General features: G+C 72.7%; 53 protein-coding genes, 1 other RNA gene and 2 pseudogenes. 31 read left to right on the top strand and 25 right to left on the bottom strand.

All coding sequences use genetic code 11. The annotated features are described in order from the left end of the window. Positions 1-39 precede the first annotated feature (39 nt). Genes AC07CM_RS03080 through AC07CM_RS03070 form a run of 3 tightly spaced genes read left to right on the top strand, consistent with a single transcriptional unit; the run spans position 40 to position 2,888 of the window. The gene (locus AC07CM_RS03080; RefSeq protein ID WP_478874574.1) at positions 40-1,476 is read left to right on the top strand and encodes an MFS transporter; all 1,437 of its coding nucleotides are present in this window, start codon (positions 40-42) and stop codon (positions 1,474-1,476) included. Positions 1,477-1,527: 51 nt separating this feature from the next. After that, entirely contained in the window at positions 1,528-2,067 is a 540-nt protein-coding gene (locus AC07CM_RS03075) for a SigE family RNA polymerase sigma factor (protein WP_478874573.1), read from the top strand. Further along, positions 2,067-2,888, top strand: a complete 822-nt coding sequence (locus AC07CM_RS03070) for a hypothetical protein (RefSeq protein WP_478874572.1) — start codon at positions 2,067-2,069, stop codon at positions 2,886-2,888. The genes AC07CM_RS03075 and AC07CM_RS03070 overlap by 1 nt, the downstream gene beginning before the upstream one ends. 16 nt (positions 2,889-2,904) lie before the next feature. Here AC07CM_RS03070 and AC07CM_RS03065 read toward each other — a convergent pair whose 3' ends face one another. Further along, positions 2,905-3,516 carry a response regulator gene (locus tag AC07CM_RS03065; RefSeq protein WP_478874571.1) on the bottom strand — a complete coding sequence of 204 codons (612 nt, stop codon included), beginning with the start codon at positions 3,514-3,516 and terminating at the stop codon, positions 2,905-2,907. Between the two features lie 213 nt (positions 3,517-3,729). On the opposite strand from AC07CM_RS03065, the gene AC07CM_RS03060 reads away from it, so the two are divergent. Next, positions 3,730-5,298 (top strand): alpha-L-arabinofuranosidase B, encoded by a 1,569-nt coding sequence (locus tag AC07CM_RS03060; protein WP_478874570.1) that lies wholly within the window; start codon positions 3,730-3,732, stop codon positions 5,296-5,298. Here the strand turns inward: AC07CM_RS03060 and AC07CM_RS03055 are convergent. From AC07CM_RS03055 to AC07CM_RS03045, 3 genes are read right to left on the bottom strand one after another with little or no spacing between them, the layout of a single operon-like run. Further along, positions 5,276-6,553, bottom strand: a complete 1,278-nt coding sequence (locus tag AC07CM_RS03055; protein WP_478874569.1) for a sensor histidine kinase — start codon at positions 6,551-6,553, stop codon at positions 5,276-5,278. The two genes, AC07CM_RS03060 and AC07CM_RS03055, sit on opposite strands and share 23 nt — an antisense overlap. A gap of 16 nt (positions 6,554-6,569) precedes the next feature. Further along, complete coding sequence (locus AC07CM_RS03050) at positions 6,570-7,286, bottom strand: ABC transporter permease (RefSeq protein WP_478874568.1); 717 nt, start codon at positions 7,284-7,286, stop codon at positions 6,570-6,572. Beyond that, positions 7,286-8,206 (bottom strand): ABC transporter ATP-binding protein, encoded by a 921-nt coding sequence (locus AC07CM_RS03045; RefSeq protein WP_478874567.1) that lies wholly within the window; start codon positions 8,204-8,206, stop codon positions 7,286-7,288. The genes AC07CM_RS03050 and AC07CM_RS03045 overlap by 1 nt, the downstream gene beginning before the upstream one ends. Before the next feature lie 239 nt (positions 8,207-8,445). On the opposite strand from AC07CM_RS03045, the gene AC07CM_RS03040 reads away from it, so the two are divergent. Genes AC07CM_RS03040 through AC07CM_RS03030 form a run of 3 tightly spaced genes read left to right on the top strand, consistent with a single transcriptional unit; the run spans position 8,446 to position 11,402 of the window. Beyond that, entirely contained in the window at positions 8,446-9,321 is an 876-nt protein-coding gene (locus tag AC07CM_RS03040) for a MaoC/PaaZ C-terminal domain-containing protein (protein ID WP_478874566.1), read from the top strand. Positions 9,322-9,350: 29 nt separating this feature from the next. Next, positions 9,351-10,427, top strand: a complete 1,077-nt coding sequence (locus AC07CM_RS03035; protein WP_478874565.1) for a Zn-dependent alcohol dehydrogenase — start codon at positions 9,351-9,353, stop codon at positions 10,425-10,427. 12 nt (positions 10,428-10,439) lie between these two features. Beyond that, positions 10,440-11,402, top strand: coding sequence for a 3-oxoacyl-ACP reductase (locus AC07CM_RS03030; RefSeq protein ID WP_478874564.1), 963 nt, complete (start codon positions 10,440-10,442; stop codon positions 11,400-11,402). 81 nt (positions 11,403-11,483) lie between these two features. Here the strand turns inward: AC07CM_RS03030 and AC07CM_RS03025 are convergent, their stop codons facing one another. Together AC07CM_RS03025 and AC07CM_RS03020 are read right to left on the bottom strand one after the other, a co-directional pair. Further along, positions 11,484-11,642 carry a hypothetical protein gene (locus tag AC07CM_RS03025; protein WP_478874563.1) on the bottom strand — a complete coding sequence of 53 codons (159 nt, stop codon included), beginning with the start codon at positions 11,640-11,642 and terminating at the stop codon, positions 11,484-11,486. Between the two features lie 96 nt (positions 11,643-11,738). Continuing rightward, positions 11,739-12,986, bottom strand: coding sequence for a hypothetical protein (locus AC07CM_RS03020; RefSeq protein WP_478874562.1), 1,248 nt, complete (start codon positions 12,984-12,986; stop codon positions 11,739-11,741). Positions 12,987-13,174: 188 nt separating this feature from the next. On the opposite strand from AC07CM_RS03020, the gene AC07CM_RS03015 reads away from it, so the two are divergent. From AC07CM_RS03015 to AC07CM_RS03005, 3 genes are read left to right on the top strand one after another with little or no spacing between them, the layout of a single operon-like run. Next, positions 13,175-14,023 (top strand): Nif3-like dinuclear metal center hexameric protein, encoded by an 849-nt coding sequence (locus AC07CM_RS03015; protein ID WP_478874561.1) that lies wholly within the window; start codon positions 13,175-13,177, stop codon positions 14,021-14,023. A gap of 13 nt (positions 14,024-14,036) precedes the next feature. Beyond that, on the top strand, positions 14,037-14,780 hold the full coding sequence (locus AC07CM_RS03010; protein ID WP_478874890.1) for a zinc ribbon domain-containing protein: 744 nt from the start codon (positions 14,037-14,039) through the stop codon (positions 14,778-14,780). A 12-nt stretch (positions 14,781-14,792) separates the two neighbouring features. Next, entirely contained in the window at positions 14,793-16,250 is a 1,458-nt protein-coding gene (locus tag AC07CM_RS03005) for a bifunctional RNase H/acid phosphatase (protein WP_478874560.1), read from the top strand. Here AC07CM_RS03005 and eda read toward each other — a convergent pair. Beyond that, positions 16,222-16,896 (bottom strand): bifunctional 4-hydroxy-2-oxoglutarate aldolase/2-dehydro-3-deoxy-phosphogluconate aldolase, encoded by a 675-nt coding sequence (gene eda, locus AC07CM_RS03000; protein ID WP_478874559.1) that lies wholly within the window; start codon positions 16,894-16,896, stop codon positions 16,222-16,224. The two genes, AC07CM_RS03005 and eda, sit on opposite strands and share 29 nt — an antisense overlap. 73 nt (positions 16,897-16,969) lie before the next feature. Continuing rightward, entirely contained in the window at positions 16,970-17,752 is a 783-nt protein-coding gene (yaaA, locus tag AC07CM_RS02995; protein WP_478874558.1) for a peroxide stress protein YaaA, read from the bottom strand. A gap of 110 nt (positions 17,753-17,862) precedes the next feature. Between yaaA and AC07CM_RS02990 the strand changes: the two genes are divergently transcribed. The 6 genes and pseudogenes from AC07CM_RS02990 (at position 17,863) to rnpB (ending at position 22,541) form a co-directional block, all read left to right on the top strand. Further along, complete coding sequence (locus AC07CM_RS02990; RefSeq protein ID WP_478874557.1) at positions 17,863-19,296, top strand: RNB domain-containing ribonuclease; 1,434 nt, start codon at positions 17,863-17,865, stop codon at positions 19,294-19,296. Between the two features lie 139 nt (positions 19,297-19,435). Beyond that, positions 19,436-19,846 carry a DUF4260 family protein gene (locus AC07CM_RS02985; protein WP_478874556.1) on the top strand — a complete coding sequence of 137 codons (411 nt, stop codon included), beginning with the start codon at positions 19,436-19,438 and terminating at the stop codon, positions 19,844-19,846. After that, entirely contained in the window at positions 19,839-20,360 is a 522-nt protein-coding gene (locus AC07CM_RS02980; protein ID WP_478874555.1) for a TetR/AcrR family transcriptional regulator, read from the top strand. The genes AC07CM_RS02985 and AC07CM_RS02980 overlap by 8 nt, the downstream gene beginning before the upstream one ends. Positions 20,361-20,385: 25 nt before the next feature. Continuing rightward, positions 20,386-21,219, top strand: coding sequence for an AraC family transcriptional regulator (locus AC07CM_RS02975; protein ID WP_478874554.1), 834 nt, complete (start codon positions 20,386-20,388; stop codon positions 21,217-21,219). Between the two features lie 10 nt (positions 21,220-21,229). After that, positions 21,230-22,015 (top strand): annotated as a pseudogene (locus tag AC07CM_RS02970) (DMT family transporter); the annotation flags it as partial. Between the two features lie 118 nt (positions 22,016-22,133). Then, an RNA gene (rnpB, locus tag AC07CM_RS02965) (RNase P RNA component class A) lies at positions 22,134-22,541 on the top strand. 41 nt (positions 22,542-22,582) lie between these two features. Here the strand turns inward: rnpB and AC07CM_RS02960 are convergent. Next, complete coding sequence (locus AC07CM_RS02960; protein WP_478874553.1) at positions 22,583-22,921, bottom strand: MazG-like family protein; 339 nt, start codon at positions 22,919-22,921, stop codon at positions 22,583-22,585. A 36-nt stretch (positions 22,922-22,957) separates the two neighbouring features. Next, positions 22,958-23,512: a DoxX family protein gene (locus AC07CM_RS02955; protein ID WP_478874552.1), complete on the bottom strand. Its 555-nt coding sequence runs from the start codon at positions 23,510-23,512 to the stop codon at positions 22,958-22,960. Between the two features lie 127 nt (positions 23,513-23,639). Between AC07CM_RS02955 and AC07CM_RS02950 the strand changes: the two genes are divergently transcribed. Both AC07CM_RS02950 and AC07CM_RS02945 read left to right on the top strand, forming a co-directional pair. Continuing rightward, on the top strand, positions 23,640-23,966 hold the full coding sequence (locus AC07CM_RS02950) for a nuclear transport factor 2-like protein (protein ID WP_478874551.1): 327 nt from the start codon (positions 23,640-23,642) through the stop codon (positions 23,964-23,966). 60 nt (positions 23,967-24,026) lie between these two features. Then, a pseudogene (locus AC07CM_RS02945) lies at positions 24,027-25,051 on the top strand (aldo/keto reductase). 25 nt (positions 25,052-25,076) lie between these two features. Here AC07CM_RS02945 and AC07CM_RS02940 read toward each other — a convergent pair. Both AC07CM_RS02940 and AC07CM_RS02935 read right to left on the bottom strand, forming a co-directional pair. Beyond that, on the bottom strand, positions 25,077-25,844 hold the full coding sequence (locus AC07CM_RS02940; protein WP_478874550.1) for an ABC transporter ATP-binding protein: 768 nt from the start codon (positions 25,842-25,844) through the stop codon (positions 25,077-25,079). Positions 25,845-25,936: 92 nt separating this feature from the next. After that, entirely contained in the window at positions 25,937-27,430 is a 1,494-nt protein-coding gene (locus AC07CM_RS02935; RefSeq protein WP_478874549.1) for an ABC transporter permease, read from the bottom strand. A gap of 199 nt (positions 27,431-27,629) precedes the next feature. On the opposite strand from AC07CM_RS02935, the gene AC07CM_RS02930 reads away from it, so the two are divergent. Beyond that, a complete protein-coding gene (locus AC07CM_RS02930; RefSeq protein WP_478874548.1) occupies positions 27,630-28,826 on the top strand; it encodes a D-alanyl-D-alanine carboxypeptidase family protein in 1,197 nt (398 codons plus the stop codon). 267 nt (positions 28,827-29,093) lie between these two features. Here AC07CM_RS02930 and AC07CM_RS02925 read toward each other — a convergent pair whose 3' ends face one another. After that, on the bottom strand, positions 29,094-29,852 hold the full coding sequence (locus tag AC07CM_RS02925) for an SDR family oxidoreductase (protein ID WP_478874547.1): 759 nt from the start codon (positions 29,850-29,852) through the stop codon (positions 29,094-29,096). A gap of 56 nt (positions 29,853-29,908) precedes the next feature. Further along, the gene (locus tag AC07CM_RS02920; RefSeq protein ID WP_478874546.1) at positions 29,909-30,925 is read right to left on the bottom strand and encodes a Gfo/Idh/MocA family protein; all 1,017 of its coding nucleotides are present in this window, start codon (positions 30,923-30,925) and stop codon (positions 29,909-29,911) included. A gap of 85 nt (positions 30,926-31,010) precedes the next feature. On the opposite strand from AC07CM_RS02920, the gene AC07CM_RS02915 reads away from it, so the two are divergent. From AC07CM_RS02915 to AC07CM_RS02895, 5 genes are all read left to right on the top strand, one after another. Further along, positions 31,011-32,342 carry a multidrug effflux MFS transporter gene (locus AC07CM_RS02915; protein ID WP_478874545.1) on the top strand — a complete coding sequence of 444 codons (1,332 nt, stop codon included), beginning with the start codon at positions 31,011-31,013 and terminating at the stop codon, positions 32,340-32,342. Next, complete coding sequence (locus AC07CM_RS02910) at positions 32,294-33,463, top strand: serine hydrolase domain-containing protein (RefSeq protein WP_478874544.1); 1,170 nt, start codon at positions 32,294-32,296, stop codon at positions 33,461-33,463. Before AC07CM_RS02915 ends, AC07CM_RS02910 begins: the two co-directional genes overlap by 49 nt. A 55-nt stretch (positions 33,464-33,518) precedes the next feature. Next, positions 33,519-34,544 (top strand): small ribosomal subunit Rsm22 family protein, encoded by a 1,026-nt coding sequence (locus AC07CM_RS02905; RefSeq protein WP_478874543.1) that lies wholly within the window; start codon positions 33,519-33,521, stop codon positions 34,542-34,544. Between the two features lie 25 nt (positions 34,545-34,569). After that, positions 34,570-35,184 carry a TetR/AcrR family transcriptional regulator gene (locus AC07CM_RS02900; protein ID WP_478874542.1) on the top strand — a complete coding sequence of 205 codons (615 nt, stop codon included), beginning with the start codon at positions 34,570-34,572 and terminating at the stop codon, positions 35,182-35,184. Between the two features lie 131 nt (positions 35,185-35,315). Beyond that, positions 35,316-36,053, top strand: coding sequence for a bifunctional DNA primase/polymerase (locus AC07CM_RS02895; RefSeq protein ID WP_478874541.1), 738 nt, complete (start codon positions 35,316-35,318; stop codon positions 36,051-36,053). A gap of 24 nt (positions 36,054-36,077) precedes the next feature. Here AC07CM_RS02895 and AC07CM_RS02890 read toward each other — a convergent pair whose 3' ends face one another. The 4 genes from AC07CM_RS02890 to efeO form a co-directional block, all read right to left on the bottom strand. Beyond that, positions 36,078-37,073 (bottom strand): SCO2278 family lipoprotein, encoded by a 996-nt coding sequence (locus tag AC07CM_RS02890; RefSeq protein ID WP_478874540.1) that lies wholly within the window; start codon positions 37,071-37,073, stop codon positions 36,078-36,080. Positions 37,074-37,160: 87 nt separating this feature from the next. After that, a complete protein-coding gene (efeU, locus tag AC07CM_RS02885; protein WP_478874539.1) occupies positions 37,161-38,036 on the bottom strand; it encodes an iron uptake transporter permease EfeU in 876 nt (291 codons plus the stop codon). 3 nt (positions 38,037-38,039) lie between these two features. Beyond that, positions 38,040-39,302 carry an iron uptake transporter deferrochelatase/peroxidase subunit gene (efeB, locus tag AC07CM_RS02880; protein WP_478874538.1) on the bottom strand — a complete coding sequence of 421 codons (1,263 nt, stop codon included), beginning with the start codon at positions 39,300-39,302 and terminating at the stop codon, positions 38,040-38,042. Between the two features lie 11 nt (positions 39,303-39,313). Next, positions 39,314-40,450, bottom strand: a complete 1,137-nt coding sequence (efeO, locus tag AC07CM_RS02875) for an iron uptake system protein EfeO (RefSeq protein ID WP_478874537.1) — start codon at positions 40,448-40,450, stop codon at positions 39,314-39,316. 1,051 nt (positions 40,451-41,501) lie between these two features. On the opposite strand from efeO, the gene AC07CM_RS02870 reads away from it, so the two are divergent. Next, the gene (locus AC07CM_RS02870) at positions 41,502-42,185 is read left to right on the top strand and encodes a PhzF family phenazine biosynthesis protein (RefSeq protein WP_478874889.1); all 684 of its coding nucleotides are present in this window, start codon (positions 41,502-41,504) and stop codon (positions 42,183-42,185) included. A 9-nt stretch (positions 42,186-42,194) separates the two neighbouring features. Here AC07CM_RS02870 and AC07CM_RS02865 read toward each other — a convergent pair whose 3' ends face one another. Together AC07CM_RS02865 and map are read right to left on the bottom strand one after the other, a co-directional pair. Then, positions 42,195-42,842 (bottom strand): biliverdin-producing heme oxygenase, encoded by a 648-nt coding sequence (locus tag AC07CM_RS02865; RefSeq protein ID WP_478874536.1) that lies wholly within the window; start codon positions 42,840-42,842, stop codon positions 42,195-42,197. A 147-nt stretch (positions 42,843-42,989) separates the two neighbouring features. Then, positions 42,990-43,847, bottom strand: coding sequence for a type I methionyl aminopeptidase (map, locus tag AC07CM_RS02860; RefSeq protein WP_478874535.1), 858 nt, complete (start codon positions 43,845-43,847; stop codon positions 42,990-42,992). A gap of 59 nt (positions 43,848-43,906) precedes the next feature. On the opposite strand from map, the gene AC07CM_RS02855 reads away from it, so the two are divergent. Beyond that, on the top strand, positions 43,907-44,143 hold the full coding sequence (locus AC07CM_RS02855; protein ID WP_478874534.1) for a hypothetical protein: 237 nt from the start codon (positions 43,907-43,909) through the stop codon (positions 44,141-44,143). Here the strand turns inward: AC07CM_RS02855 and AC07CM_RS02850 are convergent, their stop codons facing one another. Then, positions 44,144-45,454: an MFS transporter gene (locus AC07CM_RS02850; RefSeq protein ID WP_478874533.1), complete on the bottom strand. Its 1,311-nt coding sequence runs from the start codon at positions 45,452-45,454 to the stop codon at positions 44,144-44,146. It abuts the gene before it with no gap. A 127-nt stretch (positions 45,455-45,581) separates the two neighbouring features. Next, entirely contained in the window at positions 45,582-46,178 is a 597-nt protein-coding gene (locus AC07CM_RS02845) for a hypothetical protein (protein ID WP_478874532.1), read from the bottom strand. A gap of 109 nt (positions 46,179-46,287) precedes the next feature. Between AC07CM_RS02845 and AC07CM_RS02840 the strand changes: the two genes are divergently transcribed. The 3 genes from AC07CM_RS02840 to AC07CM_RS02830 are packed head-to-tail and all read left to right on the top strand — an operon-like array spanning position 46,288 to position 48,356. Further along, a complete protein-coding gene (locus tag AC07CM_RS02840; RefSeq protein WP_478874531.1) occupies positions 46,288-47,361 on the top strand; it encodes a sialidase family protein in 1,074 nt (357 codons plus the stop codon). Between the two features lie 37 nt (positions 47,362-47,398). Further along, positions 47,399-48,112 carry an NADPH-dependent F420 reductase gene (gene npdG / locus AC07CM_RS02835; RefSeq protein ID WP_478874530.1) on the top strand — a complete coding sequence of 238 codons (714 nt, stop codon included), beginning with the start codon at positions 47,399-47,401 and terminating at the stop codon, positions 48,110-48,112. 4 nt (positions 48,113-48,116) lie between these two features. Further along, positions 48,117-48,356: a hypothetical protein gene (locus tag AC07CM_RS02830; RefSeq protein ID WP_478874529.1), complete on the top strand. Its 240-nt coding sequence runs from the start codon at positions 48,117-48,119 to the stop codon at positions 48,354-48,356. On the opposite strand, the gene AC07CM_RS02825 is transcribed toward AC07CM_RS02830, so the two are convergent. Further along, positions 48,346-49,146 (bottom strand): site-2 protease family protein, encoded by an 801-nt coding sequence (locus AC07CM_RS02825; RefSeq protein WP_478874528.1) that lies wholly within the window; start codon positions 49,144-49,146, stop codon positions 48,346-48,348. The genes AC07CM_RS02830 and AC07CM_RS02825 overlap by 11 nt on opposite strands. A gap of 109 nt (positions 49,147-49,255) precedes the next feature. On the opposite strand from AC07CM_RS02825, the gene AC07CM_RS02820 reads away from it, so the two are divergent. Continuing rightward, a complete protein-coding gene (locus AC07CM_RS02820) occupies positions 49,256-49,837 on the top strand; it encodes a DUF6578 domain-containing protein (protein ID WP_478874527.1) in 582 nt (193 codons plus the stop codon). A 14-nt stretch (positions 49,838-49,851) separates the two neighbouring features. Continuing rightward, positions 49,852-53,115 carry an AfsR/SARP family transcriptional regulator gene (locus AC07CM_RS02815; RefSeq protein ID WP_478874526.1) on the top strand — a complete coding sequence of 1,088 codons (3,264 nt, stop codon included), beginning with the start codon at positions 49,852-49,854 and terminating at the stop codon, positions 53,113-53,115. A 13-nt stretch (positions 53,116-53,128) separates the two neighbouring features. On the opposite strand, the gene AC07CM_RS02810 is transcribed toward AC07CM_RS02815, so the two are convergent. Continuing rightward, positions 53,129-53,950, bottom strand: coding sequence for an ABC transporter permease (locus tag AC07CM_RS02810; protein ID WP_478874525.1), 822 nt, complete (start codon positions 53,948-53,950; stop codon positions 53,129-53,131). After that, on the bottom strand, positions 53,947-54,972 hold the full coding sequence (locus AC07CM_RS02805; protein WP_478874524.1) for an ATP-binding cassette domain-containing protein: 1,026 nt from the start codon (positions 54,970-54,972) through the stop codon (positions 53,947-53,949). Before AC07CM_RS02805 ends, AC07CM_RS02810 begins: the two co-directional genes overlap by 4 nt. Positions 54,973-55,139: the final 167 nt, after the last annotated feature.

The following is a 55,139-nucleotide window of genomic DNA, read 5'->3' as shown; positions in this document are numbered from 1 at the left end:
CCGAAAAGCCGATGCAAGGACCGTAACCGGGTTGAGAGCATGACGCCCATGCTCGAAGCCACCGATGTCTCCCGCGTGTCCCGCCGCACGGCACCCCCGACCTGGCTGGTGGTGGCGCTGGCCTGCGCCGGGCAGTTCCTGGTCGTGCTCGACGTGTCCGTGGTCAACGTCGCCCTGCCGTCGATGCGGACGGACCTCGGGCTGAGCGCCTCCGGTCTGCAGTGGGTGGTGAACGCGTACGCCATCGCCTTCGCCGGCTTCATGCTGCTCGGCGGCCGGGCCGGTGACCTCTACGGCCGCAAGCGGATGTTCCTGGTCGGGCTCGGCCTGTTCACCCTGGCCTCGCTCGGCGGCGGACTGGCCCAGGAGGGCCGGCAGTTGCTGCTGGCGCGGGCCGCGCAGGGGCTCGGCGCCGCGGTGCTCGCGCCGTCGACGCTGACCCTGCTGACGGCCGCGGTGCCCGAGGGGGCCGCCCGGGCCCGGGCGATAGCCACCTGGACCGCGGTGGGCGCCGGCGGCGGGGCCGCGGGCGGACTGGTCGGCGGGGTCCTGGTGGACGTGCTCTCCTGGCGCTGGGTGCTGCTGATCAACGTGCCCGTCGGTGCCCTGGTGCTCGCCGGCTCGCTGAAGTGGCTGACGGAGAGCCGGGCGGGCGACGGGCGGCGGCTCGACCTGCCGGGCGCCCTGCTGGTGACGGCGGGCCTCGCGACCCTGGCCTACGGCATCGTGCAGACCGAGGCCGTGGGCTGGACGGCCGCGGCCACGCTGCTGCCGCTGTGCGCCGGACTCGCCCTCATCGGCCTCTTCCTGCTGGTCGAGGCCCGTACGGCGGCTCCGCTGATGCCGCTCGGGCTGCTGCGACTGCGCTCGGTGGCCTCGGCGAACGCGGCGATGTTCGTCTCCGGCTCGGCGATGTTCTGCATGTGGTACTTCATGACGCTGTACGCCCAGAACGTGCTCGGCTACTCGCCGCTGGAGGCGGGTCTCGCCCTCGTGCCCAGCTCGCTGTCGGTGGTGGTGGGTTCGAAGCTGGCCCCGCGCCTGATGCGCTCGGCCGGGGCCCGCACGGTGGCGACACTGGGCACCCTGGTGGCCGCGGCGGGCTTCGGCTGGCAGTCCACGATGAACGCGCACGCGCCGTACGTCACCGGCATCATGATCCCCGGCATGCTGATGATGCTCGGCGCAGGCCTGGCCGGCACCCCGCTGGCCGCGCTGGCCACCTCGGGCGCGGCGCCGGGCGAGGCCGGACTGGTGTCCGGACTGATCAACACCTCGCGCACGATGGGCGGTTCGCTGGGACTCGCCGTGATGTCGACCGTCGCCGCGGCCGGCACGGGCAGCGGGCGCGGCACCGAGGCCCTGACGGGGGGCTATGCGCTCGCCTTCCGCACCAGCGCGGCACTGCTGCTGGGCGGGGCGCTGCTGATGCTGGTGTGGCTGCCGCGAAGGACTTCGGCGAATTCCGTGGGATGAGGCAACGGTCCGGGCGGTCCGTGGACTCCTTCTGATGTCTAGGAGGTGCCCATGGGGGATCGGAAGTCGGCTCGGGACGAGGAGTTCCAGAGCTTCATGGTCGGCCGCTGGCCGCGGCTGATGCGTACGGCGTTCCTGCTCACGGGGGAGCAGCACGCCGCCGAGGACCTGGTCCAGTCGACGCTCGAACAGGTCTACGTGGCCTGGCGCCGGGTCGGCTCGGCCGACGATCCGGAGGCCTACGTACGCCGCGTGATGATCAACGCGCACGCGCGCAGGCACAGAAGACGACTCAAGGAGTTCCTCGCCCCGAAGGACGACTCGGGGCTGGTGCGCGAGGTGGCCGACACGGGCGACCGGATCGCGCAGGCCGACGACCGCGGCGCGCTGCTCAAGGCGCTCGCCCAACTGCCCGCGCGGCAGCGGGAGGCGGTGGTCCTGCGCTACTGGGAGGACCTGACGGAGACCCAGACGGCCGAGGCGATGGGCTGCTCGGTCGGCACGGTGAAGAGCAACGCGGCCAAGGGCATCGCGAAACTCCGCGCACTGCCGGGGCTGGCCGAGACGGTGACGCAAGGAGGGCGGAAGTGATGAACGCGGACCGGGAGAACCACGAGATGACACACTCGGACCTCGCCTTCCTCCTCGCGGACGCCGCTGCCGAGGTGGAGATCGGCACGGCTCCGGTGCAGGCGGTGCTGCGCGGCGGCCGGCGGCGCAGGGCCCGGCGCTGGGCGGTGGCGGCGGCCACGGCGGTGGTGGTGGCCGGGTCCACGGGCGCCCTGGCGGTGACCGGGCTGCCGGGCGGCGGCCATGCCGACCGGCAGGCGAACGTGGCGAAGCCGCCCGCCTCGGCCGAGGCGCGGCACGTGTACGACCCGCAGCGGACCGAGATCGCGCGGGGGACCTACCGGGGCAAGAGGTGGAGCGTCACCGTCCAGGTGTGGGGAGCGCCGCGTGACGAGCACGAGGCGGACCGCCAGTTCGACGCCATGGCCGAGCTGGGCATCGAGCCGGCGGAAGCCCACAGGCCCGCCGACCTGATCGGCAGGACCTCGTTCTTCGCGGTGCGGGGCTGGGGCGAGTCGGGCCGTCCGCAGCAGGTGATGTTCAACTCGGTCGAGAAGTTCGAGCGGTTCTCGGGCACGGACCTGGAGGCCGCCGCCACCCGTCTGGGCACCGGCGGCGAGAGCTCCGGTCGGCTGGTGATCGGCATGGTCGCCAAGACCGCCCGGCAGGTCACCTGCCACTGGAAGGACGGCACGACGGCCGTGGCCGAGCCGGCCGAGGGCTTCTCCGCCCAGGACACGGGCGCGGCGATCCGCACGGTGGACGGCTTCAAGGGAGCGAACTGGTTCACCTGCGTGGCACCGGGAGGTACGTCCTACGCGTCGGCGGAGGTGACGAAGTAGCGGCTCCTCCGGGAGGTCACAGCCACCCCTGCTGCCTGGCCTCCCGCACCGCCTCCAACCTGTTCCGGGTCCCCGTCTTGCCGATCGCCGACGACAGGTAGTTGCGCACGGTGGACTCGGACAGATGGAGCTTGCCGGCGATGTCGGCGACGGTCGCGCCGTCCGCCGACGCCTGCAGCACCTCGCATTCCCGGGCCGTCAGCGGATTCGGCCCGGCGCTGAGCGCGGCCGCGGCCAGCGCCGGATCGACCACGGTCTCGCCGGTGAGCACGCGCCGGACGGCCTGGGCCAGTTCCTCCACCGGTCCGTCCTTGACCAGGAAGCCGACCGCGCCGGCCTCCATGGCCCGGCGCAGATAGCCGGGCCGGCCGAAGGTGGTCAGGATCAGCACCCGGCAGTCCGGCGCCTGCTCGCGCAGCTCGGCCGCCGCGTCCAGGCCGCTCATGCCGGGGAGTTCGATGTCCAGCAGGGCCACGTCCGGCCGGTGCAGCAGCGCGGCGTCCACGATCGCGTCGCCGGTCGCGACCTGTGCGACCACCTCGATGTCGTCCTCCATGCCGAGCAGCAGGGCGAGGGCGCCGCGCATCATGCCCTGGTCCTCGGCGAGCAGGACTCGGATGTTCTTCACGAGCCAAGCGTAGCCGCGGGCGTGCCATTAAAGACTCGTCATTGTTCGGGTCCGCGGGGCTTGACGGTTCACGGGGACGCGCAAACAATCGCCTCTGCATTTCCGGTAATTGTTCGGTATTTCGAAGCCGAATAGGTTCGGCATTTCGATCGAACGGCGTCCGGTATATCGACCAACACTGGCGCCGCCCTACGAGGAAGCGAAGAGGTGCACGTGTTCCCCAGACTCCCGCGCTCTTGTCCCCGGCGGCTCGAAGACGCCGCCCTCGCGGCGCTGGCGGTGTTGGCGGCCGTCGCCGCGCTCGTCGTCGGCACCGGCGCCCCGCGGGCCGCCGCCGCGAGTTCGCTGCCCTGTGACGTCTACGGCGCCGCGGGCACCCCCTGCGTCGCCGCGCACAGCCTGGTCCGGGCGCTGTACTCGTCGTACGGCGGCCCGCTCTACCAGGTGGGGAGGGCCTCCGACGGCGCCACCGCGAACATCGGCCCGCTGGCGACCGGCGGCTACGCCGACGCGGCCGCCCAGGACTCCTTCTGCGCCGGTACGACCTGCGTCGTCACCGAGATCTACGACCAGTCCCCGCGCCACAACGACCTCACGATCGAGGGCGCGGGCGGCGCCGGCACGGCCGACGTCGGGGCGCCCGCCGACGCCCTGCCGGTGACGGTCGGCGGCCACCGGGTCTACGGCCTGGAGATCTCCGCCGGCATGGGCTACCGGGACGACTCCACCTCGGGCGTGGCCGTGAACGGGCAGGCCGAGGGGATGTACATGGTGACCTCCGGCACCCACGTCAACAATCGCTGCTGCTTCGACTACGGCAACGCCGAGACGAACAACACGGACACCGGCAACGGCCACATGGACGCCATCAACTTCGGCACCGAGTGCTGGTTCGCACCCTGCTACGGACAGGGCCCCTGGGTGCAGGCCGATCTGGAGAACGGGCTGTTCCAGTCCGACGCCGGGTACAGCAGGAACACGTCCGACACCGGCACCGGGCCACTGCCGTTCGTGACCGCGCTGCTGAAGAACAACGGGCGGAACCATTTCGCGCTGAAATACGGCAATGCGCAATCCGGCGGGCTGACGACCACCTATTCCGGCGGTGAGCCGACCGCCGGCGGCTACGCGCCGATGCACCAGGAGGGCGCGATCGTGCTCGGCACCGGCGGCGACAACAGCAACGGCTCCATCGGGTCCTTCTTCGAGGGCGTGATGACCTCAGGCATTCCGACGGACGCCGCCGACGACGCCGTGCAGAGCAACATCGTCTCCGTCGGCTACGGCGGCCCGACCGGCGGCACCGGCACCCTGAGCCCCGGCTCGGAGATCTCGCTGCGTGCGACGACCGCCTGCTGCACCACCGACTACGTCCGCCACCAGAACGACGCCGCCGTCATCTCCCCTGTGACGTCGGGCAGTTCGTCCCTCGACAAGAACGACGCGACCTGGATCGTGCGCCGGGGGCTCGCCGACGGCTCCTGTGTCTCCTTCGAGTCGCGGAACTATCCCGGTGACTTCCTGCGCCACTACGACTACCGGCTCCACCGGCAGCCCATGGACGGCACCGCCCAGTTCCGGGCCGACGCCACCTTCTGCCCGCAGACCGGCAAGAGCGGCACGGGCACCTCGTTCGCGTCGTACAACTACCCGACCAGATACCTGCGCCACTACGACCTCGGCCTCTACACAGCGAGCGACGGCGGCTCCAACGCCTTCGACAGCGCCACCTCGTGGAGCGACGACGTGAGCTGGTCGGTCAGCCCGCCGTGGGCGCCGTAGCAGCTCCCACACCGGCCAACTCGGTCGGTTCCACCGGAAGTTCGGCGGTCACCGTGAAACCGCCGCGTGGCGACGGGCCGGCCGTGAGGGAGCCGCCCGCCGCCGCGAGGCGCTCGGTCAGACCCTTCAGACCGGTGCCGCCGATACCCTCGGCGGGGCGTGTGACGGCCTTGCCGGTGCCGTTGTCGGTGACGGTGAGCCGGGCCTGTTCGGTGGTGCTCTCGACGGTGATCTCGCAGCGGGTGGCGTCGCTGTGCCGGACGATGTTGGTGACCGCCTCGCGCACCACCCAGCCGAGCAGCGCCTCGGTCTGCGGTGCCAGCGGCGTCCCGGCCTGGCGCACCACCGGCACCATGCTCGCCGCGGACAGCGCCGAGCGGGCCCGGGTCAGTTCGGTGGCCAGGCTGCCCTCGCGGTAGCCGGTCACCGCCTCGCGGATCTCGGTGAGCGCCTGCCGGCCCACCGACTCGATGTCACCGATCTGCCCGAGTGCCGCGTCCATGTCCCGCGGGGCCAGCCGCCGGGCCGCCTCCGACTTCACCACGATCACCGACAGGGTGTGCCCGAGCAGGTCGTGCAGATCGCGCGAGAAGCGCAGCCGTTCCTTCTCCACCGCCCGCCGGGCCAGCTCCTCACGGGCGGCGCGCAGTTCCCGCACGGCCTCGGACAGACCCAGGATCGCCGCGGTCACCATACTCGACAGGAAGGTCGCGTAGGCGATGTTCACGGCGTCCCCCCAGTCGTCGCGTACGGCGGAGACGGCGCCCGCGTACACCGCGAGCAGCACACCGGTGCGGCCCAGCCACGGGCCCCGCAGGGTGGCGCCGGTCGCGAGACCCAGCAGCGGGAAGAACATCAGCCAGTTGCCGCCGTAACCGAGCCCCAGGCCCGTGGTCAGCAGGGCCATCAGCCCCAGCGCCACCCGGGTGGAGATCGCCTCGCGCCTGCTCCGGTCGAAGGAGCGGAAAGTGACGTAGATGTACAGCGAGTTGAAGGCGAGCAGGCCCAGACCGCCGATCCACGGATTCGAGGTCCGGCCCTGCAGCAGGTTGGAGAAGGACCCCATGCCCATCAGCAGCCAGGGCAGCAGGGAGAAGCCGGTGGGCGGCGGACCCGGGTGGTCGACGTCCGTGGCGCCGCCGTTCTCCCGGGCGGCTCGCTGCGCGGCCCTGAAGCGTTCCATGTCCGCCCGCCAGCGGGCCCGCGCCTGGCGCAGGGCCCGGAAATGGCATCTTGCTCCCGCCCACCACGACATGTCTCTGTTCCCCCGATCAGATGGTCCCCGCCCTGCGGCGGTACGACAGCACAGCGTACGAACCGAACGCCGGCAGCCAGATGGTCAGCACGATGATCGCACCGAGGGCGGGCCCGTGCCCCTCCGCGACCGCGGTGCCGAGCTGGGCGAACCGGCGGGTCGGGGTCCAGTCGGACAAGGCGCGCAGCCAGTGCGGGAACAGGGCCACCGGGAACCACAGGCCGCCCAGCACCGCGAGTCCCAGGTTGCACACCATGTTGACCACCCCGGTGGCGGGCCCGGTCAGCCGGTAGCCGTTGCCGAGGCCCAGCAGCGTGAAGGGGACCGAACCGAGCCACAGCAGCAGCGTGATCGCACCCCACTGCCAGGCCGCCAGCCGTACGCCGTTGACCAGTCCGCCCGCCGCGAGGACGGCGACCACCGCGGGCAGCACGGTCACCGCGCCCGTCAGGGCCCTGCCCGTCACCACCTCGCGCGGCGTCATCGGTGTCACGCGCAACTGCCGCAGCCAGCCGGTCGCCCGGTCCTCGGCGACCGCACCGCCGGTGTTCAGCGCCGAGCCGACCGCTCCGTAGGCGGCCATGCCGACCATCGCCGCCGTCCGCCAAGCGGCGTCGTTCTCGCCCAGGTTGGTGAACAGCAGATACATCATCACCGGCATCGCGATGCCGCCGATCACGAAACCCGTGTCCCGCAGGGTGCGGCGGACCTCCAGTCGTACGTAGTCGAGCATCACACCGTCTCCGGGTCGCGAAGGGCATGGGCGTCGTGCGAGGTGAGGGCCAGGAACGCGTCGTCCAGCGAGGCCGGGGCCACCTCCAGGCGCCGCACCGCGCCCAGGGCGGCGAGGGCGAGCACGGTCGCGTCGGAGTCGTCGGTGCGCAGTAGTGCCCGGCCCCCGCGCACCTCCACCGACCGCACGCCGGGCAGCAGGGCGAACTCCCGCGGATCGCGGCCGGCCGGGTCCACCGAGACGAGGTTGCCGCCCGCCGCGCGCCGCAGCTCCTCACCCGTGCCGTCGGCGACGACCCGCCCGCGGTCGAGGATCACGATCCGGTCGGCGTGGGCGTCCGCCTCCTCCAGGTAGTGCGTGGAGAAGAGCACGGTGCGGCCGCCGCGGGCGTAGGCGCGCATGGAGGCCCAGAAGGCGTGGCGTGCCTCCACGTCCAGCGCCGCCGTCGGTTCGTCGAGCACCAGCAGCGCGGGGTCCCCGGCGACCGCGACCGCGAACCGCACCCGCTGCACCTGTCCGCCCGACAGCCGGTCCACCCGCCGCCCGGCCAGGTCCGCGATCCCGGCCAGCTCCAGGGCCCGCGCCACCGGCATCGGCGCCGGATACCTGGCGGCGACGAAGCCGACCAGCTCGCCGACCGTGACCCGGGGCACCGGCCGGGCGTCCTGGAGCATGGCGCCCACCCGGCCCGCGCGCACCGCCCGCTCCGGCCCGGCGCCGAACAGCTCCACCGACCCGGCGTCGGGCACCAGCAGCCCGAGCAGCAGCGCGATCGCCGTCGACTTGCCGGCGCCGTTGCGGCCCAGCAGGGCCACGGTCTCGCCGCATCCGACGTCCAGGTCGACACCATTCACGGCGCGCACGGCGCCGTACGTCTTCACCGCCCCCGTGAAGGACACGGCGCTCAGCGTCTGTGTCATACCCACGATGCTAGGAATCCGGGCCCCCGTCCGGCAGATGCGCATGTACGGACTCCGGCAGTACAAATGTCACTGCCCCCGCAACCTGACACGGCGTCAGGAGCCTTCACAACTCGGGAGCGCTGGGCTATACAGGGGGCGCCGGACTGGAACGCGTTCTAGATCCGCCCGTGGACGACCTCGGTGCGGCCGACGGTGCGGACGTCCGCACCGAGGTCTTGAGACCCGTCAGGAGCCCCATGCCCATCGACGCAGCCAAGGCCCTCGCCGCCGAGCCCCGGACCGGCGAGATCTCCTGGACCGCCAAGGACGTCCAGCTCTACCACCTCGGCATCGGCGCCGGCGCCAACCCGGACAGGAACAGCCCCGCCACCGACCCCGACGAGCTGCGCTACACCCTGGAGTCCCGGCTGCACGTCCTGCCGAGCTTCGCCACCGTCGCCGGCTCCGGCGCGCCCGGTGTCATCGGCGGTCTGTCCCTGCCCGGCATCGAGGTCGAGCTGGCCAGGGTCCTGCACGGCGGCGAGATGCTTCGGATCCACCGCCCCATCCCGGTGACGGGCACCGCGACCGCCACCCGCCGCGTCGCCGCCGTGTACGACAAGGGCAAAGCGGCCGTCCTCGTGCTGCGCACCGAGGTCGGCGACGCCGACGGGCCGCTGTGGACCGACGACGCGCAGATCTTCGTACGGGGAGAGGGCGGCTTCGGCGGCGACCGCGGTCCCTCCGCACGCCTGGACCCGCCGGCCGGCGAGCCCGACAAGGTCGTCCAGCGCCCGATCCGCGCTGACCAGGCCCTCCTCTACCGCCTCTCCGGCGACTACAACCCGCTGCACGCCGACCCCGAGTTCGCCGCGCTGGCCGGGTTCGAGAAGCCCATCCTGCACGGCCTGTGCACCTACGGCATCACGCTCAAGGCGGTCGTGGACACGCTGCTCGACGGCGATGTGACCCGGGTGCGCGGGTACACCACACGGTTCGCCGGAGTCGTGTACCCGGGGGAGACCCTGCGGATCCGCATGTGGCGGCAGGAGGGCGCCGTGCGGGTCGCGGTGAGCGCGCACGAACGGGACGAGGCGCCCGTCCTCGCCGACACCATCGTCGAACACTCCTGAGTCCGAACGCCGTTGAGGGGAGCCGCACCATGCGCGCAGCCGTACTGCACGAGATCGGCCAGGACAAGCTGGAGGTCCTCGACGACGTCGAGGCGGTGGGCTTCGGCCCCGGCAGGGTGAGGGTCCGGGTGAGGGCCACCGGGCTGTGCCACTCGGACCTGTCGGCGATGAACGGGGTGCTGCCGCAGCCGGCCCCGTTCGTGCCCGGGCACGAGGGCGCGGGCGAGATCCTCGAAGTCGGCGAGAACGTGGGCCACTTGAAGCCGGGCGACCGGGTCGTCATCTGCTGGCTGCCCGCCTGCGGCGCCTGTCCCGCCTGCAAGCGGGGCCAGACCGAGCTGTGCCTGGCCGGATTCATGAACGCCGGCACTCCGAACTTCAAGCGCCCCGGCGGCGACGTCTTCGGCTTCGCGGGCACCGGCACCTTCGCAGAGGAGGTCGTCGTGGACGCGGGCTGTGCCGTGCCGATCCCGGACGACGTGCCCTTCGACATCGCCGCGCTCATCGGCTGCGGGGTGACCACCGGACTCGGCGCCGCCCTCAACACCGCGGACGTACAGGCCGGTTCGTCGGTCGCCGTCATCGGCTGCGGGGGCGTCGGCATCTCCGCGGTGCAGGGGGCGCGGCTGAAGGGCGCCGCCGAGATCGTCGCCGTCGACCCGGTCGCCTCCCGGCGCGAGTCCGCCCTCAGGTTCGGCGCCACCAAGGCCGTCTCGCCCGAGGAGCTGGTCGACGCCAAGCAGCAGGTCACCGGCGGCGAGGGCTTCGACTACGTCTTCGAGGTCGTCGGGAGGTCGGCCACCGCACGCACCGCGTACGAGACCACCCGGCGCGGCGGCACCCTGGTGGTCGTCGGCGCGGGCGCCATGGACGACTTCCTGCAGCTCAACATGTTCGAGCTGTTCTTCGACGAGAAGCGGATCCTGCCGTCCATGTACGGCGGCGGGGACGTGCTGCGCTCCTACGAGCGCACCATCGCCCTGTGGCGGGCGGGCCGCGTCGACCTGGCCGGCCTGATCACCCATCGGGTGCCGCTGGCGGAGATCAACGAAGCACTGGACCAGATGCGTACCGGGACGGCCCTGCGTACGTGCATCGAGATCTGAGGACGGACGCGCATGGCACTGCCACTTGACGGACTGTCCGCCGTCGTCACCGGCGCCGGGCGGGGTCTCGGCCGGGCCGAGGCGCTCGAACTCGCCCGGCTCGGCGCGGCCGTCGTCGTCAACGACTACGGGCAACCCGGCCGCGACGGCTCCGGCGAGGCCTCCGCCGGTCCCGCCGAACAGGTCGTCGCCGAGATACGGGACGCGGGCGGCCGCGCGGTCGCGCACACCGGGGACGTCTCCGACTTCCGGCAGGCGCGCGAACTCGTCGGCCTGGCGATCGCCGAGTTCGGCGGGCTGGACGTCCTCGTCAACAACGCGGGCATCCTGCGCGACCGCATGGTCTTCTCCATGACCGAGGACGAGTGGGACTCGGTGATCCGCGTCCACCTCAAGGGGCACTTCAACACCACCCACTTCGCCGCCGCACACTGGCGGGAGCGGTCCAAGGCGGCCGGGGGCCCGGTGTACGGCAGGGTCGTGAACACCTCCTCGGAAGCGTTCCTGGCCGGCTCCGCCGGACAGCCCAACTACGCGGCCGCCAAGGGCGGAATCGTCGGCCTGACCACCTCCACCGCCCTCGCCCTCGCCAGGTACGGCGTCACGGCCAACGCCATCTGCCCACGCGCCCGGACCCGGATGACCGAGGACGTGTTCGCGGGTCTCGGACGACCGGAGGAGGGCCTCGACCCGCTCGCCCCCGAACACGTCGCCCCACTCGTCGGCTACCTGGCCTCGCCCGCCGCCGCCCGGGTCAACGGCCAGCTGCTCGTCGTCCACGGCGGGACGGTCGCCGTCGTCGAACGCCCGCGGGTGCAGGCGAAGTTCGACAGCAAGCAGGAGACGTTCACGTACGACGAACTCGACGCGCTGCTCACCCCGCACTACGCGGACCGGCCGCCGGGGGAGACCTTCGCGGCGGCGGAGGTGCTGAGTCTCAGGCGCGGGTGGGAGAACGGGACAGAGAACGGGTGAGAGGACGGGTGTCAGGACGGTTGTGAAGAAAAAAGAGGGGCTTCCCGTCGGGTGACGGAAAGCCCCTCTCTTCTTGTACGGTCAGGCAGCCGCCTCGGCCGATTCCGCGGCCGGCTTGCGGTGCCGGCCGTGCGGAGCCGTCTCACTGTCCTGGGCCGCGACCGGGCCCCGGTGCCGGCCGTGGCCGACCGTGTCCTGAGAGTCGGCAGACAGCTGCTTCGTCGTGCTGGTGTCGCTCATCGGAAGAATTCACCCCGTCAACATGATCATTCGTACAGCCGGGCGAGTGTAACCGGCACACCACGGGCCGAATCCAGGCGCACACGCCAACCGGCACTACTTCGTTACAAGACGTCCCAGGGGAGCCTGCTGCAGCGGCACAGGACGGGCCGTCACCGGTCCCGGAGGATCCGGTTCCGGCGCCTCCCGGGACGCTCCGGGCGCCCCGGCAGCCGTGCCGTCCCGGACCGCGCCCTCCGGACCCGCGTCCCCCCGGCCCCCCGTTGCCGCCGGAGCCGTCGCGGCCGCACCGCGCGCGGCTCCCACGCCCCCCGTCTCCCCCCTGGGCGCCGTCAGCTCCGCCACGCCGCACGGGACTTCTCCCGTGGCGTACGGCAGCCGCAGCACCCCGTCCCGCGTCCACAGCCCGGCCCCGGCCAACCAGCCCTCGGGGGCGGGCAGATGGCACACCTGCCGCTCGGCCGGCCGCCAGGTGCCGACCCAGCTGCCGAACGGCCCGTCGATGCGCAGCGCCACCGCGCAGTTCTCCGGCATCAGCACCTGCCCCGGCTGGACCGCGAACGGCGTCACCACGCAGTCCGTGAGGCGCAGGCACTCGGGGAAGCGCACCGGCAGCGTGCTGCCCATGACTCCCCAGCCCAATCGTTCCTGCCCCGGGGAGGGCGCGTCCGAAGAGATCAGCAGCAGCCCGCTGTCCGGGTCGGCGAGCAGCAGCCGGTCGTCACTGGCGTCCGCGATCTGCAGCAGGGGCGAGATCTCGCCGCCGCGCTCCAGGTCGGCCACCACCGTCTTGGTGCAGTCGCCGAGTTCCCGGTCCAGCGCGAGCAGGCGCCCGGAGCGGTCCAGCCAGACCCCGCCCGAACAGCGGCCGGGGACCTCGGTCAGCTGCTCGGGCCCGAAGGCGCCGCCCGCCACCAGCCACACCGCCGTGGAGCGTGGCCCGACGGCGAGGGCGTACGCCCGGGCGCCGCCCGGCGCCGGCGGCAGCAGCCTGAGCCGGGTGCCGGGCTCCGGGCACTCCACCGCGCCGAGCGGCAGCTCGCCGGTGCCGGGGCCGCTCGGGTACAGCAGCGAGAAGATGTGCCGGGGCTCGATCGCGCGGTGGATCAGCACGCGACCGTCCGACATCGGCTGCACCTCGGTGCCGGGCTCCTCCGGCTGGTTGCCGGGCAGCGGCACCGTGTAGGGCTCCGGGCCGTCGAGGGTCCAGCGCTCCGGGAACCAGGAGTCGCCGTCCAGCGCGAGGCGGGCGGCGTACGCGCCGTCCGCCGTGATGGCGCACCCCGTCCCCGGCACACCGCCGTTCTCGCCGGTGGAGGGGGGTTCGATCGCACAGGCCGTCATCGTTCGGTCACCTCCGGCGACGAAGCTAGTTTTCGTACGCACAGACGTGGAGCCGGCCGACCCAGGCTTCACACATACGGGTGGTGCAGAAGCGATTCATCTGAGGGAATCGCGGCGTATGTGCTGACCCGGGCCAGAGGAAGCGGATGCGGTACATCCCGGCAGAACGGCCAGGTAGCCTTTTCCCCGTGCCCCGTCTGTCTGAAGTCATCGCCGCGCTGGAGAACCTGTGGCCCGCCGAGCGGGCCGAGTCCTGGGACGCGGTCGGCACGGTCGTGGGCGATCCCGACCAGGAGGTCACCCGGGTCCTGTTCGCCGTCGATCCCGTCCAGGAGATCGTCGACGAGGCGGTGAAGCTCGGCGCCGACCTGCTGGTCACCCACCATCCGCTCTATCTGCGCGGGACCACCACGGTGGCGGCGACGCACTTCAAGGGCCGGGTCGTGCACACGCTGATCAAGAACGACATCGCGCTGCACGTCGCCCACACCAACGCCGACACCGCCGACCCCGGCGTCTCCGACGCTCTCGCCGGTGCCCTCGACCTCCGGGTCGTACGGCCCCTCGTGCCGGACCCCACCGACCCGACGGGTTGCCGGGGCCTCGGCCGGGTCTGCGAACTCGACCACCCACTGACCGTCCGCGAGCTGGCCGCCCGGGCCGCCGAGCGGCTGCCCGCCACCGCGCAGGGCATCCGGGTGGCCGGCGACCCCGAGGCCGTCGTCCGCACGGTCGCCGTCAGCGGCGGCTCCGGCGACAGCCTCTTCGACCAGGTCCGCGCGGCCGGCGTCGACGCCTTCCTCACCGCGGACCTGCGCCACCACCCCGCGGCGGAGTTCCTCGGGGCTGTCGCCCCCCGCCCCCTCGCGCTGCTCGACGCGGCGCACTGGGCCACCGAGTGGCCCTGGTGCGAGCTGGCCGCGAGCCAGCTCGACGAGATTTCCGACCGTCACGGCTGGGACCTCAGGGTCCACGTCTCCAAGACGGTCACCGACCCCTGGACCGCCCACGCGGCGTCCACCGCCACAACGAACTAACGGGAGCCCCCAACTGAACGCCGCGCCCGCCGACCAGATCCGACTCCTCGACGTCCAAGCCCTCGACGTCCGCCTGCAGCAGCTCGCGCACAAGCGGAAGTCCCTGCCCGAGCACGCCGAGATCGAGTCGCTGACCAAGGACCTCACGCAGCTGCGCGACCTGCTGGTGGCCGCGCAGACCGAGGAGAGCGACACCGCCCGCGAGCAGACCAAGGCCGAGCAGGACGTGGACCAGGTGCGCCGGCGTGCCGCCCGCGACCAGCAGCGCCTGGACTCCGGCGCCGTCACCTCGCCGAAGGACCTGTCCAACCTCCAGCACGAGATCGCCTCCCTCGCCAAGCGGCAGGGCGACCTGGAGGACGTCGTCCTGGAGGTCATGGAGCGCCGTGAGGGCGCGCAGGAGCGGGTCGGCGAGCTGACCGAGCGGGTCGCCTCCGTCCAGTCGAAGATCGACGACGCGACCGGCCGCCGGGGCGCCGCGTTCGAGGAGATCGACGGCGAAGTCGCCTCGGTCACCAAGGAGCGCGAGGTCATCGCCGCCTCCGTCCCCGCCGACCTGCTCAAGCTCTACGACAAGCTGCGCGAGCAGCAGGGCGGCATCGGGGCGGCCAAGCTGTACGCCCGCACCTGCCAGGGCTGCCGCCAGGAGCTGGCGATCACCGAGCTGAACGAGATCCGCTCGGCGGCGCCGGACGCCGTGCTCCGCTGCGAGAACTGCCGCCGCATCCTGGTGCGCACGGCCGAGTCCGGGCTGTAGGGAGCCGGGGCGGTGCGGGAGTTCATCGTCGAGGCCGACGGCGGGTCGCGGGGCAACCCCGGGCCCGCGGGGTACGGGGCCGTGGTGAGCGAGGCGGCGACGGGGGAGACGCTGGCCGAGGCCGCCGAGTACATCGGCGTCGCCACCAACAACGTGGCCGAGTACCGGGGCCTGCTGGCCGGCCTGCGCGCCGCGCACGCCCTGGACCCCGGCGCCCGGGTCCACGTCCGCATGGACTCCAAGCTGGTCATCGAGCAGATGTCGGGCCGCTGGAAGATCAAGCACCCCGCCATGAAGCCGCTGGCGGCCGAGGCGAACGGCGTGTTCGCTCCCGGCCAGGTCACCTACGAGTGGATCCCGCGCGAACGCAACAAGCACGCCGACCGCCTGGCCAACGAGGCGATGGACGCGGGCGCCAAGGGCGAGCAGTGGTCCGCATCGACGTCCCGCGCGGCCCTGGACACCCCGCCCGCCGTCCCCGAGCCGTCCGGCCCACCCGGGGATGCGGCGGCGGGCGCGGCGAGGGCCCGAGCGGCCCTGACGGAGAGCCGAGCAGCCGACGTAGCCGCGGGCAGTCGTGCCGCTGGGGCGGCACGGGTGGGCGATGGGGGCACCTCCCAGGCCGTTCAGGCACTGGGGGAGGCACCTCCCGGCGAGCAGCGCCCCACGCCCCCCAGCGAGCAGCTGCCCTCCGGCTCCGGCGGGGAAGCCCTGGCCACCACCAGCGAGCAGCAACTCTCCAGCTCCGGCGGGGAAGCCTCGGTCACCAGTGCCCGGCAACAGCCCCCCGGCCAAGCCCAGCGCAGCGAACAGCGGCCCGGCTGGGGCGCGACCCCCGACATGGGCGCCCCCGCCACCTTCGTACTGCTCCGCCACGGCGAAACCCCCCTCACCCCTCAGAAGCGTTTCTCCGGCAGCGGTGGCACCAACCCCTCCCTCTCCGACGCCGGCCGCGAGCAGGCCCGCCGAGTCGCGGAGGCACTCGCCAGGCGCGGCACCATCCAGGCGGTCGTCGCCTCCCCGCTCGCCCGCACCCGCGAGACCGCCGGCATCGTCGCCGCCCGCCTCGGCCTCGACGTGGCGATCGACGAGGGACTGCGGGAGACCGACTTCGGCGCGTGGGAGGGCCTCACCTTCGGCGAGGTCCGCGAGCGTCACCCGGACGATCTGAACGCCTGGCTCGCCGACCCGGAGGCCCACCCCACCGGCGGCGGCGAGAGCTTCGCGGAGACCGCCACCCGGATCGAGGCCACCCGGGAGAAGCTGGTCGCCGCCTACGCGGGCCGTACCGTCCTGCTGGTCACCCACGTCACCCCGATCAAGACCTTCGTCAGGCTCGCCCTCGGTGCCCCTGACCAGGCGCTGTTCCGTATGGAGCTCTCCGCCGCATCCCTCTCGGCGGTGGCGTACTACGCGGACGGCAACGCGAGCGTGCGGCTGTTCAACGACACGTCCCACCTGCGTCCCTGAGCCCGTCCCGGAGCCCGGCTGCGGCCCGCGCCAGCTCCTCGATCCGGGCCCAGTCCCCGGCGGCCACCGCGTCCGCCGGGACCATCCAACTGCCGCCCACACAGCCGACGTTGGGCAGAGAGAGGTACTCCGGCGCGGTCGTGGGCCCGATCCCGCCCGTCGGGCAGAACCGCGCCTGCGGCAGCGGACCCGCCAGGGACTTCAGATAGGCCGTACCGCCCGCCGCCTGCGCCGGGAAGAACTTCATCTCGCGCACCCCGCGCTCCAGCAGCGCCACCACCTCCGAGGTGGTCGACACCCCCGGCAGGAACGGCACCCCGGACGTCCGCATCGCCGAGAGCAGCGCGTCCGTCCACCCGGGGCTGACCAGGAACCGCGCCCCGGCCGCCACGCACTGGCTCACCTGCTCCGGCGTGATGACCGTGCCCGCCCCGACCACCGCGTCCGGCACCTCGTCGGCGATCGCCCGGATCGCGTCCCGCGCCGCGGGCGTCCGCAGGGTCACCTCGATCGCAGGCAGCCCGCCGGCGACCAGCGCGCGAGCCAGCGGTACGGCGTCGGAGGCGTCGGAGACGACCACGACGGGCACGACGGGCGCGAGGTCCAGCACGGAGGCAGCCGAGGAGGAGGGCAGCGGTGAGGTCATGCCCCTCATCGTGCCCACATGGTGCAGCATACGCAAAGGGTGTTGCGCATGTTGCAACGCGATCAGCGGCCTCTCAGTGGATCTCCTCCACCAGCACGTCCAGCGACCACGGCTGCCCGGCCCTGCCCGGCGCCCGCGCCTCCACCTCGTACCCGAGGTCCCGCAGCGCCTCCACCAGCTCGGCGGGGTCCTTCGGCCCGGCCCCTGCCGACAGCAGGCTCCGTACGATCCGGCCCTTCGTGGCCTTGTTGAAGTGGCTGACGACCTTCCGCGTCGGCGCGTGCAGCACCCGTACGGTCGCGGTCCGCCCGGCGACCTCGCCCTTCGGCTTCCAGGCGGCCGCGTAGGCGGCGGAGCGCAGGTCCAGCACCAGGCCGCCCCCGGCCGCCTCGGGCAGCACCTCGGCCATCGGCGCACGCCAGTGCCCGGCCAGCGCGCCGAGGCCCGGCAGCTTCACGCCCATCGAGCAGCGGTAGGAGGGGATGCGGTCGCTCACGCGCACCGCGCCCCACAGCCCCGAGAAGACCAGCAGCGAGCGCGTCGCGCGCCTCTTCGCCGCCGCGTCCAGCGAGGCCAGGTCCAGGGCGTCGTACAGGACACCGGAGTAGATCTCCCCGGCGGGGCGGGCCCCGGCCGTGCGCAGTCCGGCGTTCTTCGCCACCTCGCCGCGCAGCCCCTCGCTCAGCCCGAGCACCTCGCGCGCCTTCTCCTCGTCGGCGGCGCACAGCTCCACCAGCTCCCCGAGCACGGCCTCCCGCGCGCCGGTCAGCCCCGGCAGGGACAGCGACTGAAGGTTCAGCGGGGCGCCGCGGCCCGAGTTCGCCTTGCCTTCGGAGGGCGGCAGCAGGACCAGCACCAGGTACTCCTTCTCTTCGACCTCTTCGGCTCCTTGGGCCTCTTGGGCCTCTTGGGCTCTGCGCCAGGGTACGGGGTGCTGCCGGGGCCCCCGCGCCCTACGCTCGACACATGCCCCGCCGCAAGATCCGTGTGACCGGCGCTCCCGAGGCACCCCTCAGGGCCGCCCTCGCCGCGCTCCGCGCCGAACTCGGCACGCCGGAGGTCTTCCCGGCCGAGGTCGAGGAGGAGGCCGAGCGGTCGGCGAAGGCTCCCGCCCCGCCGTCGTACGACGCCACGGACCTCCCCTTCTTCACCCTGGACCCGCCCACCTCCACCGACCTGGACCAGGCGATGCACCTGTCCCGACAGGGCACCGGCTACCGGGTCCGGTACGCCATCGCCGACGTCGCCGTCTTCGTCGCACCCGGTGGGGCACTGGACGCGGAGGCGCAGCGGCGGGTGAACACCCTCTACTTCCCCGACACGAAGGTCCCGCTGCACCCCACCGTGCTCAGCGAGGGCGCCGCGAGCCTGCTGCCGGAGCGGACCCGGCCGGCGGTGCTGTGGACGGTCGACCTGGACGCGGAGGGTCGCACCCGCGCCGTCGACGTGCGCCGGGCGCTGGTCCGCAGCCGGGCGAAGCTCGACTACGCGGGCGTGCAGCGGCAGCTCGACGGCGGTACGGCCGAGGAGCCGGTCGCGCTGCTCAGGGAGATCGGCCGGGCCCGGGAACGCCTCGAGATCGAGCGCGGCGGCATCTCGCTCAACGTGCCCGAACAGGAGATCATCGAGCGGGACCACACCTACGAGCTGAGCTACCGCGCCCCGCTGCCCGCCGAGGACTGGAACGCCCGGCTCTCCCTGCTGACGGGCATGGCCGCGGCCGACCTGATGCTGGCCACCGGTACCGGCATCCTGCGCACCCTGCCGGCCGCTCCGGACGGCGCCGTGGCCCGCCTGCGGCGCACCGCGGTCGCCCTGCACATCGACTGGCCGCACCACGTGTCGTACGCGGCGCTGATCCGCAGCCTCGACCCGCACCGACCGCACCACGCGGCCTTCCTGCAGGAGTGCACGACCCTGCTGCGCGGCGCGGGTTACACGGTCTTCCGGGACGGGAACCTGCCCGCGATCACCACGCACGCCGCCGTCGCCGCCCCCTACGCCCACTGCACCGCCCCGCTGCGCCGCCTCGCCGACCGCTACGCAGGCGAACTCTGCCTCGCGGCCGTCGCCGGCCGGACCCCGCCCGACTGGGTGCTCGCCGCGCTCGACCCCCTGCCCCGGCGGATGGCCGACGGTTCCCGCCTCGCGGGCACGGTGGAGCGGGAGTGCGTCGACATCGTCGAGGCGGCGCTGCTCAAGGACCGGGTGGGTGACGTCTTCGAGGGCTGCGTCGTCGACGTCTCCGAACACCGGCCGACCGCCGGCACGGTCCAGCTGACGTCCCCCGCGGTGATCGGCCGGATCGAGGGCGAGCACCTGCCCCTCGGCGAACCCCTGCGCGTCCGCCTCACCCGCGCGGACCCGGGAACGGCGACGATCCTGTTCGCCCCCGCGTGAGGACCCGCTCGAGGGTCCGTACGAGTTCGCAGTCCGCCGCCCCACCGGACCTCTTGACGGCTAACGCTGTTAGCCATACGGTCGTGGCCAACGGCGTTAGCCATCCCGGCTCGGACGCCGCACGACTCCGGAGGCAGTCATGTCCGGTACGACCGCAGGCGCGACTCCCGCCCCGACCACCCTGCGCCGCACCGCCTGGTTCGCGGTCGCCCTGTTCTGGTCGGCCTTCGCGGTGCTGGAGGCCGTGAACCACGGCCGGCTCGCGGGCGCCCTCGCCGTGCTCCTCTTCGTGCTCCCCGACCTGACCTTCCTGATCGGCCTCGACCAGGCACCCCGCATGGCGAAGGGACAGCTGGCGCCGCGCGCGGTGCCGTACTACAACGCGATGCACCGCGCCCTCGTCCCGCTGGCACTCGCCGTGCTCTACACGGTCACACCGCTCGACTGGGCCCCCGCCTTCGCCGCCCTGTGCGGCTGGCTCGCCCACATCTCGTACGATCGCGCCTTCGGTTACGGACTGCGGACGAAGGAGGGCTTCCAGCGTGGCTGACCGCCTCACCCCGAGGGCACGGGAGATCGCCGGGGCGGCCCGGGAGATCCTGGAGGAGTCCGGACCCGCGCAACTCACCATGCGCACCCTCGCCGACCGCCTCGGCATCAAGGCGCCCTCCCTCTACAAGCACTTCCCCGACAAGCACGCCGTAGAGGTCGAGCTGACGGCACAGATGCTGGCGGAATCCGCGGCGGCCCTCGAAGCCGCCGAGGCCCGGGTGCCGGGCTCCCTGGAGGCGCTGGCCGAGGCCTACCGCGCCTACGCCCTCGCCCACCCGCACCTGTACTGCCTCGCCACGGAACAGCCTCTCCCGCGCGCCGAACTCCCCCCGGGCCTGGAGGACCGGGCCGCCCTGCCGCTGCTGCGGGCCTGCGCCGGCGACCTGGACCTGGCCCGGGCCGTCTGGGCCTTCGCCCACGGCATGGTGATCCTGGAGATCCACGGCCGGTTTCCGTCCGACGCCGACCTCGACGCGGCATGGAAGCGGGGCCTGAGGGCGTTGCACCCGTAGGAGCTGCACGGCAAGGGGGTGTCCGATGGCGGAACAGGCACTGTGGACGAGGGCGCGACTCGGCCGCTGCGGCCCCCCGCTCGACCTCCTGACGGCGAGTTTCCGCCGGCACACCTACGCCCCGCACGCCCACGACGAGTACACGATCGGCGTCTGTGTGGGCGGCTCCGAGGTGATCGACTACCGGGGCGGGCACATCCGCACCGGCCCCGGCACGATCGTCGTGCTCGAACCCGGCGAGATGCACACCGGCGGCCCCGGCAACCCCACCGGCGGCTACGCCTACCGCGCTCTGTACGCCGAGCCGTCCCTGGTGGCCGAGGGGACCCTCGGCGGGCTCCCGCACTTCCGCGAACCGCTCCTGGAGGACCCCGAACTGGCCGCGGCGCTGCGCGCCGCCCACACGGAACTCAGCGTCTGCCCCGACCCGTTGCAGGCCGAGTCCGTCGTGCCCTGGCTGCTGACGGCCCTCGCCCACCGGCACTCCACCGCGAGACCCCTGCCGGACCACGTCCCCGGCGCCGTGGGAATCGCGCACACCGTCCGCGACCGCCTGGCCGACGAACTCACCGCTCCCCCCTCCCTCGCCCTCCTCGCCACCGACCTGGGCCTGTCGCGCTACCAGCTGCTGCGGGCCTTCCGTACGACGATGGGGATACCCCCCTACGCCTGGCTCGCCCAGTACCGGGTGACCCGGGCCCGTGCACTGCTGGCCACAGGACTGCGGCCGGCCGAGGTGGCGGGGCTGGTGGGCTTCGCCGACCAGGCCCACCTGACGCGCTGGTTCCGCCGGGTGCTGGGGGTGACTCCGGCGGCCTACCGCAACAGCGTTCAAGACAGCCGGGGCGCACGCGGCTGAGACTCGCCGCATGACTGCGCGTGGCTGGTTCCTGTTCTCCCTGATGGGAGTGGTCTGGGGCATCCCCTATCTGATGATCAAGGTGGCGGTGGACGACCTGTCCCCCTCCATGGTGGTGTTCACCCGCTGTGCCCTGGGCGCGGCGCTCCTGCTCCCCTTCGCGATACGGCAGGGCGGCCTGGTCCGGACCGTCCGCTCGCACTGGCTCCCCATACTGGCCTTCGCGTGCATCGAGATCATCGGGCCCTGGTTCACGCTCACGGACGCGGAACGGCACCTGTCCAGCTCGACCGCCGGCCTGCTGATCGCGGGCGTCCCGATCGTCGGAGTGGTCCTGGCCCGCTTCTTCGGGCTCGGCGACACGGAAGGGCTGGGCGCCAGGAGGGTGACGGGCCTGGCGCTGGGCCTCGCGGGCGTCGGCGTCCTGACCGTCCCGCACCTGACGGGAGGCGACGCCCGCTCGCTGGCCGAGGTGCTGCTGACGGTGCTGGGCTACGCGACGGCACCCCTGATCGCGGCTCGGCACCTGAAGGACGTCCCCTCGCTCCACCTCACGGCCCCCTGCCTGGCGCTCGCGGCCCTGGTCTACGCCCCCGCGGCGGCGGCGACCTGGCCGGCCGAGGTGCCCCCGTCCCCGGTCCTGGCGGCCCTCGCCGGCCTGGGCGTGGTCTGCACGGCGCTGGCCTTCGTGGCGTTCCTGGAACTGATCAAGGAGGTCGGGCCGACCCGCTCGACGGTCATCACCTACGTCAACCCGGCGGTGGCGGTGGCGGCGGGAGCGCTGCTCCTGGGCGAACGGCCGACGGTCACCGTGCTGGCCGCCTTCGCCCTGATCCTGACGGGCTCCGTCCTGGCGACGGCCGCCGCTGGTCCGCGCCGGCCCGCACGCCCGGTACCATGGTCGACACGGCAGACGAGCCGGGCGGACGGCCGCGTGGAGTCCCCCTAGGGGGCTTCCCGAGGAACGTCCGGGCTCCACAGGGCAGGGTGGTGGCTAACGGCCACCCGGGGTGACCCGCGGGACAGTGCCACAGAAAACAGACCGCCCGGCGCTCAGGCGCTGGGTAAGGGTGAAACGGTGGTGTAAGAGACCACCAGTGCCCAGGGTGACCTGGGCAGCTAGGTAAACCCCACCTGGAGCAAGGTCAAAAGGAGCCGCCGTGAAAAGCGGCTCTGCGCGGACGTTCGAGGGCTGCCCGCCCGAGTCCGCGGGTAGACCGCACGAGGTCGGTGGCAACACCGGCCCTAGATGGATGGCCGTCGCCGAGGGGACCCGCGAGGACCCCTCGGAACAGAACCCGGCGTACAGCCCGACTCGTCTGCCCTTCCCGCACCCTGCGGAACGCCGAAAGAGCCCCGCCGATCAAACCGGCGGAGCCATGGGCCGGTCGCGGATCCGGGACAGGTGGGAGTCGAAGACCTGCCCCGCCTCCGGCGTCAGCGTCCGCAGCGCCACCAACGCCGTGATCGCCACGTCGCACAGTTCGGACTGGACGTCGTCCCAGGTGTGGGTGACGCCCTTGCGTGGGTTCTGGCCGGTGGCGCCGATGACCGCCTCCGCGACCTCGCCGACCTCCTCCGAGAGTTTGAGGATGCGGAGGAGGACGCCCTCCGGGCCGGTGTGCCTGCGGGTCGCCTCCAGGCGGGACCAGAGTTCGTCGATCGTCGGCCAGAGGGCCGCGGCGGGGTCCGGTGCTGTCATGCACCGCAGCCTGCCACGCGCCGGACGGGCTACTCGCTACTCTTCGAACTCCTCGAACAGCATCTCCTGCTCCCCTTCCGTCTTCGCCCGCACCCGCCGGTTCCGCGTCCCCACGACCACCGCCGTGGCCGCCGCCGTCACCCCCAGCGCCACCGGCACCATCCAACCCCTGTCGAACACATGGCCGAGGGCGTGGTCCAGGGACAGGCGGCCGGGGCCGGTCACCGCGAGGCCCGCCGCAGACAGGCCGAGGCTCGCCGCGTACTCGTAGCCGCCCTCCTGGGCGAAGAAGCCGTTGGGCATGTGGACCGCCGCGGCCCCGGCCATCGCGCCGGCCGCCGCCGCGCCCGCCGCCGGGGTCGCGAGGCCGAGAGCCAGCAGCGTGCCGCCGCCCGCCTCCGCCAGCCCCGCTGCCGTCGCGCTCGCCTTGCCGGGCGCGTAGCCGACGGACTCCATGAACTGGCCGGTGCCCTCCAGCCCGTGCCCGCCGAACCAGCCGAACAGCTTCTGCGCGCCGTGCGCCGCCAGCACTCCGCCGGTCCCCAACCGGAGCAGCAGCAGGCCCAGATCACGTCGGTCGTAACAGGTCACGGTGACTCCCGGTCAGCAGGTAAGAGGTCCACCTCCGCGTTTCCACCGTCGCATCCCGCACACCACCGGGCCCGTCCTGGATGGCGTTCGGGTGGCGGGTCCAGGGGAGCGGTGTGAGCCTTGCGCCATGACGATTCAGCCAGCCAAGCTCAGGGATCCCTCCGTCCGGGCCTTCGTCAACGCCGTCAACTCCCACGACCGCGAGGGCTTCATGTCGCTGCTCGCACCGGGCGCGACCATGGCCGACGACGGCTCCGACCGGGACCTCGCCGATTGGATCGACCAGGAGATCTTCTCCTCGCACGGCCACATGGAGGTCGACAACGAGTCCAACGGCGGCCGCGCCCTCCTGGCCCGCTACCGCAACGACACCTGGGGCGAGATGCGCACCCGGTGGACCTTCACCGTCGAGGACGACGGGCGGATCTCGCGGTTCGAGACCGGGCAGGCGTAAGCACGAAGGGACCGCGGGGGCTTGTCCTCGTGTGCGCTTCAACTCCTGGTGTCCCGGGGCATGCAGACGACCACCAGGACACTGGGACGCAGCGGCATCGACGTGGGTGCGCTCGGCTTCGGATGCTGGGCCATCGGCGGTGAATGACAGGCCGCCGACGGACAGCCGCTCGGCTGGGGCAGGGTCGACGACGAGGAGTCCGTACGGGCGATCCACCGCGCCCTCGCCCTCGGCGTCACCTTCTTCGACACCGCCGACGATGGGGGTCCCCCCGCTCGAGCGAAGCCGAGAGTGGGGGAGGCACCGGACACAGCGAGGAGATCCTCGGCCGGGCGCTCGGCACCCGCCGGGAGGACGTCGTCCTCGCCACCAAGTGGGGCAACGTCTTCGACGCCGGCACCCGCACCCGCACCCTCACCGGCACCGACGACACCCCCGCGTACGCCCGCCGCGCCCTGACCGCCTCCCTGCGCCGCCTCGGCACCGACCGCATCGACCTCTACCAGTTGCACCTCTCCGACGCCGACCCCGGCCGGGCCGCCGAACTTCGCGACGCCTGCGAGGAGTTCGTCAAGGAGGGGCTGGTCCGCGCCTACGGCTGGAGCACCCACGACCCCGAGCGCGCCGCCGTCTTCGCCGAGGGCCCGCACTGCACGGCCGTACAGCACCGCCTCAACGTGCTCCAGGACGCGCCGGACCTCGTGGAGCTGTGCGAGCGACTGGAGTTGGCGAGCGTCGACCGCAGTCCGCTCGCCATGGGACTGCTGGGCGGCAAGCGGCGCGGACCGCTGGACGCCGGGGACATCCGGAGCAGGCCACCGGCGTGGCTGGAGGGGTTCCGGCAGGGCACGGGGGCCGAGTCGGAGTGGCCGGCCAGGGTCGACGCCCTGCGGGACATCCTCACCAGTGACGGCCGCACCCCCGCCCAGGGCGCCCTGGCCTGGCTGTGGGCGCGCAGCCCGCGCACCGTGCCGATCCCGGGTTTCCGGTCCGTCGCCCAGGCGGAGGAGAACGCGGGCGCGCTCGCCGAGGGGCCGCTCACCGCGGACCGGTCGGCCGAGATCGACCGCCGGCTCGGGCGATGAGCGGCCCCGGAACCGTACGGCGGGTTCAGTAGGCGTGACCGCCGTACCGCTGCGGCGCGTACTGCGCCTGCGCGTACTCCTGCCGCGGGTACGGGCCGGGTGCCTGCCGCCGGCCCCCGCCCTGCTCGGTGAGCGTGATCCGGCCCGCCTCGATGGTGGCCAGGCGCGGGGCGCGGCGGGCGATGGAGGAGTCGTGGGTGACCATGACGAAGGTCAGCCCGTGCTCCCGCCACAGCCCCTCCAGCAGGGCCATGATGTCGTCGCGGGTGCCCTCGTCGAGGTTGCCGGTGGGCTCGTCGGCGAGCAGCACCTTCGGGTTCTTCACCAGCGCGCGGGCGATGGCGACGCGCTGCTGCTGGCCGCCGGACATCTCGGACGGCACATGTCCGAGACGCTCGCCGAGCCCGACCGAACGCAGCGCCTGCGCCGAGCGCTCGCGGCGCTCGGCGGGCTTGACGCCGAGCGGGACGAGCGCCGTCTCCACGTTCTCCTGGGCGGTGAGCGTCGGGATGAGGTTGAACGCCTGGAAGATGATGCCGATCTTCTCGGCGCGCATCCGGGTCAGCCGGGCCTCGCCGATCGTGGCCAGGTCGACGCCGTCCAGCTCGACGCTGCCGGAGGACGGGCGGTCGAGACCGCCGATCATCTGCAGCAGCGTGGACTTGCCGCCGCCCGTCGGGCCCTGGATGACGAGTTGGTCGCCGTCGGCGATGGTGAGGTCGATGCCGCGCAGCGCCTCCACCGTCTCCTTGCCCCGCGTGTACCGCTTGGCAACGCCGGTGAGTCTGTACATGGGTTCTCCGTCAGGAACGTCAGGAAGGAAGGGGGGTGGGGGCGCCGCGTCCCGGGGGGAGTGGAGGCGGCGCCCCGGCTCGGGGGCGGGTGTTACGAGACGCTGCGCAGGGCGTCGGCCGGGCGCATCCGGGAGGCGCGCCAGCCGCCCATCGCGCCGGCGATCAGACCGCCGGCGACCGCGAGGCCGACGGCGAGCGCGATGGTGGTGAGGGAGACCGGCGCGGTGAGCGCGATCTCCAGCTTGCTCGCGGCCTGCTGACCGGGACCGCCACCGCCGGGCCCGCCGCCCGGGCCGCCGCCCGTGCCGCCACCGCCGCTGCTGCCGAGCTGCGCGGTCAGCTTGGGGCTGATGGCGGTGACCGCGTAGGCCGCGGCGAGGCCCAGGGCGATGCCGAGGCCACCGCCGATCAGGCCGTTGACCATGGACTCGCCGACCACCTGCCGGGTCACCTTGCGGCTCGGCCAGCCGAGCGCCTTCAGGGTGCCGAACTCCCGCACCCGCCGGGAGACGGCCGAGGAGGTGAGCAGCGCGGCCACCAGGAAGGCGGCGGCGAGGACGGCGATGGACAGCCACTTGCCCACACTCGAGGCCAGGCCGGAGGCCGTGGACAGCGAGCCGGAGACGGTGGAGGCGAGGTCGGAGGAGGTGGTGACGGTCGTACCGGAGATGTTGCTCTGGATCGTCTTCTTCACCGCCGCGATCTGCTGGGAGTCGGTGGCCTTGACGTAGATCGTGGTGACCTTGTTCTTGGCGTCACCCAGCGACTGGGCCTGCTTCAGGGGCAGATAGACGTCGGTGGTGGACTCGCCGCTGTCCGGGGTGGCGATGCCGATCACCGTGTACTTGGTGCCGGAGATCTTGAAGGTCGAGCCGACCTTGTACTTCTTCTCCTTGGCGTACGACTTGGCGACCACCGCGACCTTCGCGTTCGTCTGCGCGGAGGTGATGGTCCTACCCGAGGTGATCTTCATGGTGGCCAGCGGGCCGAGGGTCTGGTCGCTGACGTCGACACCGGCCACCGAGTAGCTGTTGACGTTGAAGTCGGCACCGCCGCCCTGCACCTGCGGCTGCCCGTTGCCGCCGCCCGGGCCGCCCTGCTGCTGGGAGCCGGACGAACCAGACGAGCCAGACGAACCCGATGAGCCGGATGAACCGGACGAATTCGCCTTGCCCTGCGTGAAGGAGCCGTCGACCTTGGTGACGTTCAGGGAGAGCGCGCCCACCGCGCTCGCCACGCCCTTCTGCGCCGCGACCTGCTCGACCAGCGAGGACTTCAGGGCCTGACCGCCCTGCGTCATCACCCGGTCCGAGCTCTGGCTGGTCTTGCTGCTCGACTTGGCGTCGAACCTGAAGTTCGGGCCCTGCGAGCTGCCGGCCCTGGGCGCCGACTGCGCCTTGGTGACCGTCATGTCGGTGCCGAGGCCGTACAGCGACTTCAGGACCTTGTCCTGCGCCTGTGCCATACCGGCCGACACCGAGCTGACGGTGATGACCAGCGCGATTCCGAGCGCCAGACCCATCGCGATGACCAGAGCGGCCTTCTTGCGGCGGCTCAGCTCACGCTTGAGATAGATGCCAAACATCCCGTTCCTCGAAGGTTCTTGGCGCCCGCTGTGGGCGCGGCCACAAGCTAGGGAGGAACCTTTGAGGCGCACTGGGTAAGAGATGTGCAAGGGCTGAGAAGCCGCGGTAACTCATCGGATTTTCATCAGACAGCAAATTCCTGGCCGCCGTCGGACCCGTGTGCGGAAACCCCTGTTGGGCGCGGTGTACGGTCCCGGGGTGCGCGATTGTTCCCGGCTCAGTCGGCGTGCCGTCCTCGGACTGACGGCCGCCGCCCTTCCCCTGTCCGCGGCCGCCCCGGCCACCGCCGCCGAGTCCACCGTCATCGGCGGTGAGCGGCTGTCCCGTACGGGCATCCAGGTGCGCGGTGCCACGGGGCTGCCCAAGAAGCTCTCCGCCCGCTCGTGGCTGGTCGCCGACTGCGAGAGCGGCGAGGTGCTCGCCTCCTTCAACGCGCATCGGCGCCTCGCTCCCGCGTCCACCCTGAAGATGCTGTTCGCGGACACCGTGCTGAAGAGGTTCGAACGGACCGCGCGGCACCGGGTCACCGACACGGACCTCGCCGACATCCCGGCCGGCTCCAGCCTCGTCGGCATCAAGCCCGGCATCACCTACACCGTGGAGCAGCTGTGGCAGGGCGTGTTCCTGCGCTCCGGCAACGACGCGGTGCATGTGCTCGCGCACATGAACGGCGGCGTCGGAAGGACGGTCGCCGAGATGCAGGCCAAGGCCGCGGACCTGCAGGCCCTGGACACCCATGTGGTCAGCCCCGACGGCTTCGACCACGCGGGGCAGCTCTCCTCGGCGTACGACCTCACGCTCTTCGCCCGCCACGGCCTGAAGGACGACGACTTCCGCGGCTACTGCGGCACGAGGACCGCCGACTTCCCGGCGGGAGGCAAGAAGACCTTCCAGATCCAGAACACCGACCGGCTGCTGACGGGAGCCTGGGGGCTGAACACGTACGACGGCCTGATCGGTGTGAAGAACGGTTACACCAGCCATGCCGGCAACACCTTCACCGGCGCGGCCACCCGGGGCGGTCGCACCCTGCTGGTCACCGTGATGCATCCGGCCGAGGGCAGCAACGCCGTCTACGAGCAGACCGCCGCACTGCTCGACTGGGGCTTCGGGCACGGGCGTTCGGCGCAGGCGGTGGGCACGCTCGTCGAACCGCTCAGCGAGGGCGGGGCGAGCGCGAGTCCCACGCCCGTGAGCAAGGCGGCGCAGGCAGCGGCCGGTGCTCCCGGCTCGGCGGTCAAAAGCCCCTCGGTATGGCGCTTGGTGGAAGGCGCCGCCGGCACGGCGGCACTGCTCGGAGCGGGCGCGTGGGCGCTGCGGCGCAAGGTCCGGGCGCGGGCGGCCGCGGGCGAGGCGGACCCGGAGAGCGAGTCCGGGGGACGGCACCGGCGCTGAGCGGCCCGGCTTCGGCGTACAGCGGCAGCCGTTCCACCGACCGGCGCGCACCTCGCGGTCCCACGCGAGGTCCACCCCCAACTCCGGTCCGGTGGAACGGCTGCCGTCTCCCCCCTCGGTGTGGCTGCGGAATCCACGTGCTCCAAGTGTGAAGCTCTCGTGGAGGAAAGTTGAGCATATGTGGCCGACCGGCCGCAATAGCGCGGATGTTTAAATTCCGCTTGTGTAAGTTGGGGAGTTTGGTTCGCCTGGCCACGCGTTCGGCCCTCAGCCCCGCCCGACATAGGGCATCGCCGTCGCCAGCACCGTCGTGAACTGCACGTTCGCCTCCAGCGGCAGCTCGGCCATGTGCCGCACGGTGCGTGCCACATCGGCCACGTCCATCACCGGCTCGGGGGCGACCTCCCCGTTGGCCTGCAGTGCCCCGGTTTGCATCCGGGCCGTCATGTCGGTGGCCGCGTTGCCGATGTCGATCTGCCCGACGGCGATGCGGTACGGCCGCCCGTCCAGCGACAGCGACTTGGTCAGGCCGGTCAGCGCGTGCTTGGTCGCGGTGTAGGCGACCGAGTGCGGGCGGGGCGTGTGCGCGGAGATCGAGCCGTTGTTGATGATCCGGCCGCCCTGCGGGTCCTGCTCCTTCATCCGCCGGTACGCCGCCTGCGCGCACAGGAACGCCCCGTTGAGGTTGGTGTCCACCACGTGCCGCCAGGCGTCGTAGGGCAGCTCCTCGACGGGCACCCCGCCGGGGCCGAACGTGCCCGCGTTGTTGAACAGCAGGTCGACACGCCCGAACAGCTCCACGGTCGCCGCGAACAGCGCCTCGACGTCCTCGGGCCGGGACACGTCGGTGCGCACGGCGAGGGAGGACCCCTCGGGCACCAGTGCCGCCGTCTCCTCCAGCGTCTCGACGCGCCGGCCGGCCAGTGCCACCGACCAGCCGGCGCGCAGCAGCTCCAGGGCGACGGCCCGTCCGATGCCCGAGCCGGCGCCGGTCACCACCGCGATCTTCGATTGCCTGTCAGTCATGCCTCCGCAGCGTAGGCGGGAAGTCCGCCATGCGGAATCAGGCGTCCGCCATACGGCTAGCCGACCACGGTGGCCACCTGGTCCCCGGGGTAACGCACCCCGATCCGCTCCCGGATCGTGTCCAGCGTGCGCATCACCGCGAGACTGCCCTCCAGCGGCACCAGCGGCGACTCCTTCTCGCCCGCCCGCAGCGCCCGCATGACCTCCACCGCCTCGTGCCGGAGGCTGGTGCGCGGGCCGTCGGCCGGGGCGGCGGTGAACTCCTCGGGGTCACGGCCGTCGCGGTGCAGCACGAAGCGGTCGGGGTGGAAGAAACCGGACGGGACGTCGATCCGGCCGCGCGAACCGGTGACCGACGCGGTCACCGCCGTACCACCGACGATCGAGCAGTGCACCGAGGCCATGGCCCCGCTCTCCCAGGACAGCAGGGCGCCCGTCTGCAGGTCGACGCCCTCCTCGGAGAGCACCGCCCGCGCGGCCACCTCGTCCGGCTCACCCAGCAGCAACTGCGCGAACGACACCGGGTACACCCCGAGGTCGAGCAGCGCCCCGCCGCCCAGCGCGGGGTCCCGCAGCCGGTGCGCCGGCGGGAAGGGGCCCGCCAGCCCGAAGTCGGCCTGCACCGTCCGCACCTCGCCGATCGCCCCGTCCGCCACCAGCGCCCGCAGCCGCCGGACCAGCGGGTTGCAGTACATCCACATCGCCTCCATCAGGAAGCGGTCGTGCTCCCGCGCCAGCGCCACCAGTTCCTCGGCCTCGCGGAGGTTGAGCGTGAACGCCTTCTCGCACAGCACGTTCCGCCCGGCCGTCAGGCACAGCCCGGCCGCCGCCCGGTGCGCCGAGTGCGGGGTGGCCACGTAGACGACATCGATGTCCGCGTCCGCGGCCAGCGACTCCCAGTCGCCGTAGGCCCGCGTCACCCCGAACCGCTCGGCGAACGCCTCCGCCGACTCCCGGCTGCGCGAGGCCACCGCCACGATCTCCGCGTCCGCCAGGTCGACCAGGTCCGCCGCGAACGCCGCCGCGATCCCGCCCGTCGCCAGGATCCCCCACCGCACGCTCTGCTCCGCCATCCCCGCCCACCCTCGTTCACGTGTACCTCGGCAGTGTGTACGAGCTGAGAGCATAGGTGCCGATCAGTACGAGAGGGAGGGACACATGCCCGAGCACGTGGCGGTGCCGACACCGGAAACGAAGCACGAGTCCACCACCGCACAGTCCTCGGTCGCCTCCCGACGCCGCACCGGCCCGCTGGTCACCCTCCTCCTCGGCGGCCTCACCGCCACACCACCGCTCGCGATGGACATGTACCTCCCGTCGCTGCCGGAGGTCACCCGCTCCCTGCACGCCCCGGCCGCCACCGTCCAGCTCACCCTCACCGCGTGTCTGGCCGGCATGGCGCTCGGGCAGCTGGTCGTGGGCCCGATGAGCGACCGCTGGGGCCGCCGCCGCCCGCTGCTGGCCGGCCTCGCCGTCTACCTCCTCGCCACCGCCCTGTGCGCGCTCGCGCCGAACGTCGAGACACTGGTCGCCTTCCGCCTGGCACAGGGTCTCGCGGGCGCCGCCGGCATCGTCATCGCGCGGGCCGTCGTACGCGACCTGTACGACGGCGTGGCCATGGCCCGCTTCTTCTCCACCCTGATGCTGATCTCCGGGGTCGCGCCGATCGTGGCCCCGCTGATCGGCGGACAGATCCTCAGGGTGACGGACTGGCGGGGCGTGTTCGTCGTCCTCACCTTGGTCGGCGCCGCGCTCGCCGCGGTCGTCTGGCTGCGGCTGCCCGAGACCCTGCCGCCCGCCACGGGGGCCACCCCGCCCGAGCCGAGCCGAGAGCGGGGGAGGCACGACGGGGAAGTGCGGGAGGCCCTGCGCGCCATGCGCGGCCTGCTCTCCGACCTGCCCTTCACCGGCTACATGCTCGCCGGCGGCTTCGCCTTCGCCGCGCTGTTCGCCTACATAGCCGCCTCCCCCTTCGTCGTCCAGGAGATCTACGGCGCCTCCCCGCAGACCTTCAGCCTGCTCTTCGGCCTCAACTCGGTCGGCCTGGTGATCGCCGGGCAGGTCAACGGCAAGGTGCTCGTGGGCCGGGTCAGCCTCGACAAGGTGCTCGGCACCGGACTCGCCGTGATCGTGCTCGCCGCGGCCGCCCTGCTGCTGATGTCCGCTGGCGCGTTCGGCGAGGTCGGCCTGGTCCCGATCGCCGTCGCCCTGTTCGTCCTGATGTCCGCGATGGGCATCACCCTGCCCAACGCCCAGACCCTCGCCCTGCTGCGCACCCGGCACGCCGCCGGCTCCGCCTCCGCCCTGCTCGGCGCCTCCTCCTTCCTCGTCGGGGCGGTCGCCTCCCCGCTCGTCGGCGTCGCCGGAGAGCACACCGCCGTACCCATGGCGATCGTCCAACTGGCGGGAGCACTGGTCGCGACGGCCTGCTTCGTGGGAATGTGCCGTCCCTGGAACACACGTACGGGGCCGGAGGGAGACCAGAACTGAGCGCACCGCGACTGCGCGTCGGCACACCCGAGCGAGCCGGGCTCGACCCCGTGGCACTCGGGCGCCTGGCCGACGAGGCACACGCCCTCACCACCGGAGCGCGCCCCTGGGCGGCCGGTGCCGTCGTGCTGGCCGGACGCGGCCCCGTGATCGCCGTCGCCGAGGCCGCGGGCTGGGCGGTGCGCTACGCCTCCTACGACCCCGGGTCCGACACCGGTGTCGAACTGCCGCCCGCCGCCCGGGTCCCGGCCACCGTCGACACCCCCTTCGACCTGGCCTCCCTGACCAAGCTGTTCACGTCCGTCGCGGCCGTGCAGCAGATCGAGCGCGGCACCCTCGGCATGGACGCCCGCGTCGGCGCCTACCTGCCCGAGTTCACCGGCGCCGCCGAACACGGCGTCACCGTACGGCAGCTGCTCACCCACACCTCCGGACTGCGCCCCGAACTCCCGCTGTACGACTGCCCGGACGACGCCGCACGCCTCGCCCTGCTCCGCGCCGAGGCACCCACCGGCGAGCCCGGCAGCCACCTCTACTCGGACCTGAACATGCTCCTGCTCCAGTTCGTGCTGGAGCGGATCACCGGCCGTACGCTCGACATCCTGATCGAGGAAGGCATCACCCGCCCGCTCGGGATGACGGCGACCGCCTTCGGGCCCTGCCCCGGCGCGGCGGCCACCGAGGACCAGCGGCGTCCTTGGGCCAAGGCGGACCGCGGGATGCTGCGGGGCGAGGTCCACGACGAGAACGCCTGGGCGCTCGGCGGGGTGGCCGGCCACGCCGGCCTCTTCTCCACCGCGGGCGACCTCGCGGTCTTCGGCCGCACCCTGCTGGCCGGCGGCGCGTACGGCCCCGCCCGGATCCTCGGCCCCGACTTCGTGGAACTCCTGCTGACCCCGCCGGGCCTGGGCTTCGCCGTGGACCGCCCGTGGTTCATGGGCGAGCTCGCCGGGCGGGGAGCGGCGGGTCACACCGGATTCACGGGGACCTCGCTGGTCCTCGACCCGGCGACGGACACGTTCCTGGTGCTGCTGGCGAACACCGTGCACCCGAGACGCCGGGCACCGGACAGCGGGCCGAGGGCGAGACTGGGCACGCATCTGGCGCGGGCGGTGATCTGAGCGGCGGAGCCCCCGGCGGTCCGGCACCGGCACCGCCCAGCCATACAATCGGCAGGTGAACGACCCCGCATCCCCGGCCGAAGCCCTCCGCGCCTCCCTGGCCGCTCTCCTGGACGGACTTCCGCCCAGGCAAGCCGCCGGAGCCGTGGAACGGCTGATCGCCAACTACCGGGGCGACACCCCCACCCACGCCCCGATCCTCCGCGACCGGGCCGACGTCGCCGCCTACGCCGCCTACCGCATGCCGGCCACCTTCGAGGCGGTCCGCTCGGCCCTGGACGCGTTCGCCGAGGCCGTACCCGACTGGACGCCCGGCAGCCATGTCGACGTCGGCGGGGGCACCGGCGCCGCCACCTGGGCCGTCACGGCGACCTGGCCCGGCGAGCGCAGCGTCACCGTGCTGGACTGGGCCGAGCCCGCGCTCGCCCTCGGCCGGGAGCTCGCCACCGCCAACCCGGCGCTGCGCGACGCCCGCTGGGAGCGGGCCCGGATCGGCACGGAACTCACCCTCGACAGCGTCGATCTCGTCACGGTGTCGTACGTCCTCAACGAACTCGCCGAGGCCGACCGCGCCGCCCTCGTCGACGCGGCCGCGACCGCCGCGCGGTCCGTCGTCGTCGTGGAGGCCGGCACCCCCGCCGGCTACGCCCGGATCATCGAGGCCCGCGACCGGCTGGTCCGCGCCGGGTTCCGCGTCGCCGCCCCCTGCCCGCACAGCGCCGACTGCCCCATCGCACCCGGCACCGACTGGTGCCACTTCTCCGCCCGGGTCAGCCGCTCCTCCCTCCACCGCCAGGTCAAGGGCGGCTCCCTGGCGTACGAGGACGAGAAGTTCAGCTACGTCGCCGCCACCCGGCTGCCGGCCGAACCGGCCCCGGCCCGGGTGGTGCGGCGCCCGCAGATCCGCAAGGGCCAGGTGCTCCTCGACCTGTGCGAGGCGGACGAACGGCTGCGCCGCACGACCGTCACCAAGCGCCACGGCGACCTGTACCGGGCGGCCCGGGACGCGGACTGGGGCGACCCGTGGCCACCGGAGGTCCCGCCCGCCTCCGTCGACGACGCTCGTGATCGGAACACCTAGCCGGGGAGCTTGTTAGCGTCACCCCATGGTCAAGAAGCCCGCCCCCGACGCCACCCGCCGCAGCGAGAAGTCCCGCCGGGCGATCTACGCCGCCGCCCTCGCCCTCGTCGGCGAGGTCGGATACCCGAAGACCACCGTCGAGGGGATCGCCGCCCGGGCCGGCGTCGGCAAGCAGACCATCTACCGGTGGTGGGGATCCAAGGCCGACGTGCTGCTGGAGGCGTTCCTGGATCTCGGCGAGGAGACCGCGCGGGCGGCGGGGCAGGAGCCGTACGCCATCCCGGACACGGGCGACCTCGCCGCCGACCTCAAGGCCGTGCTGCGGGCCACCGTCGACGAGCTCCTCGACCCGCGCTTCGAGGTGCCCGCCCGCGCGCTGGCCGCCGAGGGCGTAGTCAACGAGCAGCTCGGCCGCGAGTTCGTCACCCAGCTCCTCGAACCCCAGCTCCAGCTGTACGTCGACCGGCTGCGCTCCGCACGGGACGCGGGGGGCGTACGGGCCGACATCGACCCGCGCATCGCGCTGGAACTGTTCGTCTCGCCCCTCGCGCAGCGGTGGCTGCAACGCACGGGACCGATCTCGTACGAGTACACGGACATCCTGGTCGAGTACGCGCTGCACGGGATCGCCCCGCGGTGATCCCGCGTGTGAGGCACGTCTCGCCCGCTTCCTCCGGATCCGCCCCGGGACCCCCCGAAGCAGAAGAAGATGGGACGATGAGGCATGCTGTCCGCACAACAGCGAGGCGACCAGCGAAATCAAGGGGTTAGATGAGCGCGACGTTCGGCGGCCGGAGCGGCCGGCAGGGCAAACTCTCCCAGTGGCTGCTCGGACGGCGCCCGAAGGAGTCCGCCGCCGACGACGGCGGCCGTGAGGCCCTGCTGCTCTCCACCGCCGCAGCGGGACTGCCCCTGGCGCCCGCCGCGCACCCCGCTCCCGGCTACCGCTGTTCCTGCGACCGCGTCGGCTGTCCCACCCCGGCCCGGCACCCGGTGTCCTTCGCGTGGCAGACCCAGTCCACGACGGACCGCGCGCAGATCGAGCGCTGGGCCCGGCACCAGCCGGAGGCCAACTTCATCACCGCCACCGGCATGGTGCACGACGTCCTGGACGTGCCCCTGCGGGCCGGCCGGGAGGCGCTGGACCGGCTGCTCGGCACCGGTGTCGAGGTCGGCCCGGTCGCCGAGAGCGACGACGGCCGCATGCTGTTCTTCACCCTCACCCGGGGCACCCCCGAGGACGAGGACGAGTGGTGGCCCTGCGAGCTGGACTGCCACCCCGAGACCATGGACGAGCACCCGGGGCTGCGCTGGCACTGCCGCGGCTCCTACGTCCTCGTACCGCCCGCCCGGCTGCCCGGCGACGACCAGCGGGTGCACTGGGTCCGCGGCCCCGAGCACCCGCTGACCGACCCGCTGAGCCTGCTGGAGGCGCTCACGGACGCCTGCGCCCGCCACGTCGGCACGGAGGCCGACCGGACGGGCGCCGCCTGGCCGCTGCGGCACTGAGCCCCCGGCCCCGGACCTGCCGGCCTACTCGCCCTGCGCGGCCGTCAGTCCCCGGACCTGCCCGAGGACAGACACCCGGCCGCTGCCCGCCGGGTCGAGCGCGGCCTCGTTGGAGATGATCTCCAGCGTCAGCGACTGCTTGATCTCGCCCTTGGTCAGCGCCTGCACGTCCTTGTTCGGGGCCGGCACGGAGGTGCCCGCGGCGGCGGTCTGCTTCTCGTAGTGGTGCGTGGTGAAGAACACCAGCGCGCCCCCGTCCGCCGTGCGCAGCGCGAGCGGCGCGTAGTCGCCGTGGGTCAGCGGCTCGTCGATGTACTGCCGGACCAGGCCCGGCTTGTTCGCCTGCTTCGCGCGGTCCGCGCGCCAGCCGCTGGTGTTCCGGCCGGCCGCGAAGGTGTTCCCGCCGCTCTTCAGATAGCGCGCGTAGGCCTTGCTCAGGCCGGAGGGCGGAACGGCCAGTTGCGTGGAGTCGGCGGGCACGGCCTCGGCGAAGCCGTCCGCGTCCTTCTTGAACCGCGGTACGTCACCGGGCGCGACCAGCGTCAGATACGCCACCTTCCACGGCTCGCCGAGGTCGTGGCGGGTGAACACCAGCAGCCAGCGGGCGTTGCCGGTCCCCTTGTTGCCCTTGGCGTCCGCGACGAACCAGCGGGGCCAGCCGGCCTTCTTCGGGATAGTGAACTTCGCGTCCGTCAGCTCCAGCGGCGAGTGGTTGACGTTGCCGGACGGGCTGTTGGCGTGCCCGGCCTTCAGCCGGGCCCCGTCGATGTCGGCGAGGGCGCCGGTGACGTGGTCCGCGTCCAGGGAGCGGTCGTAGGCCTTGTCGGCCTCGTTGTACGCGTCGGTGAACTGAGTGAGGGCCTTGGCGGCCTCGGCACGGGTGGCGGCGGGGAGCACCTCGCGCTCCCCGTGCACCACCACGCATCCGCTCGCCGTCACCGACAAAGCGGTCAGCGAGGCCGCTATGAGTGCGTTCCGGTCCCGCCTGCGAAGCCCACGACGACTGCGATCCCTGCTCATGAGGTGCCTTCACCCTCCCCTTTCCGGAGGCGAACCCTACCGGGACGGGGAGACGCGCGGGTGGCCGGTTCCCGCAACTCGGTGCCGTCACTCGGACGCCGGGACCCGCTCCTCGACCGCGGGAGCCGTCCCGTCGCTCCGTCCGCCCTTCAGCCGGGCGACGAACTCGGGGGTGACGAGGAAGACGGCCAGGGTCGGCACGAGATACAGGGCCCACACCGTCAGCTGGACGACCGTCGGGTCGGGCTGGAAGTTGAAGACGCCCTTGAGCAGGGTGCCGTACCAGCTGTCGGGCGGGATCGTGTCGCTGATGTCGAAGGCCTGGTCGCCGATGCCCGGGATCCAGTTGGCCTCCTGCAGGTCGTGGAAGCCGTACGCCAGTACGCCCGCCGCGACCACGACCAGCATGCCGCCGGTCCAGGTGAAGAACTTGGCCAGGTTGATCCGCAGCGCGCCCCGGTAGAACAGCCAGCCGAGCAGGACCGCCGTGGCGATGCCGAGCGCAGCGCCGATCAGCGGGCGCGGGGTGCCGTCGGAGGCCGCGTGCACCGAGGCCCACACGAACAGGGCGGTCTCCAGGCCCTCCCGGCCGACGGCCAGGAACGCGGTGGCGACCAGTGCGCCCGTGCCCATGGCGAGGGCCGCGTCCAGCTTGCCGTGCAGCTCGGACTTCAGGTGCCGGGCGGTGCGCCGCATCCAGAACACCATCCAGGTCACCAGACCGACGGCGACGATGGACAGCGAGCCGCCGAGCGCCTCGCTCGCCTCGAACGTCAGCTCCTGCGAGCCGAATTCGAGGGCGCAGCCGAAGGCCATCGCGATGACGATGGCGACGCCGATGCCGATCCAGATCGGCTTCAGGGCGTCCCGGCGGCCGGTCTTGACCAGGTAGGCGATCAGGATGCAGACGACGAGGCTGGCTTCCAGGCCCTCGCGCAGGCCGATCAGATAGTTGGAGAACATGGGCTACGCCTCCTCGGAGAACAGCGTCCGGCCCCACCAGTCGTCCTTGTCCCGGACGCCGGGCGGAACCGCGAAGACCGCCGAACCCACGTGCTGGATGTACTCGTTGAGCGCGTCCTTCGCCGACAGCTGCCGCTGCAGCGGGATGAACCCCTTGCGCACGTCACGCTGGTAGGCGAGGAAGAACAGGCCCGCGTCGAGGCGGCCGAGACCGTCCGTGCCGTCGGTGAAGGAGTAGCCCCTGCGCAGGATGGTGATCCCGTTGTTGGAGTCGGGGTGCGCGAGACGCACGTGGGCGTCCGGCTTCATCGCCTTCAGGAACGGCGCGTCGTGCTCCTTGGCCTTGCCGACCGGGGCGCCCTCGCCCTTGTCCCGGCCGAAGACGTCCTCCTGCTCCTGCAGCGAGGTCCGGTCCCAGGTCTCGATGTTCATCCGGATGCGGCGGGCGACGAGGTAGGACCCGCCGGTCATCCAGGCCTCGTCCTTGCCGCCGTCGCCGTCGCCGACCCACACGAACTTCTTCAGCCGGTCCGTCTCGGTGCCCGCGATGTTGCGGGTGCCGTCCTTGAACCCCATCAGGTTGCGGGGCGTCTGGGCGTCCGGGGTGGTGGACGAGGTCTTGCCGAAACCGAGCTGGGACCAGCGGATGGCGACCTTGCCGAAGCCGATGCGGGCCAGGTTGCGGATGGCGTGCACGGCGACCTGCGGGTCGTCCGCACAGGCCTGGATGCACAGGTCGCCGCCCGTGCGCGCCCCGTCGAGGTTGTCTCCCGGGAACTTGGGCAGGTCGACCAGGGCATCGGGCCGCTTGTCCGCCAGTCCGAACCGTTCGAAGAAGGACGGTCCGAAGCCGATCGTCAGCGTCAGCCGCGAGGGCTTGAGCCCCAGGGCCTCACCGGTGTCGTCCGGCGGCGCCTCGGCCAGTCCGCCGAACGCGCCCTCGCCGACCGCCTTCCCGGTGGTCATCCTGCGCGCGGCCGCCGTCCAGTCCTTGAGCATCCGCACGAACTCGGCGCGGTCGTCGGTCTTCACGTCGAACGCGGCGAAGTGCAGCCGGTCCTGCACCGGCGTGGCGATGCCGGCCTGGTGGGCGCCGTGGAACTCCACGGCGGCGCCCGCCTCGGCGGCGGCCGGGTCCACGTCGTCGCCCACCCGGCTCGCCGCGACGGCACCGCCGGCCGCGACGGCACCGAGCGCGAGCCCGGCGCCGCCCCAGCCGATCAGCGCGCGGCGGGAGGGAGAGGTGCTGCCCTGAGTCTCGGTCATGCCCGTTCCCCCTACTTCACGACCGCGGCGGCGAGCTTGGACAGCGGCTCCGCGAGGGCGTTGACCGCGTCCGACAGCTCCTTGCTCTGGTCCTTGGTGACCTTGTCGTACGAGACGAAGTCGTACGAGTCCTTGTCGGAGCGGTACTTGTCGAGCAGCGTGTCGAGCGCCGCGAACTGCTTGTCCAGCTCCTTGGTCAGCGCCGGGTCGTTCTTCGAGGCGACGGGCCGGAGCAACTGGTACGCCTTCTGCGCGCCCTCGACGTTGCCCTTGAAGTCGACCAGGTCGGTGTGCGAGTAGCGCTCCTCCTCGCCGGTGACCTTTCCGGTGGCGACCTCGTCGAGCAGCTCCTTGGCGCCGTTGGCCATGGAGGACGGGGTGATCTCGGCCTTGCCGACCCGCTGCTGCCAGTCCTTCAGGTCGGTCACCAGCTGGTCGGCGAGGGTCTTCTCCTCGTCACCGATCTTCTTGTCCGCCCACAGTGCCTTCTCCAGGCGGTGCCAGCCGGTCCACTTCTGGCCGTCCTCCAGGCCGTCCTCGCGGACGTCGACCTTCGGGTCGATGTCACCGAAGGACTCCGCGACCGGCTCGGTGCGCTCCCAGCCGAGGCGCGAGGGGGCGTACGCCTTCTTGGCGGCCTCCAGGTCGCCGTCCTTGACGGCCTTCACGAACGTCTCGACGAGCGGCAGCGTCTGGTCGGCCTGGTCCTGCGCGTACTGCCGGTAGTCGGCGACGGCCTTGTCGAGCCTGGGGTCCCGCTTGGCGCTGGTACCGCCACCGGTCACGGTGAGCTTCTGCCGGACGCCGTGGCCTTTCATGCCGGGGCGGCACGCGATCTCGTACGAGCCGGCCTTCACCTCGGCGGTCAGCGTGTACTTGGTCCCCGGGCCGATGTTCTCCTTCTCGGAGACGATCCGGTCGTCCGGGAACACGATCTCGACCTCGGTGGCCTTGGAGCCCTTGTTCTCTATCTTCAGCGTGACCTGACCGGCCGGCACCGACTTGGCGGAGGTCTCGCACCTGGCGTCGGCGGCGGTGACCTGGATGGCGTCGCCGTCCTTGGCATCGCTCTTCGCGGTGCAGGCCGTGAGGGCGGTCAGAGCGGCCGCGGTGGCGGCGGCGGTGACGGTCAGTCGGACGGCACGCATGCAGGCTCCAAGCGGATCTGGTGTGGTGAGGCTGGCCTAACTTACCTGAGGCTTACCTCAGTGCTACCCGCCCGGGTCGTGATTCAGCTCTCATGGAAATCTCACAGACACGGCTTGATCTCATCAACTCAAAAGGGGCGCCAAGAAATGGTAAAGGGAGAGTCAAGTGATGGGAGGGCGGGGACGCGCGCGCAGGGAGTCGATGGGGCCGGGTTACCTGGTCCTGGACGTACGGAACCGGCCCGAACGGCCGGCGCTGCGATTCGAGACCGCCGGGGAAGGGCGGCTGAAGGTGCTGCGGCAGGGCGGGCGGCCCGTGCTGCTCGGCGGGCTCACCGGTGAGGGCTGCTGCCACGACCTGCGGCTGCACCGCCGCGACGGCTACCGCTCACCGCTGCCCCCGATCCGTGCGGCGGACATGCGATCGGACGTCGACTGGACGCACCGGTACGCCCGTTGGCTGGAGCGGGCCGAGGGGACGCCCCTGTACGACGGCCGCCGGCAGCTCGCGGTGCGCACGACCATCCCCCTGCCGATCTGGGCCGCCGACTTCGTCCGTGAGTGGCCCGGCGGCAGCCTGGAGCTCTACTGCGGCGGCGGCCGGCACGGCATCCTGCCCCTGCGCAGGCTCTCCGTGCCCGAGGCCCCGCGGGAGGCGTACCGCAAGCACGCCCGTGACGGCACGCTCGCGCCCGTCCTGCTGTGGTGGGTGCCGTTCCTCGACGGCTGGCTGATCCTGGACGGTCACGACCGTGCGGTGGCCGCACTGGCGGAGAGGCGGACACCGGAGTGTCCGGTCCTGACCCGGCTGCGGGACGAGGAGCTGTGGCGCCGGGACGCGGCAACCCTCACCGAGGGCCACCGGCACCGCCTGGAACGCCTCGCGGCACACCCTGCCACCCCGACGACGGCCGAACGCCCCTGGAGCGGGGCTACGGCTGCGCCATGGCCGGCCTCCCGCGCGACCCGTCGGACATTCGCTCCTGGCCGCTCCCCGGCGGCGCCCCCGCCTGGGACGTGCTCGCCGGGGCGACGATGTTTCAATTTCGGAGTGACTGATTACGACGTGCTTCGCGTCTTCTGTGCGCCGAACGGTGGGTACGGCAACGAACTCGGTGTCGTTCGTGACGGCTCGGTGCTGCCCGAGCGGGGTGACCGGCAGGCCCTCGCGGCGAAGCTCGGCTTCAGTGAGACCGTGTTCGTGGACGACCCCGAGCGCGGAGTGATCGACATCTACACGCCCACTCTGCGCCTGCCCTTCGCCGGTCACCCCTGCGTCGGCGCGGCCTGGCTGCTTGACGTGCCCGAACTGGTCACGCCCGCCGGAGTGGTGGGCGCCCGCCTGGACGGCGAGTTCAGCTGGATCGAGGCCCGCGCGGAGTGGGCCCCGCCGCGCACCCTGCGCCAGTACGCCACCGCCGCCGAGGTCGACGCCCTGCCCGTGCCCCCGCCCGGCGAGCGAAGCGAGATGGGGGTCCCCCCGGACGAAGTCCGGGGGAGGATCTACGCCTGGGCCTGGGAGGACGAGGCGGCCGGCCGGGTCCGCGCCCGCGCCTTCCCCGGCCGCGGCGACGGCATCGAGGAGGACGAAGCCACGGGCGCGGCGGCCCTGCTCCTCACCGACCGGCTGGGCCGGGCGCTGAACATCACGCAGGGCAGGGGATCGCAGATCCTGACGGCTCCGCAGCCGCACGGCTGGGTGGAGATCGGCGGGCGCGTGTTCCTGGAGCGTTAGGGCGAGCGCTCACGCGCTGAGCGGGAACTCCTCGCCCAGGGCCCGGAAGACCCCGGTGTTCAGGGCGAACGCCCGCTTGCACTCCGCCACGATCCGCTGCCTCTCCAGTTCGTCCGCGTCGACCGCGTCCAGCAGCTCGCGGTAACTCCGCTTGAACGCGGCAGGGTTGGAGATGCCCTCGAAGACGTAGAAACGGACTCCGTCGCCCTTCTTCGCGAAGCCCCACGCGCGCTCCGCCCAGTCACGGATGATCTGGCCGCCGGAGAGATCGCCGAGGTAACGGGTGTAGTGGTGGGCGACGTACCCGCCGGGCCAGCGCTCGGCGCACTCCCGCACCCGGTCGGCGTACCCCTGCGTCGCGGGCAGGGCGGACAGGCCCGAGCGCCACTCGGGTCCCCGCAAATGCGCCAGGTCCCGCTCCAGCGCGGGCAGCCGCAGCAGCTCCGGCCGGATGAACGGCCCCGCCACCGGGTCCGCCGCCAGCCGCTCGGCGGCGCTCTCCAGCGCCTCGTACACGAACCACAGCTGCTCGGTGTAGCGCGCGTACGCGGCCACGCCGAGCCGGCCGCCGAGCAGGTCGCTCATGAACGTCGACGTCTCCGCCTCCACGTGCTGCTCGTGGGACGCCGTGCGGATCACGGTCGAGAACGACTCCATGGACTCTCCTCGGTTTGCCGACCTGCTGTCGGTAAGTTTACCGACAGGCTGTCGGAAAAACATCAAGGAGGCGGAGGGGCTGTGGATGCGCGCACGGAAAAGCCCGCCCCGGGGTCGGGGCGGGCTTCGCGGGGAGGCGGCGGCCGGCTACGGCAGGGTGAGGATCTCCGCACCCGTCTCGGTCACGACCAGCGTGTGCTCGAACTGGGCCGTGCGCATGCGGTCCTTGGTCACGACCGTCCAGCCGTCGTCCCACATGTCGTACTCGTGCGTGCCGAGCGTCAGCATCGGCTCGATGGTGAAGGTCATGCCGGGCTGCATGACGGTCGTCGCGTGCGGGCTGTCGTAGTGCGGGATGATCAGGCCCGAGTGGAAGGACGAGTTGATGCCGTGGCCGGTGAAGTCCCGTACGACCCCGTAGCCGAAGCGCTTGGCGTACGACTCGATGACCCGGCCGATGACGTTGATCTGCCGTCCCGGCCTGACCGCCTTGATCGCCCGATTGAGGGACTCCCGGGTCCGCTCCACCAGCAGCCGGGACTCCTCGTCCACGTCCCCGACCAGGTACGTGGCGTTGTTGTCGCCGTGCACCCCGCCGATGTACGCGGTGACGTCCAGGTTGACGATGTCGCCGTCCCTGAGGACCGTCGAGTCCGGGATGCCGTGACAGATGACCTCGTTCACCGAAGTGCACAGCGACTTCGGGAAGCCGCGGTAGCCGAGCGTGGAGGGGTAGGCGCCGTGGTCGCACATGTACTCGTGGGCGACCTTGTCCAGCTGGTCCGTGGCGACGCCGGGCGCGATGATCCGCGCCGCCTCCTCCATCGCCTGCGCGGCGATGCGGCCGGCGACGCGCATCGCCTCGATGGTCTCCGGGGTCTGCACCTCCGGTCCGGTGTACGGCGTCGGCGCGGGCTTGCCGACGTACTCGGGGCGGCGGACGTTCCCGGGTACCGAACGGGTGGGAGACAGCTCCCCTGGTACGAGCAGTGACTGGCCAGACATGCCAGCGAGTCTATCCAGGCGGAGTTGGGGGAACATGTCGGTGGCGAGAGGAGCTGGTCATGCCCCTGTTCAAGAAGCGCACCGTCGGTAAGCCGGGCGAGTGGTACTACTGCCTGGAGCACAAGAAGGTCGAGGAAGGCCCGGACTGCCCGGGCAAGGACCGCTTCGGGCCGTACACCAGCCCGCAGGAGGCGCAGCACGCGATGGAGACCGCGCAGGAGCGCAACCTGGAGTGGGACACCGATCCGCGCTGGCACGACGCCCAGGCGCGAGGCCAGGACGCCGACGAGGACTGATCACACCCCGGTGGGCGCGGCGGCCGCCCGCCGCTCGCGCAGCCGCACCGCGTGCTCGTTGGTACGGGCGTCGTAGGTCATCAGCCCGGGCAGGCACAGGGCCAGCAGTCCCATCGCGCCCACGCACAGCAGCCCGCCCGACCACACGGACGTCCGTACGCCCGCCCACGCGGCGACGCCGCCGGAGCGGACCTGGCCCAGTTGCGGACCCATCGAGTAGGACAGAAGTTCGATGCCGGCGAGGCGGCCGCGCAGCTCGTCGGGGATGGTCTGGTTCCACATCGCGCCCCGGAACACCCCGCTGACCATGTCGCAGCCGCCGGCGACGGTCAGGAGCAGCAGCACCAGCCAGACGTTGCCGACGAGGCCCGCGACCGTGACCGCGAGGCCCCACAGCGCGGCCGAGAGCACCACCGTGCGGCCGTGGCGGTGCACCCGTGAGGTCCAGCCGCTGGTCACGCCGACCAGCAGCGCGCCCAGCGGGAAGGCCGCGTACATCAGACCGAGGGACCACTCGGCGTGCAGCTCGTCGGCGAGGAACGGCAGCACCCCGAGCGGCATCGCCAGGAACATCGCCGCCAGGTCGACGGCGTAGGTGCCGAGGAGCTCCTTGCGGCTCCAGGCGTAGCGGGCGCCCTCCGCGACGGCCCGCAGGTCCGGCCTGGCCGCGGTGGGGGTCCCCCCGCTCGAGCGAAGCCGAGAGTGGGGGAGTGCGGCGGGGGAGGGGGCGATACGGACGACGTACGCCAGGGACAGGGCGAAGGTCAGCAGGTCGGCGGCGTACGCCCAGCCGAGGCCCGCGTAGGCGACGACGACGCCCGCGACCGCCGGGCCGGCCACTCCGCCGACGGTCCAGCGCAGCGAGTTCAGGGAGGCCGCGGCGGGCAGGTCCTCGTGGGCGACGATCCGGGGCAGCAGGGAGTCCAGGGCGGGCCGCTGGACCGACACGAGGGCGGAGGAGAGCGCCGCGACCAGATACAGCGGCCATACGGCCGGGCGGGGGAGCAGCGCGTTGAGCAGCAGGGCGGCGCTGAGCAGGCCCTGGCCGGCCTCCGTCCACACGATCAGCCGCCGCTTGTCGAGGGCGTCGGCGAGGGCGCCGCCGTACAGGCCGAAGACGATCAGCGGGAGCAGTTCCACGGCGCCGATCGCGCCCACGGCCGCCGCCGAGCCGGTCAGGTCCTTCAGCTGGACCGGCAGGGCGACGAAGGTCAGGAAGCTGCCGAAGTTGCTGATCAGTCCCGAGGCCCACAGCCTGCGGAAGTCGGCGGAGGCCTTCCAGGGGGCGAGGTCGGGGAGGAGTGCGGGCACCGCAGCATGCTCCGCTCGACCTCGGTGCCCGGCAACCGCTTTTCCCACCCGCTCGGCGGTCTCGGTCGGCTGTTGCCGTTCTGCCGAAGACAGGTCGCCGACCGAGTCGGGTGGGCGGGTGGGAAAGTCACCAAGGGGCAGCCGGCGGTGCCGTCAGGATCTCCGCCAGCCTCGACAGACGGTCCCGGAACCCCCGCCGAACCCTCGGAGAACCCCCGTTCTCGCCCGCCGCCGCGCTCACCAGGTGCTGCACGCTGTCCAGGTCCAGCTCCGCCCCGTCCGGCACGGCCAGCGCGTCGTGGGCCATCGCCGCCAGCTCACCCCCGTCCGCGCCCAGCGCCAGCACCGTCACCCCGGCCCGGCGTGCCGCGTGCACCCGCTCCAGCAGCTCCGCGGGCTCCTCGGGGGCGACCACCAGCAGGGTCTCGCCGCGCCGCGCCTCCTCGATCCGGCCCGGTCCGACGGCCAGGTGCGCGGGATCGGAGGGGCGCGCGTGGTGTCGTACCAGCGTGGGAGCCAGTTCGGGCGTGCCCGACCAGGCCGCCTCGTCCACCAGATGCGCAGCCAGGTGCCAGGGCTCGTAGTCGGGCGTGCCCACCAGCAGCAGCCCGCCCCCGTGCGTCACCACGGACCCGCGCAGCACCCCCGCGAACCGCCTGGTGGCCCCCAACCACTCGGTCCCGGCGAGCACTTCGCGCAGCAGCGCGACCCGTACGGCGTCCATGCGACGGCATCCTGCCCCAACCGGTGACTTGTGACGCGGAGTTCACCCCGAATTCGCCCGACCCGGGGATGTAGACGGCCCGTCCCCGTCCGTGTGAGGAGCCCACCTGATGACCGACGTGACCGTCCCCTTCCGCGCCGGCCACGAGGGGTACGCCAGCTTCCGTATCCCGGCCGTCGTGGCGAGTCGTACCGGCACGCTGCTCGCCTTCTGCGAGGGACGGGTCGGCTCCGCCGCCGACCACGGGCACATCGACATCGTGCTGAAGCGTTCCACCGACGGCGGCCGCACCTGGGGGCCGCTCAAGGTCGCCGCGAGCAACGGCGGGAACCTCGCGGGCAACCCCGCCCCCGTCGTCCTCGACACCGGCCGGATCCTGCTCGTGCACGTCCGTGCGGCGGCCACGGCCACCGAGGCGGCGATCCTGCGCGGCCAGGTCAAGGACGCCGACGGCCGCCGGGTGTGGGTGCGGCACAGCGACGACGACGGGGTGACCTGGTCCAGGCCCGAGGAGATCACCGGACAGGTGAAGAAGCCCGGCTGGCGCTGGTACGCCACCACCCCCGGCCACGCCCTCCAGTTGACCTCCGGCCGCGTCCTGGTCCCCGGCAACCACACCCTCCCGCCCACCGGCACCGACACCGGCGCCGAGGCCAAGTACAACGGCGGCCACTGCCTGCTGAGCGACGACCGCGGCGAGACCTGGTACCTGGGCTACCTCGACGACAACACCGACGGCTACATCAACGTCAACGAGACCACCGCCGCCGAACTCCCCGACGGCCGCGTCTACTTCAACACCCGCAACGACTCCCCGTCCCCCGGCAACCGCGCCGACGCCCACTCCGGGGACGGCGGCCGGACGCTCGTGAAGCGCTTCCGCCCGCAGGCCGGACTCACCGCCCCGGTCTGCGAGGCCTCCGTCCTGCAGCTCCGCGATCCCGACCTGCTGCTCTTCTCCGCCCCGGCCGACCCCGCCGCCCGCGCCCTGATGACCGTCCGCGCCTCCGGCGACGGCGGCACCACCTGGCGCAAGGCCCTCACCGTCGACGGACTGCCCGCCGCCTACTCCGACCTGGTCCGCGTCGACCGGAGCACGGTCGGACTCCTCTACGAGACAGGGGACTTCAGCGCCTACGAGACCATCACGTTCCGCCGACTGCCCGTGACGCGGCTCACCTGACCCGGTGCCGTCCGCCCCACGGACGTAGAGTCGGCCCATGACCTCTACCGACAGCGCACAGACCCCCGCCAAGGCCCCCGCCAAGGACCCCTGGGACCTGCCCGACGTCTCCGGGCTGGTCGTCGGCGTGCTCGGCGGCACCGGCCCGCAGGGCAAGGGCCTCGCCTACCGGCTCGCCCGGGCCGGCCAGAAGGTGATCATCGGCTCGCGGGCCGCCGAACGCGCGCGGGCCGCCGCCGAGGAGCTGGGGTACGGCGTCGAGGGCGCCGACAACGCCGAGACCGCGCGCCGCAGCGACATCGTGATCGTCGCCGTGCCGTGGGAGGGCCACGGCAAGACCCTGGAGTCCCTGCGCGAGGAACTGGCCGGCAAGCTCGTCGTCGACTGCGTGAACCCGCTGGGCTTCGACAAGCAGGGCGCCTACGCGCTGAAGCCGGAGGAGGGCAGCGCCGCCCAGCAGGCCGCCGCCCTGCTGCCGGACTCCCGGGTCGCCGCCGCCTTCCACCACCTGTCGGCGGTGCTGCTCCAGGACCCGGAGATCGAGGAGATCGACACCGATGTGATGGTGCTCGGCGATGCGCGGGCCGACGTGGAGACCGTCCAGGCCCTGGCCGGGCGCATCCCCGGCATGCGCGGCATCTTCGCGGGCCGCCTGCGCAACGCCCACCAGGTCGAGTCGCTGGTCGCGAACCTGATCTCCGTCAACCGCCGGTACAAGGCACACGCCGGGCTCCGCGTCACGGACGTATGAGCCCATGGGGGACACTGGTCGGCGTAGCAGTGTCCCCCGACAGGAGCCACCCCTCATGCCCCGCATCGCCCTCTACACCCTGATCGTCTGCATCCTCGCCACCGCCGCGGCGGTCGTCTCGTTCGTGCAGGGCAGCTGGCTGGGGATCGTCTGGGTGCTGCTGGCGGGCCTGTCGTCCAACATGACCTGGTACTACATCAAGCGCGGCCGGGGCGCGGCCGACCGGAAGTCCGTCACGGGCTGACCGCGCAGTAGGGGTCGCTCCCCCGCCAGAACCGGAACAGGTCGAAGCCGCAGTACGTCTGGACCTCGTCGATCCCCAGGCCGCGCAGGATCGAGTGGATCACGTCGAAGAACGCGGTGTTGACCGACGGCACCCACAGCAGCGCGAACACGAACAGCAGCCCGAACGGCGCGAACGGCTCCACCTGCCGCTTCACGTTGTACGACAGCCACGGTTCGACCACCCCGTATCCGTCCAGACCCGGCACCGGCAGGAAGTTCAGGATCGCCGCCGTCACCTGGAGCAGGGCGAGGAACGCCAGCGCGTACTGGAAGCCGCGGGGGACGCCGTCCAGGGCGTGCAGCCAGAAGGGCGCGGTGCACACCGCCGCGAACAGCACGTTCGTCAGGGGGCCCGCCGCCGAGATCAGGCTGTGCCGCCAGCGGCCCCGGATGCGGTTGCGTTCGATGAACACCGCGCCGCCCGGAAGGCCGATCCCGCCCATGATCATGAACACCAGCGGGAGCACGATGCTCAGCAGCGCGTGCGTGTACTTCAGCGGGTTCAGCGTCAGGTAGCCCTTCGCGCCGACCGTGATGTCGCCGCCGTGCAGGGCGGTGCGCGCGTGCGCGTACTCGTGCAGGCACAGGGAGACGATCCAGGCCGCCGTTACGAACAGGAACACCGCGATGCCCGGCTGCTCGGCGAATCCCGTCCAGGTGGCCCAGCCGGTCACGGCGGTGACGGCCACGATCCCGAGGAAGACGGGACTGATCCTCCGGTCGCCTCGACGGGTGGTGACGGTGGTCATCGTTCGGGCTCCTGAGGGGCGTCGACGGTCGGGAAGCCCGACCGTACCGGCACGGGACTCGCGGGGAAAACGTCTCGCGGCCGCCGTTCGGTTCCTGAAGGCTGGGACCATGGCACGGAAGAGGGTGTTCTACGAGGACTGGCAGATGGAGTGCTGCGGCACGCCGTTCGCGGTGGGCGACGAGGTGGCCTGGAAGCTGGTCGCCTACGGCAGGAAGGACCGGCGCAGGGACGCCGGACACGGTGCCGAGGCCTGGGTGGAGAACCACGGCGGACCCGACCGCGCGACCGTCGGCCGGGTCCGCGCCATCGAGCTGGTGCACCAGCGGTACCTGGTGCACACCGACCCGCGCATCCGCGAGCTCATGGATCGCGCCCAGGAACCCACCGACGGCGAGCCCGGGCTGGTCATCCTTCCGTCCCCGTACCGCATGGAACCGGTGCCCGGCGCGCCGACCCTGGAACCCGCAGGCACCTGCCCGAAGTGGTTCGAGAACGAGGAACCCGGCAGGAACCCGGGCCCGCAGCAGGTCCGCCGCACCGTCGGCGCCCTCGTCACGCTGGACGTCACGGGGGAAGCGGACGTCCCCCCGCAGGCCACCGACGCCTCGGCCGGCGCCACGGCCGGGGCCCCCGACGCCACCCCGCGGGTTGGCGGCGCCACGCCGTCCGAACCCGGTGACCGCCGCTGACGGCTCCGGAGAGAATGGACCCCGTGCGTTATCGCCTCCTAGGTCCCACCCAGGCACTCCGTCCCGACGGCACGCCCGTCCCGGTCGGCGGGGCACGGCTGCGTGCCCTGCTGAGCGTGCTCGCGCTGCGGGCGGGCCGGACCGTGCCGGCCGGCGTGCTGGTGGACGAGGTGTGGGGTGCCGACCCGCCCGCCGACGCCACCGGCGCGCTGCAGGCGCTGGTCGGCCGGCTCCGCCGGGCGCTCGGCGCCGACGCCGTCGCCTCCGCCGAGGGCGGCTACCGGCTCGCCGCCGCCCCCGACGACGTCGACCTGGGCCGGTTCGACCGGCTGACCGGCGAGGGCCTCGGCGCCCTGTCCGACGGCGACCCGGCCAAGGCCGCCGCCGTCCTGGACGACGCGCTCGCCCTGTGGCACGGTCCCGCGCTGGCCGACCTGCCCGACCGCACCGCCGAGGCGGCCCGCTGGGAGACCCGCCGCCTGGACGCCCTGCGCGCCCGGCACACCGCCGCGCTCGCCCTCGGCCACGCCGAGCAGTCCCTGCCCGAGCTGGCCGCGCTCTGCGACGACCACCCCCTGGACGAGCCGCTCCAGGCGCTGCGGCTGCGCGCGCTGCGCGACGCGGGCCGCCCCGCCCAGGCACTGGCCGGCTACGAGGACGTACGCCGGCTCCTCGCGGACCGGCTCGGCTCCGACCCGGGCCCCGAACTGCGCGCCCTGCACGCCGAACTGCTCAGCGAGGAGCCACCGCGTGCGGCCCCGGGACCCGCGCCCCGGCCCGGCAACCTGCCCGCCCGGCTCACCTCCTTCGTCGGCCGCGAGCCCGACATCGAGGCCATCGGCGCCGACCTCGCGGCGGCGCGTCTGGTCACCCTGCTCGGGCCCGGCGGCGCAGGCAAGACCCGGCTCTCGCAGGAGGCCGCCGAGGCCGTACGGCACTTCGCCCCGGACGGGGTGTGGCTGGCCGAGCTGGCGCCCGTGGACGACCCGGACGCCGTGCCGCAGGCCGTGCTCACCGCGATCGGCGCCCGCGAGACCGTGCTGCACGGTGCGGGCGCCGAGAGCATGCGCGCCGTCGCCGACCGGCACGACGACCCGGCCGAGCGGCTGGTGGAGCACTGCGCCCGGCGCCGGATGCTGCTGATCCTGGACAACTGCGAGCACGTCGTCGAGGCCGCCGCCCAGCTCGCCGAACGCCTGCTGGCGCACTGCCCGGGGCTGACCCTGCTCGCCACCAGCCGGGAACCGCTCGGCGTCCCCGGCGAGCTGGTGCGGCCCGTGGAACCGCTGCCCGAGCCGGTCGCGCTGCGGCTGCTCGCTGACCGGGGCGCGGCCGCCCGGCCCGGCTTCCGGGTCGAGGACGACCCGCACGCGTGCGCCGAGATCTGCCGGCGGCTCGACGGACTGCCCCTCGCCATCGAGCTGGCGGCCGCCCGGCTGCGCATGCTGACGCCCCGCCAGATAGCCGACCGGCTCGACGACCGCTTCCGGCTGCTCACGAGCGGCAGCCGCACCGTGCTGCCCCGCCAGCAGACCCTGCGTGCCGTCGTGGACTGGTCCTGGGACCTGCTCGACACGGACGAGCGCGACGTTCTCAGCCGGCTCTCGGTGTTCGCGGGCGGCTGCGACCTGGCCGCCGCCGAGGCCGTCTGCGGCCCGGTCGCGCTGGACGCGCTCGGCTCCCTGGTCGACAAGTCCCTCGTGGTGGCCGCCCCCTCGGCCGACGGCCAGATGCGCTACCGCCTGCTGGAGACCGTCGCCGAGTACGCGGCCGAGCGGCTGGACGAGACCGGGCGCCGCACCGAGGCCGAACGCGCCCACCTGACGTACTACCGCGAACTCACCCGCACCACCGACCCGTTGCTGCGCGGTCCCGGACAGCGCGCCGCCGTCGACCGGCTCCAGCTCGAGTACGAGAACGTGCGCACCGCCCTGCGGCACGCCGTCGCCGCCCGGGACGAGCAGGAGGCGCTCTGCATCATCCACGGCCTGGTCTGGTACTGGCAGATGCGCGACCTGCGCGTCGAGGCCCGCAACCTGTGCCGTGAGGTCATGGCCCTGGGCCCCGACCCGTTCGAGGAGCCGGTGCGCCGTGCCGCGCCGGTGTGGCAGCGCTGCACCGACATCCCGCCCCCCTACACCGGCGAACTGCTCGACGAGGCCCGGCGCGGACTGCACCTGGCCCATCTGGCCTGCATGGACACCGAACTGGAGACCTGGCAGACCCCGGCCGCCCAGGCCAAGATGCGCGCCATCACCCGGGTCTACGAACCCGGCATGCCGCAGACCTGCCGCGCCCCGGGCATGCTCTGGTTCTTCGCCGAACTGCTGACCGGCGGCATCGACCGGCTGCGCAGCATCCTCGACTCCTGCGTCCGCACCTGCCGGGACACCCCCGGGTTCGAGTGGGAGCTGGCCGGCACCCTGCAGATGCGCGCCAACATCCTCGCCAACCGCACCGAATGGGCGGGCGACGCCACCCGCGACGCCGACGAGGCGCTGGAGATCTTCGAGCGCCTCGGGGACGCCTGGGGCGCCGCCGAGGCGCTCTCCGCCCGCGGCGAGTCGTACGAGCGCAAGGGCGACTACGAGGCGGCCGCCGCCGACTTCCGGGCGGCCGTCGCGTACGCGGAGCGCCTCGGCGCCCGCGCCCAGGCCGCCGTGCTGGGCATCCGCCTGGGCGCCGTGCTGTTGGAGACGGGCGAGCCGGAGCAGGGCGAGCGCCTGCTGCGCGAGATGATCGCGCGCACGGACGGCACCCACAGCGAGGCACTGCCCATGGCCCGCCTCTTCCTGTCCTCCCAGCTCTGCCTGACCGGCCGGGTCGCGGAGGCGCGCGAACAACTGCGGCTGCTGCGCGAGGGTTTCGGCATCGCCCACTTCGTCGTCTTCGACGCCCTCATCCTCGGCCAGGAGGCCTGGGTGGACATCGTCGACGGCCATGTCGAGGACGCCCTGGACAAGATCCGGCAAGCGCTGGCGCGCGCCCGCGACCCGCTGTCCCTGGCCATCGCCCCGCAGCTGCAGCCCCTGTACCTGACCATCGCCTCGGCCGCCCTCGCCGAGGCCGACGGCGGCAGCCACGCCGCCAATGCCGCCCGCTGCCTGGGCGCCGCCCACGCGCTGCTGCCCCCGGGCCATGTCGCCACGACCGTCGAGCGGGCGACGCGCGCCCATGCCGAGGGGGCCGTCCTCGCCGTGCTCGACCGGGCGGCGTTCGACGCCGCGTACGCCGAAGGCGGTGGCCTCTCCCTCGCGGAGGCCACCGCCCTGGTCTGACCGTTCTGGCGGGTCAGGACTTGGTGCGGAACTTGTGGATCGCGACCGGCGCCATGACCGCGGTGAGCCCCACGGACCAGATCAGGGTCACCCACAGGTCGTGCGCGACCGGGCCGCCCTCCATCAGGCCGCGCGCGGTGTCGGCCAGCGCGGACAGCGGGTTGTAGTCGGTGAACGACTGGAGCCAGCCCGGCATCGACGCGGTCGGCGCGAAGATCGACGAGCCGAACTGCAGCGGCATCAGCACGAGGAAGCCCATCGCCTGCACCGACTGGGCGTTCTTCATCACCACGCCGAGGGTCAGGAACACCCACATCAGGGCCGAGCCGAACACCACCGACAGGCCGACGGAGGCCAGCAGACCGCTCCAGCTTTCGATGTCGTAGCCCACGAGGACGGCGACCACCATCAGCACGCAGGTCGCGAACAGCATCCGCAGCAGCTCCACCGCGATCTTCGCGAAGAGGACGGAGCCGCGCCCGATGGGCAGCGAGCGGAAGCGGTCCATGACACCGGAGTTGAAGTCCTGGTTGAACCCGGTGCCCACGCCCTGGGCCATGTTCATGCCCATCATGGCCATGAGTCCCGGGATCACGTACTGGACGTACCGGTCCTGGCCGCCGCCCAGCGACTGCCCGATGGAGCCGCCGAAGACGTACACGAACAGCAGGGTGAAGATGACCGGGAACAGGATTGCGTCGAACATCGACTCGGGGTCCTGCCGGATCCACAGCAGGTTGCGGCGGATCAGCGCACCGGTGTGCCGCAGATGGGCCCGCAGGGTGATGGGCGTGTCCGCCTTCACGGCGGCCGGGGACAGGGTGGCGGTACTCATACGGCGACCTCCTGGCGGTCGTCGGCGGGCGTGGCGTCTTGCGGGGCACCGGCACGGTGGCCGGTGAGGGACAGGAACACCTCATCCAGGCTGGGCAGTTCGGTGGTGATGGAGGAGATCGTGATGCCGCGCGCGGTGACCGCGCCGACCACGGCGGTCAGCTGCTCGTCGCTGAGGATCGGCACCAGCAGCGTCCCGGTCTCGGCGTCCACGGTGGTGGTCGCGAGGCCGGTGATGCCCAGCTCGTCCAGCATCCCGGCGAGCGGGCGCAGCTGCAGCGGATCCACCGGCCGGACCCGCAGGGTGCGGCCGCCGACGCGGGCCTTCAGCTCCTCGATGCCGCCCTTCGCGATGACCTTGCCGCGGTCCACGACGGTCAGCTCGGAGGCGAGCTGCTCGGCCTCCTCCATGTACTGGGTGGTGAGCAGCACGGTGACCCCCTCGCCGACCATGGCCTTGACCTCGTCCCACACCTCGTTGCGGGTACGGGGGTCCAGTCCGGTCGTCGGCTCGTCCAGGAACAGCACGGCCGGACGCCCGATCATCGAGGCGGCCAGGTCCAGCCGCCTGCGCATGCCGCCGGAGTACGTGCCCGCCGGGCGCTTCGCCGCCTCCGTCAGGGAGAACCGCTCCAGCAGCTCGTCGGCGCGGGCGCGGGCGTCCTCGCGGGGCAGGTCGAGCAGCCGCCCGATCATGTACAGGTTCTCCCAGCCGGGCAGCTTCTCGTCCACCGAGGCGTACTGGCCGGTGAGCCCTATGACCCGGCGCAGCTGGCGGGGCTGCCGTACGACGTCGTAGCCGGCCACGGTGGCCTGCCCGGCGTTCGGGGTGATCAGGGTGGACAGGATCCGTACGAGGGTGGTCTTGCCGGCGCCGTTCGGCCCGAGCACGCCCATCACGGTGCCCTCGCGCACGTCCAGGTCGACCCCGTCCAGCGCCTTGGTCTCGCCGTAGTGCTTGACCAGCCCCCGTACGGTCACGGCGGGGCGTCCGCCGGCGGGGTTGTCGTCGATTCGCGTCATGCCGAGAAAGGTGCCAGGGTCTGCCGACAAACCACCGACAGCCCACCGACACCCACCGACAGCCCACCGACAGCGGTCAACAGGGGGGGGGGGGGGGGGGGGGGGGAGGGGGGGGGGGGGGGGGGCGGGGGGGGGGGAGAAAAACCCAGGTCGCCGAGGGGAGGGGA

Source organism: Streptomyces sp. NPDC044061, from assembly GCF_056434305.1.
This window is presented reverse-complemented; position numbering and strand designations above follow the sequence as displayed.

Bases quoted from the DNA above. Each gene is read 5' to 3' on its own strand.
- AC07CM_RS03080 (WP_478874574.1), top strand. From the start codon at position 40: ATGACGCCCATGCTCGAAGCCACCGATGTCTCCCGCGTGTCCCGCCGC.
- AC07CM_RS03075 (WP_478874573.1), top strand. From the start codon at position 1,528: ATGGGGGATCGGAAGTCGGCTCGGGACGAGGAGTTCCAGAGCTTCATG.
- AC07CM_RS03070 (WP_478874572.1), top strand. From the start codon at position 2,067: ATGAACGCGGACCGGGAGAACCACGAGATGACACACTCGGACCTCGCC.
- AC07CM_RS03055 (WP_478874569.1), bottom strand. From the start codon at position 6,553: ATGTCGTGGTGGGCGGGAGCAAGATGCCATTTCCGGGCCCTGCGCCAG.
- AC07CM_RS03050 (WP_478874568.1), bottom strand. From the start codon at position 7,286: ATGCTCGACTACGTACGACTGGAGGTCCGCCGCACCCTGCGGGACACG.
- AC07CM_RS03045 (WP_478874567.1), bottom strand. From the start codon at position 8,206: ATGACACAGACGCTGAGCGCCGTGTCCTTCACGGGGGCGGTGAAGACG.
- AC07CM_RS03040 (WP_478874566.1), top strand. From the start codon at position 8,446: ATGCCCATCGACGCAGCCAAGGCCCTCGCCGCCGAGCCCCGGACCGGC.
- AC07CM_RS03035 (WP_478874565.1), top strand. From the start codon at position 9,351: ATGCGCGCAGCCGTACTGCACGAGATCGGCCAGGACAAGCTGGAGGTC.
- AC07CM_RS03030 (WP_478874564.1), top strand. From the start codon at position 10,440: ATGGCACTGCCACTTGACGGACTGTCCGCCGTCGTCACCGGCGCCGGG.
- AC07CM_RS03025 (WP_478874563.1), bottom strand. From the start codon at position 11,642: ATGAGCGACACCAGCACGACGAAGCAGCTGTCTGCCGACTCTCAGGAC.
- AC07CM_RS03020 (WP_478874562.1), bottom strand. From the start codon at position 12,986: ATGACGGCCTGTGCGATCGAACCCCCCTCCACCGGCGAGAACGGCGGT.
- eda (WP_478874559.1), bottom strand. From the start codon at position 16,896: ATGACCTCACCGCTGCCCTCCTCCTCGGCTGCCTCCGTGCTGGACCTC.
- AC07CM_RS02990 (WP_478874557.1), top strand. From the start codon at position 17,863: ATGCCCCGCCGCAAGATCCGTGTGACCGGCGCTCCCGAGGCACCCCTC.
- AC07CM_RS02985 (WP_478874556.1), top strand. From the start codon at position 19,436: ATGTCCGGTACGACCGCAGGCGCGACTCCCGCCCCGACCACCCTGCGC.
- AC07CM_RS02975 (WP_478874554.1), top strand. From the start codon at position 20,386: ATGGCGGAACAGGCACTGTGGACGAGGGCGCGACTCGGCCGCTGCGGC.
- AC07CM_RS02960 (WP_478874553.1), bottom strand. From the start codon at position 22,921: ATGACAGCACCGGACCCCGCCGCGGCCCTCTGGCCGACGATCGACGAA.
- AC07CM_RS02950 (WP_478874551.1), top strand. From the start codon at position 23,640: ATGACGATTCAGCCAGCCAAGCTCAGGGATCCCTCCGTCCGGGCCTTC.
- AC07CM_RS02940 (WP_478874550.1), bottom strand. From the start codon at position 25,844: ATGTACAGACTCACCGGCGTTGCCAAGCGGTACACGCGGGGCAAGGAG.
- AC07CM_RS02935 (WP_478874549.1), bottom strand. From the start codon at position 27,430: ATGTTTGGCATCTATCTCAAGCGTGAGCTGAGCCGCCGCAAGAAGGCC.
- AC07CM_RS02925 (WP_478874547.1), bottom strand. From the start codon at position 29,852: ATGACTGACAGGCAATCGAAGATCGCGGTGGTGACCGGCGCCGGCTCG.
- AC07CM_RS02920 (WP_478874546.1), bottom strand. From the start codon at position 30,925: ATGGCGGAGCAGAGCGTGCGGTGGGGGATCCTGGCGACGGGCGGGATC.
- AC07CM_RS02915 (WP_478874545.1), top strand. From the start codon at position 31,011: ATGCCCGAGCACGTGGCGGTGCCGACACCGGAAACGAAGCACGAGTCC.
- AC07CM_RS02900 (WP_478874542.1), top strand. From the start codon at position 34,570: ATGGTCAAGAAGCCCGCCCCCGACGCCACCCGCCGCAGCGAGAAGTCC.
- AC07CM_RS02895 (WP_478874541.1), top strand. From the start codon at position 35,316: ATGAGCGCGACGTTCGGCGGCCGGAGCGGCCGGCAGGGCAAACTCTCC.
- AC07CM_RS02890 (WP_478874540.1), bottom strand. From the start codon at position 37,073: ATGAGCAGGGATCGCAGTCGTCGTGGGCTTCGCAGGCGGGACCGGAAC.
- efeU (WP_478874539.1), bottom strand. From the start codon at position 38,036: ATGTTCTCCAACTATCTGATCGGCCTGCGCGAGGGCCTGGAAGCCAGC.
- efeB (WP_478874538.1), bottom strand. From the start codon at position 39,302: ATGACCGAGACTCAGGGCAGCACCTCTCCCTCCCGCCGCGCGCTGATC.
- efeO (WP_478874537.1), bottom strand. From the start codon at position 40,450: ATGCGTGCCGTCCGACTGACCGTCACCGCCGCCGCCACCGCGGCCGCT.
- AC07CM_RS02865 (WP_478874536.1), bottom strand. From the start codon at position 42,842: ATGGAGTCGTTCTCGACCGTGATCCGCACGGCGTCCCACGAGCAGCAC.
- map (WP_478874535.1), bottom strand. From the start codon at position 43,847: ATGTCTGGCCAGTCACTGCTCGTACCAGGGGAGCTGTCTCCCACCCGT.
- AC07CM_RS02855 (WP_478874534.1), top strand. From the start codon at position 43,907: ATGCCCCTGTTCAAGAAGCGCACCGTCGGTAAGCCGGGCGAGTGGTAC.
- AC07CM_RS02845 (WP_478874532.1), bottom strand. From the start codon at position 46,178: ATGGACGCCGTACGGGTCGCGCTGCTGCGCGAAGTGCTCGCCGGGACC.
- AC07CM_RS02840 (WP_478874531.1), top strand. From the start codon at position 46,288: ATGACCGACGTGACCGTCCCCTTCCGCGCCGGCCACGAGGGGTACGCC.
- npdG (WP_478874530.1), top strand. From the start codon at position 47,399: ATGACCTCTACCGACAGCGCACAGACCCCCGCCAAGGCCCCCGCCAAG.
- AC07CM_RS02830 (WP_478874529.1), top strand. From the start codon at position 48,117: ATGGGGGACACTGGTCGGCGTAGCAGTGTCCCCCGACAGGAGCCACCC.
- AC07CM_RS02825 (WP_478874528.1), bottom strand. From the start codon at position 49,146: ATGACCACCGTCACCACCCGTCGAGGCGACCGGAGGATCAGTCCCGTC.
- AC07CM_RS02820 (WP_478874527.1), top strand. From the start codon at position 49,256: ATGGCACGGAAGAGGGTGTTCTACGAGGACTGGCAGATGGAGTGCTGC.
- AC07CM_RS02815 (WP_478874526.1), top strand. From the start codon at position 49,852: ATGGACCCCGTGCGTTATCGCCTCCTAGGTCCCACCCAGGCACTCCGT.
- AC07CM_RS02810 (WP_478874525.1), bottom strand. From the start codon at position 53,950: ATGAGTACCGCCACCCTGTCCCCGGCCGCCGTGAAGGCGGACACGCCC.
- AC07CM_RS02805 (WP_478874524.1), bottom strand. From the start codon at position 54,972: ATGACGCGAATCGACGACAACCCCGCCGGCGGACGCCCCGCCGTGACC.